Origin of the sequence: Sanguibacter suaedae, from assembly GCF_016342785.1 — a bacterium.
Lineage (GTDB): Bacteria > Actinomycetota > Actinomycetes > Actinomycetales > Cellulomonadaceae > Sanguibacter > Sanguibacter suaedae.
The window spans coordinates 113,901-171,571 of the sequence record NZ_JAEINH010000007.1 but is presented as its reverse complement, the minus strand read 5'-3'; the positions used below and the strand labels follow the sequence as shown (position 1 = coordinate 171,571).

At 70.9% G+C, this 57,671-nt stretch carries 58 protein-coding genes and 1 riboswitch (2 of these 59 cut by a window edge); of the genes, 3 read left to right on the top strand and 55 right to left on the bottom strand.

Translation table 11 applies throughout. The features are described from left to right. Positions 1–521, top strand: partial view of a ParA family protein gene (locus JAV76_RS10315; RefSeq protein ID WP_198733954.1) — the 3' portion only. Its footprint begins 274 nt before the window's first position; only the last 521 of its 795 coding nucleotides appear in the window; its start codon lies off the left edge, out of view; it ends in the stop codon at positions 519–521. Here JAV76_RS10315 and JAV76_RS10310 read toward each other — a convergent pair. The 8 genes from JAV76_RS10310 to JAV76_RS10275 all read right to left on the bottom strand — a co-directional run bounded on the left by JAV76_RS10310 (position 500) and on the right by JAV76_RS10275 (position 5,896). Next, positions 500–1,081, bottom strand: coding sequence for a MerR family transcriptional regulator (locus JAV76_RS10310; RefSeq protein WP_307844153.1), 582 nt, complete (start codon positions 1,079–1,081; stop codon positions 500–502). The genes JAV76_RS10315 and JAV76_RS10310 overlap by 22 nt on opposite strands. A 233-nt stretch (positions 1,082–1,314) precedes the next feature. Further along, positions 1,315–1,809, bottom strand: a complete 495-nt coding sequence (locus tag JAV76_RS10305) for a bifunctional nuclease family protein (protein WP_230402117.1) — start codon at positions 1,807–1,809, stop codon at positions 1,315–1,317. Between the two features lie 31 nt (positions 1,810–1,840). After that, positions 1,841–2,662 (bottom strand): transcriptional regulator FtsR, encoded by an 822-nt coding sequence (ftsR, locus tag JAV76_RS10300; protein ID WP_307844152.1) that lies wholly within the window; start codon positions 2,660–2,662, stop codon positions 1,841–1,843. Continuing rightward, positions 2,659–3,165, bottom strand: a complete 507-nt coding sequence (locus tag JAV76_RS10295; protein ID WP_198733952.1) for an FHA domain-containing protein — start codon at positions 3,163–3,165, stop codon at positions 2,659–2,661. The genes ftsR and JAV76_RS10295 overlap by 4 nt, the downstream gene beginning before the upstream one ends. Positions 3,166–3,306: 141 nt before the next feature. Next, positions 3,307–4,128, bottom strand: coding sequence for a DUF881 domain-containing protein (locus tag JAV76_RS10290; RefSeq protein ID WP_198733951.1), 822 nt, complete (start codon positions 4,126–4,128; stop codon positions 3,307–3,309). After that, positions 4,125–4,457: a small basic family protein gene (locus JAV76_RS10285; protein ID WP_198733950.1), complete on the bottom strand. Its 333-nt coding sequence runs from the start codon at positions 4,455–4,457 to the stop codon at positions 4,125–4,127. The genes JAV76_RS10290 and JAV76_RS10285 overlap by 4 nt, the downstream gene beginning before the upstream one ends. A 54-nt stretch (positions 4,458–4,511) precedes the next feature. Then, the gene (locus tag JAV76_RS10280; RefSeq protein ID WP_198733949.1) at positions 4,512–5,366 is read right to left on the bottom strand and encodes a DUF881 domain-containing protein; all 855 of its coding nucleotides are present in this window, start codon (positions 5,364–5,366) and stop codon (positions 4,512–4,514) included. Beyond that, positions 5,363–5,896 (bottom strand): CDP-alcohol phosphatidyltransferase family protein, encoded by a 534-nt coding sequence (locus JAV76_RS10275; RefSeq protein WP_307844150.1) that lies wholly within the window; start codon positions 5,894–5,896, stop codon positions 5,363–5,365. Before JAV76_RS10275 ends, JAV76_RS10280 begins: the two co-directional genes overlap by 4 nt. A gap of 329 nt (positions 5,897–6,225) precedes the next feature. Between JAV76_RS10275 and JAV76_RS10270 the strand changes: the two genes are divergently transcribed. Then, positions 6,226–8,091 carry a DEAD/DEAH box helicase gene (locus JAV76_RS10270; protein ID WP_198733948.1) on the top strand — a complete coding sequence of 622 codons (1,866 nt, stop codon included), beginning with the start codon at positions 6,226–6,228 and terminating at the stop codon, positions 8,089–8,091. Between the two features lie 136 nt (positions 8,092–8,227). Here JAV76_RS10270 and JAV76_RS10265 read toward each other — a convergent pair whose 3' ends face one another. The 24 genes from JAV76_RS10265 to JAV76_RS10150 form a co-directional block, all read right to left on the bottom strand. After that, a complete protein-coding gene (locus tag JAV76_RS10265) occupies positions 8,228–8,686 on the bottom strand; it encodes a PH domain-containing protein (RefSeq protein WP_198733947.1) in 459 nt (152 codons plus the stop codon). A gap of 37 nt (positions 8,687–8,723) precedes the next feature. Then, positions 8,724–9,572 carry an ATP phosphoribosyltransferase gene (hisG, locus tag JAV76_RS10260; RefSeq protein WP_198733946.1) on the bottom strand — a complete coding sequence of 283 codons (849 nt, stop codon included), beginning with the start codon at positions 9,570–9,572 and terminating at the stop codon, positions 8,724–8,726. A gap of 42 nt (positions 9,573–9,614) precedes the next feature. After that, complete coding sequence (locus tag JAV76_RS10255; RefSeq protein WP_198733945.1) at positions 9,615–9,878, bottom strand: phosphoribosyl-ATP diphosphatase; 264 nt, start codon at positions 9,876–9,878, stop codon at positions 9,615–9,617. Between the two features lie 61 nt (positions 9,879–9,939). Next, positions 9,940–10,407, bottom strand: coding sequence for a 6,7-dimethyl-8-ribityllumazine synthase (gene ribH, locus JAV76_RS10250; RefSeq protein ID WP_198733944.1), 468 nt, complete (start codon positions 10,405–10,407; stop codon positions 9,940–9,942). Next, entirely contained in the window at positions 10,404–11,717 is a 1,314-nt protein-coding gene (gene ribB / locus JAV76_RS10245) for a 3,4-dihydroxy-2-butanone-4-phosphate synthase (protein ID WP_198733943.1), read from the bottom strand. Before ribB ends, ribH begins: the two co-directional genes overlap by 4 nt. Then, complete coding sequence (locus tag JAV76_RS10240) at positions 11,714–12,331, bottom strand: riboflavin synthase (protein WP_198733942.1); 618 nt, start codon at positions 12,329–12,331, stop codon at positions 11,714–11,716. The genes ribB and JAV76_RS10240 overlap by 4 nt, the downstream gene beginning before the upstream one ends. An 8-nt stretch (positions 12,332–12,339) precedes the next feature. Next, entirely contained in the window at positions 12,340–13,449 is a 1,110-nt protein-coding gene (gene ribD / locus JAV76_RS10235) for a bifunctional diaminohydroxyphosphoribosylaminopyrimidine deaminase/5-amino-6-(5-phosphoribosylamino)uracil reductase RibD (RefSeq protein ID WP_230402115.1), read from the bottom strand. Between the two features lie 94 nt (positions 13,450–13,543). Continuing rightward, a riboswitch (FMN riboswitch) is annotated at positions 13,544–13,667 on the bottom strand. A 67-nt stretch (positions 13,668–13,734) separates the two neighbouring features. Further along, the gene (rpe, locus tag JAV76_RS10230; protein ID WP_198733941.1) at positions 13,735–14,394 is read right to left on the bottom strand and encodes a ribulose-phosphate 3-epimerase; all 660 of its coding nucleotides are present in this window, start codon (positions 14,392–14,394) and stop codon (positions 13,735–13,737) included. A 9-nt stretch (positions 14,395–14,403) separates the two neighbouring features. Beyond that, complete coding sequence (locus tag JAV76_RS10225) at positions 14,404–15,897, bottom strand: RsmB/NOP family class I SAM-dependent RNA methyltransferase (protein WP_198733940.1); 1,494 nt, start codon at positions 15,895–15,897, stop codon at positions 14,404–14,406. After that, positions 15,894–16,847: a methionyl-tRNA formyltransferase gene (fmt, locus tag JAV76_RS10220; protein ID WP_198733939.1), complete on the bottom strand. Its 954-nt coding sequence runs from the start codon at positions 16,845–16,847 to the stop codon at positions 15,894–15,896. Before fmt ends, JAV76_RS10225 begins: the two co-directional genes overlap by 4 nt. 25 nt (positions 16,848–16,872) lie before the next feature. Further along, entirely contained in the window at positions 16,873–19,068 is a 2,196-nt protein-coding gene (locus tag JAV76_RS10215) for a primosomal protein N' (RefSeq protein ID WP_198733938.1), read from the bottom strand. 40 nt (positions 19,069–19,108) lie between these two features. Continuing rightward, positions 19,109–20,302, bottom strand: coding sequence for a methionine adenosyltransferase (metK, locus tag JAV76_RS10210; RefSeq protein ID WP_198733937.1), 1,194 nt, complete (start codon positions 20,300–20,302; stop codon positions 19,109–19,111). Positions 20,303–20,402: 100 nt separating this feature from the next. Further along, entirely contained in the window at positions 20,403–21,602 is a 1,200-nt protein-coding gene (gene coaBC / locus JAV76_RS10205; RefSeq protein WP_198733936.1) for a bifunctional phosphopantothenoylcysteine decarboxylase/phosphopantothenate--cysteine ligase CoaBC, read from the bottom strand. 25 nt (positions 21,603–21,627) lie between these two features. Continuing rightward, positions 21,628–21,915, bottom strand: coding sequence for a DNA-directed RNA polymerase subunit omega (rpoZ, locus tag JAV76_RS10200; protein ID WP_198733935.1), 288 nt, complete (start codon positions 21,913–21,915; stop codon positions 21,628–21,630). A gap of 68 nt (positions 21,916–21,983) precedes the next feature. Then, a complete protein-coding gene (gene gmk, locus JAV76_RS10195) occupies positions 21,984–22,583 on the bottom strand; it encodes a guanylate kinase (protein ID WP_198733975.1) in 600 nt (199 codons plus the stop codon). A 3-nt stretch (positions 22,584–22,586) separates the two neighbouring features. Further along, a complete protein-coding gene (gene mihF, locus JAV76_RS10190; protein WP_198733934.1) occupies positions 22,587–22,898 on the bottom strand; it encodes an integration host factor, actinobacterial type in 312 nt (103 codons plus the stop codon). A gap of 139 nt (positions 22,899–23,037) precedes the next feature. Next, the gene (gene pyrF / locus JAV76_RS10185) at positions 23,038–23,904 is read right to left on the bottom strand and encodes an orotidine-5'-phosphate decarboxylase (RefSeq protein WP_198733933.1); all 867 of its coding nucleotides are present in this window, start codon (positions 23,902–23,904) and stop codon (positions 23,038–23,040) included. Continuing rightward, positions 23,901–27,224 (bottom strand): carbamoyl-phosphate synthase large subunit, encoded by a 3,324-nt coding sequence (carB, locus tag JAV76_RS10180; RefSeq protein ID WP_198733932.1) that lies wholly within the window; start codon positions 27,222–27,224, stop codon positions 23,901–23,903. The genes pyrF and carB overlap by 4 nt, the downstream gene beginning before the upstream one ends. Before the next feature lie 3 nt (positions 27,225–27,227). Further along, positions 27,228–28,514: a glutamine-hydrolyzing carbamoyl-phosphate synthase small subunit gene (gene carA / locus JAV76_RS10175; protein WP_198733931.1), complete on the bottom strand. Its 1,287-nt coding sequence runs from the start codon at positions 28,512–28,514 to the stop codon at positions 27,228–27,230. Continuing rightward, entirely contained in the window at positions 28,511–29,071 is a 561-nt protein-coding gene (locus JAV76_RS10170; RefSeq protein WP_307844147.1) for a PH-like domain-containing protein, read from the bottom strand. Before JAV76_RS10170 ends, carA begins: the two co-directional genes overlap by 4 nt. Beyond that, a complete protein-coding gene (locus JAV76_RS10165) occupies positions 29,068–30,411 on the bottom strand; it encodes a dihydroorotase (RefSeq protein WP_307844145.1) in 1,344 nt (447 codons plus the stop codon). The genes JAV76_RS10170 and JAV76_RS10165 overlap by 4 nt, the downstream gene beginning before the upstream one ends. A gap of 14 nt (positions 30,412–30,425) precedes the next feature. After that, positions 30,426–31,415 (bottom strand): aspartate carbamoyltransferase catalytic subunit, encoded by a 990-nt coding sequence (locus tag JAV76_RS10160; RefSeq protein WP_198733929.1) that lies wholly within the window; start codon positions 31,413–31,415, stop codon positions 30,426–30,428. Continuing rightward, positions 31,412–32,053 (bottom strand): bifunctional pyr operon transcriptional regulator/uracil phosphoribosyltransferase PyrR, encoded by a 642-nt coding sequence (pyrR, locus tag JAV76_RS10155; protein ID WP_198733928.1) that lies wholly within the window; start codon positions 32,051–32,053, stop codon positions 31,412–31,414. Before pyrR ends, JAV76_RS10160 begins: the two co-directional genes overlap by 4 nt. Positions 32,054–32,180: 127 nt before the next feature. Continuing rightward, positions 32,181–33,905, bottom strand: coding sequence for an AMP-binding protein (locus tag JAV76_RS10150; RefSeq protein ID WP_372403451.1), 1,725 nt, complete (start codon positions 33,903–33,905; stop codon positions 32,181–32,183). 98 nt (positions 33,906–34,003) lie between these two features. Here JAV76_RS10150 and JAV76_RS10145 point away from each other — a divergent pair, with 98 nt between their 5' ends. After that, complete coding sequence (locus JAV76_RS10145) at positions 34,004–36,190, top strand: putative bifunctional diguanylate cyclase/phosphodiesterase (protein ID WP_198733927.1); 2,187 nt, start codon at positions 34,004–34,006, stop codon at positions 36,188–36,190. A 42-nt stretch (positions 36,191–36,232) separates the two neighbouring features. Here the strand turns inward: JAV76_RS10145 and nusB are convergent, their stop codons facing one another. The 23 genes from nusB to ruvX form a co-directional block, all read right to left on the bottom strand. Continuing rightward, entirely contained in the window at positions 36,233–36,649 is a 417-nt protein-coding gene (gene nusB, locus JAV76_RS10140; RefSeq protein WP_198733926.1) for a transcription antitermination factor NusB, read from the bottom strand. Position 36,650: 1 nt separating this feature from the next. Next, a complete protein-coding gene (efp, locus tag JAV76_RS10135; RefSeq protein ID WP_198733925.1) occupies positions 36,651–37,214 on the bottom strand; it encodes an elongation factor P in 564 nt (187 codons plus the stop codon). Between the two features lie 119 nt (positions 37,215–37,333). After that, complete coding sequence (locus JAV76_RS10130; protein ID WP_307844143.1) at positions 37,334–37,747, bottom strand: hypothetical protein; 414 nt, start codon at positions 37,745–37,747, stop codon at positions 37,334–37,336. Then, the gene (locus JAV76_RS10125) at positions 37,744–38,364 is read right to left on the bottom strand and encodes a sigma factor-like helix-turn-helix DNA-binding protein (RefSeq protein WP_198733924.1); all 621 of its coding nucleotides are present in this window, start codon (positions 38,362–38,364) and stop codon (positions 37,744–37,746) included. Before JAV76_RS10125 ends, JAV76_RS10130 begins: the two co-directional genes overlap by 4 nt. Before the next feature lie 235 nt (positions 38,365–38,599). After that, entirely contained in the window at positions 38,600–39,031 is a 432-nt protein-coding gene (locus tag JAV76_RS10120) for a type II 3-dehydroquinate dehydratase (protein WP_198733923.1), read from the bottom strand. A gap of 34 nt (positions 39,032–39,065) precedes the next feature. Continuing rightward, complete coding sequence (gene aroB / locus JAV76_RS10115) at positions 39,066–40,199, bottom strand: 3-dehydroquinate synthase (RefSeq protein ID WP_198733922.1); 1,134 nt, start codon at positions 40,197–40,199, stop codon at positions 39,066–39,068. Beyond that, positions 40,196–40,762: a shikimate kinase gene (locus JAV76_RS10110; RefSeq protein WP_198733921.1), complete on the bottom strand. Its 567-nt coding sequence runs from the start codon at positions 40,760–40,762 to the stop codon at positions 40,196–40,198. Before JAV76_RS10110 ends, aroB begins: the two co-directional genes overlap by 4 nt. 7 nt (positions 40,763–40,769) lie before the next feature. Next, positions 40,770–41,957: a chorismate synthase gene (gene aroC / locus JAV76_RS10105; RefSeq protein WP_198733920.1), complete on the bottom strand. Its 1,188-nt coding sequence runs from the start codon at positions 41,955–41,957 to the stop codon at positions 40,770–40,772. A gap of 84 nt (positions 41,958–42,041) precedes the next feature. Further along, positions 42,042–42,731 (bottom strand): hypothetical protein, encoded by a 690-nt coding sequence (locus tag JAV76_RS10100; RefSeq protein ID WP_198733919.1) that lies wholly within the window; start codon positions 42,729–42,731, stop codon positions 42,042–42,044. Next, entirely contained in the window at positions 42,728–43,456 is a 729-nt protein-coding gene (locus tag JAV76_RS10095; protein WP_198733918.1) for a PilN domain-containing protein, read from the bottom strand. Before JAV76_RS10095 ends, JAV76_RS10100 begins: the two co-directional genes overlap by 4 nt. After that, entirely contained in the window at positions 43,453–44,520 is a 1,068-nt protein-coding gene (gene pilM / locus JAV76_RS10090) for a type IV pilus assembly protein PilM (protein ID WP_198733917.1), read from the bottom strand. Before pilM ends, JAV76_RS10095 begins: the two co-directional genes overlap by 4 nt. A gap of 108 nt (positions 44,521–44,628) precedes the next feature. Further along, the gene (locus tag JAV76_RS10085; protein WP_307844142.1) at positions 44,629–45,411 is read right to left on the bottom strand and encodes a prepilin peptidase; all 783 of its coding nucleotides are present in this window, start codon (positions 45,409–45,411) and stop codon (positions 44,629–44,631) included. Then, positions 45,408–47,291 (bottom strand): pilus assembly PilX family protein, encoded by a 1,884-nt coding sequence (locus JAV76_RS10080; RefSeq protein ID WP_198733916.1) that lies wholly within the window; start codon positions 47,289–47,291, stop codon positions 45,408–45,410. The genes JAV76_RS10085 and JAV76_RS10080 overlap by 4 nt, the downstream gene beginning before the upstream one ends. Further along, positions 47,291–48,019: a PulJ/GspJ family protein gene (locus JAV76_RS10075; RefSeq protein WP_198733915.1), complete on the bottom strand. Its 729-nt coding sequence runs from the start codon at positions 48,017–48,019 to the stop codon at positions 47,291–47,293. Before JAV76_RS10075 ends, JAV76_RS10080 begins: the two co-directional genes overlap by 1 nt. Continuing rightward, on the bottom strand, positions 48,016–49,572 hold the full coding sequence (locus tag JAV76_RS10070) for a prepilin-type N-terminal cleavage/methylation domain-containing protein (protein WP_198733914.1): 1,557 nt from the start codon (positions 49,570–49,572) through the stop codon (positions 48,016–48,018). The genes JAV76_RS10075 and JAV76_RS10070 overlap by 4 nt, the downstream gene beginning before the upstream one ends. Before the next feature lie 138 nt (positions 49,573–49,710). Next, positions 49,711–50,139 (bottom strand): prepilin-type N-terminal cleavage/methylation domain-containing protein, encoded by a 429-nt coding sequence (locus JAV76_RS15260; RefSeq protein ID WP_198733913.1) that lies wholly within the window; start codon positions 50,137–50,139, stop codon positions 49,711–49,713. Between the two features lie 129 nt (positions 50,140–50,268). After that, positions 50,269–50,694 (bottom strand): prepilin-type N-terminal cleavage/methylation domain-containing protein, encoded by a 426-nt coding sequence (locus JAV76_RS10060; RefSeq protein ID WP_198733912.1) that lies wholly within the window; start codon positions 50,692–50,694, stop codon positions 50,269–50,271. Position 50,695: 1 nt separating this feature from the next. Then, positions 50,696–51,922 (bottom strand): type II secretion system F family protein, encoded by a 1,227-nt coding sequence (locus JAV76_RS10055; protein ID WP_198733911.1) that lies wholly within the window; start codon positions 51,920–51,922, stop codon positions 50,696–50,698. 1 nt (position 51,923) lies between these two features. After that, on the bottom strand, positions 51,924–53,519 hold the full coding sequence (locus tag JAV76_RS10050) for a type IV pilus twitching motility protein PilT (RefSeq protein ID WP_307844141.1): 1,596 nt from the start codon (positions 53,517–53,519) through the stop codon (positions 51,924–51,926). 70 nt (positions 53,520–53,589) lie between these two features. Continuing rightward, on the bottom strand, positions 53,590–55,266 hold the full coding sequence (locus tag JAV76_RS10045) for a GspE/PulE family protein (protein WP_198733910.1): 1,677 nt from the start codon (positions 55,264–55,266) through the stop codon (positions 53,590–53,592). A gap of 143 nt (positions 55,267–55,409) precedes the next feature. Next, positions 55,410–56,354 carry a shikimate dehydrogenase gene (locus tag JAV76_RS10040; protein ID WP_198733909.1) on the bottom strand — a complete coding sequence of 315 codons (945 nt, stop codon included), beginning with the start codon at positions 56,352–56,354 and terminating at the stop codon, positions 55,410–55,412. Next, on the bottom strand, positions 56,351–57,520 hold the full coding sequence (gene mltG, locus JAV76_RS10035) for an endolytic transglycosylase MltG (protein ID WP_198733908.1): 1,170 nt from the start codon (positions 57,518–57,520) through the stop codon (positions 56,351–56,353). Before mltG ends, JAV76_RS10040 begins: the two co-directional genes overlap by 4 nt. Before the next feature lie 94 nt (positions 57,521–57,614). Next, a protein-coding gene (gene ruvX / locus JAV76_RS10030) for a Holliday junction resolvase RuvX (RefSeq protein WP_198733907.1) crosses the window boundary here: on the bottom strand, positions 57,615–57,671 show its end. 450 nt of this gene lie beyond the right edge of the window; only the last 57 of its 507 coding nucleotides appear in the window; its start codon lies off the right edge, out of view — the gene reads right to left on this strand; the stop codon is at positions 57,615–57,617.

The window sequence follows — 57,671 nt, the reverse complement described above, 5'->3', positions numbered from 1 at the left end:
AGTCGGCCCGTCACGACGGCCCCACCCTCCCCCACCGGCTCGGCCGCCTCGGGACAGCCCTCGCCGAGGTGCAGGACGACTACGACCTCGTCCTCGTCGACTGCCCGCCCTCCCTCGGGGGTCTCACCCGCCACGGCCTCGCGTCGTGCCGGCGGGCGCTCGTCGTCACCGAACCCGGCCTCTTCTCCGTGACCGCGGCGTCACGGGCGTTGCGGGCCATCGACGACGTACGGCGTGCCGTCGCCCCTGAGCTGCAGCCCCTCGGCGTCGTGGTCAACAGGGTGCGCGCACGGTCCAGCGAGCAGGCATACCGCCTCGAGGAGCTGTCCGGGCTCTTCGGCCCTCTCGTCCTGTCCCCCATGGTCCCCGAGCGTGCCGCGCTCCAGCAGGCCCAAGGGGCCGGTCGCGCGATCCACGAGTGGCCCGGAGCGGGTGCCGCGGAGCTCGCGGAGGTCTTCGACGCGCTGCTGGACCGGGCCCTGCGGTCGTCGGCCGAGGATCAACCCGCGGTGCGGGCCTGACGTCGCGCGGCCAGCTCGTCGTCGGACGTCGTGCCGTCGGCCTCGACCCGCTCCGTGGGCAGGGACGCCAACGTCCCCTCGACCTCGCGCCACACCCGGCCGACGGCGATCCCGAAGACGCCCTGACCACCCTGGACCAGATCGATGACCTCGTCGGCCGACGTGCACTCGTACACCGAGGCGCCGTCGCTCATGAGCGTGATCTGCGCGAGGTCCTCCACGCCGCGCTCGCGCAGGTGCAGCACCGCGCTGCGGATCTGCTGGAGGGAGACCCCGGTGTCGAGGAGCCGCTTGACGACCTTGAGGACGAGGATGTCGCGGAAGCTGTACAGCCGGTGCGTGCCCGACCCCGACGCGGGACGGACCGTGGGCTCCACGAGACCGGTCCGCGCCCAGTAGTCGAGCTGCCGGTAGGTGATGCCTGCGGCACGGCACGCCGTGGGTCCGCGGTACCCGACCGACGCGTCCAGATCGGGGAGCTCCTCCCCGAACAGGAGACCTTGCGTCCGCCCCTGAGAGGTGGGTCCGCCCGAACTGCCCGTCTCGGTGCTCTCGCTCACAGCTGCCTCCGTTTCAGCGCATCCACCGAACGTGTCGCGCTCGGCACGCCGTCGGACCATGGTGTCACGAAGTGACGTCCGGTGACCGGCGGGCGGGGCCGTCGGGGGCTGCCTGGCTGCTACCGGCGCCCAGGACGCGCCCGGATGACACTGGTCACGCTAGGACCCGCACGGTGCCGGGTCAACGACCACGCGTCCTCGCGGTTCGGCGTGTCGCGGGCACCACGGTCCGCTCAGACCTGCGGGTTGGTGAAGTCCTCCGGCGACACGGTGCGCAGGAAGTCCCGGAAACGGTCGATGTCCTCCAGCTGGCTGGGCGAGACGACCTCCACCCCCGCGAGTGCCACCACCTCCGCCGAGCAGAGCACCACCGCGTCCCTGCGCACCGCCAGGGCGATGGCGTCGGACGCCCTCGCGTCCAGCCTCGCCCCGGTGTCGAGGACCAGCTCCGCGTGGAACACCCCGTCCCGCAGGGCGACGATCTCCACGCTGTGGAGATCGCACCCGAGCGCATCGAGGATCGAGGACATCACGTCGTGCGCGAGCGGCCTCGGCGCAGGGATGCCCGACTGACCCATGGCGATCGCCCCGGCCTCACGAGGCCCCACGACGATCGGGACGACGAGCTCCGCGTCCGGGTCGAGGAGCAGCACCACGATCTCCTCGTTGACCGCGCGGCGGCGCACACCGAGGACATCGACCGGAACCATCGGGACGTCGTCGGGCATGCCTCCACCGTACGACCATCCGCAGCGGCCGTCAGGTCGCGAGATCCGCGATCCCCTGCCGCAACCAGGCAGTATGCAGCTGCGCGCACATTTCACCCAGCTCGGAAGCGGTCGTCGCGGCGCGCGCACGCGCCGAAGGGGCCTGCTGAGCACGGACTGGCGCGATCACCTGGTCCACGAGAGCGACCTGACGGTCCGCCGCCGCGCGCAGACCGCGCAGGTGCCGTGGCCCGATACCGTGCTCACCCAGCCCGGCAGCGAGAACCACGACGTCGCGGGCCACCGGATCGAACCGCCCGCGCGGGCCCGGACGCAGGACGCCGGCGGTGACGAGCTCCTCGACGAAGGAGAGCTCGACCCCTGCCTCCACAGCCAGGACCTCCAGGGTCAGCGCCCCCTCGGGTCCCGCGGCGCTCTCCCCGTCCTTCGTGGCCAGGCGCGGGATGAGCGGCTGGTCGCTGCTCGCCGCCCCCCGGTCGAGCGCGGCGAGCTTGTCCTTGATGACCTTGAGCGGGAGGTACCGGTCGCGCTGCTCCACGAGGACGAAGCGCAGGCGCTCGACGTCCGCGGGCGAGTACTGGCGGTACCCCGCAGGTGTCCGCACAGGGTGAACCAGCCCCTGCTCCTCGAGGAACCGGAGCTTCGAGTGGCTCACGGCCGGGAACTCGGCACGCAGGCTCCTGAGGACGTCCGAGATCCGCATGGTCGCGTCGTGCGAGATGCCCTGGGGCCAGGTCTCGCCCTCTGCAGGCGTGCTGTCGGCGGCCGGCGCCGAGGCCTCGTCCTCCGCCCCAGCCGGCCGGGCGACGGCCGAGAGGAGCTCGTCGTACCGCGCGGAGCGTGCAGCGCTCACTCGGCACCCTGGGCGGGCTGCGCGCCGGCCTTGAGGAGGGGGCTGGGGTAGAAGAGCATCCTGTACTTGCCGATCTGCACCTCGTCGCCGGCGCGCAGCAGAGCCGACTCGATGCGCGTGCGGTTGACGTACGTCCCGTTGAGGGAACCGATGTCACGCACGAGGAAGTCGTCGAGCTCACGGACGAACTCCGCGTGCTTCCTCGAGACCGTCACGTCGTCGAGGAAGATGTCGGCGTGCTCGCTGCGGCCTGCGACGGTCCGCTCCGCGTCGAGCAGGAACCGTGACCCGGCGCTCTGGCCGCGCTGCATGATGAGCAGCGCCGAGCTGCGCGGGAGCGCCGCGACAGCAGCGTGCTGCTCGGCCGTCAGGCCCGACGCGCCCGGGGAGTCGTCGCTCTGGACGGGAGAACCGAAGCTGATGGTCGTGTCGCTCGACCCGTGCGACGTCGCAGGACCGGCCGCCGCCGAGTGCTCATCGGGGAAACCCGTGCTGTTCCTCATGTCGCCTCCTGAAGAGCTGGTCGTGGTCGTGCGCCCGTGCTCGACCGTTATCGGCAGTCGATCCCCTCAACCTTAGATCGTCGGCCGCACGGATCTGAATCCCGGTGTGCGGGCGACGTTACACGTCCGCGACGTCGCACATCACTCATCCACCGGCACCGGCGTGGCGTACGTCGGGTCCTCCGGCTCATGGACCGCGGAGATCACCAGATCGTCCCTCGGGACGATCGTCGCCTGCGCGTCCTTGCTGCGGATCGTCTGCATCGCGCCGCCCGGGATGTCGAGCGCAGGCTCGAGGGTCTTGGGGTCCCCGATCGCCAGCCACGTGAAGGGCGACTCCACGAGCCTGCCGTCCACGACGACACCCGACCCGTCGGCCGCGTCCGTGAAGTCGCTGCTCGTGACCATGCGGATCCCGTTGACCTCCACCGCCTCGGCACCCGCGTTGCGCAGCTCCTGGAGCAGGTTGAACAGCCGCGCCGCCCGGACCGGCTCCGCGCCCTCGACCACGTGGATCTCGATCCCGGGGCCCTGGGCGGGGAGCCGGCCCGAGAGGATGCCCAGCGTCGCGACGTTCTGCTCCGCGAGATCGATCGCCGCCTGCTCCGACGACGCGCTCGACCGCAGCTCGAACTCGGTCTGCCGCAGGGCGGACGCCTCTCGCTCGAGGTCCTCCGAGCGGCGGGTGACGTCGTCGAGGATCCGGACGAGGTCCGCCTGGCGCAGGTTCGTGAACTCCCCCTGCTGCGTCTGGCGCAGCTGCACGACGAGCGCGAAGCCCAGCACCCCGCACAGGACCGTCGCCAAGACCTGCGCGCGCGTCATCCGCGGCCGGAACGCCGCGCCCAGGCGACGCCACGGCGTACCGGGCGCCGACCGTTCGGCGGTGCCCGACCCGTCGTCGGCCGGGCCGTCCTCCGTCCCGGTGTCCAGTCGCTCCTGGGTCGGCTCGTCGTGGCTCATGCGCGGAACAGGTGGCGACGGATCGCGGCCGCGTTGGAGAAGATCCTGATGCCCAGGACCACGACGACGCCGGTCGACAGCTGCGTCCCCACCCCGAGCTGGTCGCCGAGGAAGACGATGAGCGCGGCAACCACGACGTTCGACAGGAAGGACACGAGGAACACCTTGTCGTCGAACGTCCCGTCGAGCAGCGCCCGCAGGCCGCCGAAGAGCGCGTCGAGCGCCGCGACGACCGCTATGGGCAGGTACGGCTGGAGGGACACCGGGACGGTGGGTTCCAGCAGGAGGCCTGCGGCCGCTCCGACGAGGAGCCCGAGAACCGGAATCACGTTGCACTCTCCCAAGCTGTTGTCATGTGTCGCTCCTCCGTGGTGCGCATCCTGTCACCCGTCCTCGAGAGGCCGTGCGGAGAACAGGACGTCCGACGATCCCGCAGGAAGGGTCACGTCGTCCACCCGGGCCACGGTGGTCCGGATGCCGTACTTGTTCGCCAGGGAGGCGAGCGTCGAGGCCGCGCTCGACCGCGCGAGAGCGGTCTCCATCCCCTCGGGATCGCCCACGACCGAGACGACGTACGGTGATTGCAGGCCCACCAGGTCCACGAGGACAGCTGCCCCGGCGGAGCGGATCGCCGTGGTCGCCGTGAGGCGCTGGCCGTTGATCGAGATCCCCTCGGCACCTGCGGCCCACAAGGCGTTGACGAGCGTCTGGAGGTCCTGGTCCTGCACGTACGCCAGCGGGTCCTCCTCCGCGAGGACACCGTCCTCCACCGTGACGACCATGCCCGGGCCCCGGACGGCGACCGTGCCGTTGACCAGGTTGTCGCGTCGGACCACCTCGAGGGTCTCCGGGGACGTCGACTCGAGCGTCGCGTCGCGCAGCTCGTCGATGGAGTCCTGGAGGGACTGGTTCTCCTCCACGGCCAGGTCCACCTGGTCGCGCCGCTCGACGATCTGTTCCTCGAGCAGCTGGCGGGCCTGCAGGGCCGCCGGCTCGGGCTCGCGGAGCTTCGCGGTGGCCGTGGCGGTGACCAGCCCGAGCAGGGCGGCGAGGGCGAGGAGCCACGCCTTGGTGCTCCACCCCCGTACGGGCTGCTGGCCGTCAGCGCGTCGTGCGGCCGCCTCCGCGTACCCGGGGTCGAGCGGACGGTGCATGACCTCGTTGAGGAGGGTCATCGACTCGTCGACCGGCCTGCGTCCGGCCATCGACTCGTCCGTCGCGCGTCTCGCGGGCGTCATCGCCTCACCTCCCCGACGAGGAGCTGCCGGGTCTGGACCACATAGAGGACGCCCGAGTACCAGTACAGCCCCACGCCCCACCAGGCGAACGCCCACCCGAGCACCTGCGACACGTCCCCGAGGACCCCGGGGGCCTCCGCGATCAGCAGGAGGGGGAACGCGTAGAGGAGCGCGAAGGTCGCGGCCTTGCCCACGAAGTTCACGGGCAGCGGGCCGTAGCCGTGCCGGGTGAGGAGCGGCAGGAGCACCAGCAGCAGCACGTCCCGGGCGACGATGAGACCGAGGAGCCAGAGGGGGACCACGTCCCGCCAGGCGAGCGTCACGAGGGTGACGAGGATGAAGAGGCGATCCGCAGCGGGGTCGAGGACCTGCCCGAGCTTCGACACCTGGTCGAGCCTGCGGGCGAGCACCCCGTCGAGCCAGTCCGTCACGCCGGAGAACGCGAGGACGCCCAGCGCCCAGAGGTCGTGCCCCTGGACCACGAGGACGGCGAACACAGGGACGAGGGCCAGCCGCAGCAGGCTGATCACGTTGGGCACGGTCAGGACACGCGTGCTGACGTGCTGATCGCCGGACTCCACCGCTGCGCGTCCGCCCTTCTTCTCGATGACCTGCCACCATCCTACGGGCGCGCCCACCGAGACCAGAGCGTGTGGCCGACGTCACCGGTGGGCGACCTCGCGTGCACCACCCCCCGACCGCTAGAGTGATGACATCCCACGGAGTCTGTCGCGGGTCCCGCGTGTGCGTGTGTCAGTGGCCAAGAGGCCCAGTGTGTGTTTTCGGGATTGCGACGCCGGTTCGACTCGGACGAGTCGACTCCACCGCTCCCCCAACACCACTGAACGGTTGGTCATCCATGACGTCCCTCGACACCTCTGCGCCCGAGAGCGCCCAGAACACCCCCGAGACCGCAGCGACGACGTTCGCCGACCTCGGGCTCCCCGCCCCGCTCCTCCGCGCGGTCCTCGACCTCGGCTTCACGGTGCCGTCCTCGATCCAGGAGCGGGCCATCCCCGCCCTCCTGTCCGGCAGCGACATCACCGGCGTCGCCCAGACCGGGACGGGCAAGACCGCGGCGTTCGGCCTGCCGATGCTCGCCGCCATCGACCCGAGCGTCCGCCAGACCCAGGCGCTCGTGCTCACCCCGACCCGCGAGCTCGCCATGCAGGTCGCCGAGGCCATCGAGACCTTCGCCAAGCACATGGACGGCCTCGAGGTCGTCCCCGTGTACGGCGGTTCCCCGTACCAGCCGCAGGTGCGCTCGCTGTCGCGCGGCGCCCAGGTGGTCGTCGGGACCCCCGGCCGCGTCATCGACCACCTCGAGCGAGGCACCCTCAAGCTCGACGGCATCCGCTTCCTCGTCCTCGACGAGGCCGACGAGATGCTCCGCATGGGCTTCGCCGAGGACGTCGAGAAGGTCTTCGGCATGGCGCCGACCGAGCGCCAGGTCGCCCTGTTCTCCGCGACCATGCCGCCGCAGATCCGCCGCGTGGCCCAGCACCACCTGCGTCAGCCCGTCGAGATCTCCGTCTCGCGCCAGTCGTCCACCGTCACCGCGGTGACCCAGCAGTTCGCCGTCGTGCCCTTCCGGCACAAGATCGGCTCGCTCGTCCGGGTCCTCGCCACCTCCGACGCCGAGGCCGCCATCGTCTTCTGCCGCACCCGCGGTGCAGCGGAGGAGGTCGGCAGCGCCCTCATCGAGCGCGGGATCTCCGCGGCGACCATCTCCGGCGACGTCGCCCAGAAGGACCGCGAGAAGATCGTGGAGCGGCTGCGCGCAGGCGCCCTCGACGTCCTCGTCGCCACGGACGTCGCAGCGCGCGGCCTCGACGTCGACCGGCTGGGCCTCGTCGTGAACTTCGACATCCCCGGCGAGCCCGAGGCCTACGTACACCGCATCGGCCGCACGGGCCGTGCAGGCCGCACCGGCGTCGCGCTCTCCTTCGTCACCCCGAGCGAGCGCGGGCGTCTCAAGAGCATCGAGCGCACCATCCGCCAGCAGCTCACCGAGATCGAGATCCCCTCCCCCGCCGACGTGTCGGCGTACAAGGTCCGCCAGCTCCTGGGGAAGGTGACCGAGCGCCACGAGGCCGGCCGCCTGTCGATGTACCAGGAGCTCGTCCGCGAGCACCTCGACACCCACGGCACGGACCCGGTCGAGCTCGCGGCCGTCCTCGCCGCGCTCGCCGTGGGCGACGACGGTCCCAAGGCTCGCGAGGAGGAGGCCCTCTTCGAGGCGCAGCGTGCGGAGGCTCGTGAGACGCGTCGTCGTGACGAGCGCGCGCCGCGCCGCGAGGGCGACTCCGGTCGCCCGCAGCGCAGCGGCATCCGCCGCGACGCCGTCGGCACCCGCTACCGCCTCTCCGTCGGCCACACGCACGGTGCGCAGCCGAGCGGGATCGTCGGCGCCCTGACGAACGAGGGTGGCCTGTCCGGCAAGGACCTCGGCAAGATCGACATCTTCCCGAGCTTCTCGCTCGTCGACATCGTCAAGCCCCTCGACGAGGCGACGATCGACCGCATCTCCCGCGCCCGGGTTGCCGGGAAGGCGCTGCGCATCAAGCTCGACGACGGCCCCGCGCCGCGTGGCGCGAACGCGGGCGGGCACAGCGCTCCCGGTGGACGCCCCCGCAACAGCGCTCCGGCAGGCCGACGTGAGGCCGGCTTCGACCGTCAGGGTGCGGGCGCCGAGCGCAAGCCCAGGTTCCGTACCGGTTCCTGACACGGACGACCGCTCCGACGACGAGGACGGGCCCCGGGCTCCTCAGCCCGGGGCCCGTCCTCGTCCCGTGTCCTCCGTCGGCATGACGGGTCGTCGATCGAACGCGTCGTCCATCCGAAGTGTCTGGCGACGATGGTCAGCTGTCGTGGGGCGCCTCGCCGTGCAACGCCACGAGCGTCACCATCCGTCGCGCCTCCTGCTCGCCGCGCGCACCGTCGGACCGTTGCACGCCCATGACGGGGTGCCTGGTGCCGTCGGACAGCTCGAGCATCACCCACGGGTCACCTGGACCGAAGGCGACGGCCACGACCTGCGTCCACGCGAACGTCCGGACGTGCAGCAGGTTCCGCACCCGGATGCCCTGCGGCCCGACGTCGGCCCGGACGGTGGCGTGCCTCCACAGGAACAGGGACCCGAGGAGCACCACGACGACCAGGCCGACGACGGAGTCCGGCGAGTAGGTCCCGGACCGCGCACCTGGTGCGACGAGCAGCACCAGGGCGAGGCCCCCGACGACGAGGACGATCCCGGCGAGAGCGACCGCGCGGACGAACCTCGGCCGGAACGGTCGGTAGAGGTCGTCGTCGTCCGTCATCATGGGCTCCTGGTCGTCGTCCCCGCGTGGGGTCGTGTCAGATGCGGCAGGCGTGAATGGACGTCACGAGGATCGCTCGTGCCCCGACGTCGTAGAGGTCGTCCATGACCTTGTTGGTCTGGTCGCGCCGGACCATCGCCCGCACGGCGGCCCACTCGCGGTCGTGGAGCGGAGAGACCGTGGGCGACTCGAGGCCCGGGGTGATCGCGACGGCCGCGTCGACGAGACCGACGGGCACGTCGTAGTCCATGAGGACGTACTGGCGGGCGGTGAGCACGCCCTGCAGGCGCCGGGTGAGCGTCTCGAGGCCCGGGTGCGACTCCGTCCCCGCCCTGCGGATGAGGACCGCCTCGGAGAGGAGGATCGGGTCGCCGAAGATCTCCAGGCCCGCGGCGCGCAGCGTGGTCCCGGTCTCGACGACGTCGGCGATGACGTCGGCGACACCGAGGCGCACCGAGCTCTCGACGGCACCGTCGAGGTGGACGATCGCGTCGGCGGCGACGCCGTGCTCGGCGAGGTACGCCCCGACGAGGACGGAGTACGACGTGGCGACGCGGCGCCCGGCGATCTGCGAGAGCTCCGTGACGGTGCCCTGGGGGGCGGCGAACCGGAAGGTCGACCTCGCGAAACCAAGCGGGAGGTGCTCCTCGGCGGCGGCACCGGAGTCGAGCATGAGGTCCCGACCGGTGATCCCGGCGTCGACCGTTCCTGCGCCGACGTAGACGGCGACGTCACGGGGTCGCAGGAAGAAGAACTCGACGTCGTTGTCGGGGTCGGCGAGCACCAGCTCACGGGTGTCGCGCCGTTGGCGGTAACCCGCCTCGCGGAGCATCTCGGAGGCCGGTTCGGACAGGGATCCCTTGTTCGGGACGGCGATGCGGAGCACGTGTTCCTCGCGGTGTGTGGGGTGGTGGCCGGGGCCGTGGGCTCAGAGGTACCGGTAGACGTCCTCGAGCGTGAGGCCCTTGGCGACCATGAGGACCTGCAGGTGGTAGACGAGCTGGGAGATCTCCTCGGCCGTCTCCGCGTCGCTCTGGTACTCGGCGGCCATCCAGACCTCGGCGGCTTCCTCGACGATCTTCTTGCCGATGGCATGGACGCCGGCGTCGAGCTGGGCGACGGTGCCGGAACCGGCGGGGCGCTCCACGGACTTGGCGGTGAGCTCTGCGAACAGGTCTTCGAACGTCTTCACCGTCCAAGAATAGTCGCCGCCCGGCGCCTGCCCGAACAGGGTGGCCGGGCGGCGAGCCTACTCAGAGCCCGCGGAGGGCGTGGACCGTGGCGAGGGCGGCCTCGACGGCCTCGGCGCCCTTGTCCTCGCGGGATCCCTCGAGGCCGGCACGGTCGAGGGCCTGCTGCTCGTCGTCGACGGTAAGGAGCCCGAAGCCGACAGGGACCCCGCTCCGCGTGGCCACGTCGGTCAGGCCCATGGTCGCGGCCTGGCAGACGTAGTCGAAGTGGGGCGTTCCCCCACGCACGACGACACCGAGGGCGACGACGGCGTCGGCACCCTGGGCTGCGGCCCGGGCGGCCACGACGGGCAGCTCGAAGGACCCGGGGACGCGCACCACGGTGACGTCGGTGACACCCGCCTGCTCGAGCGCACGGCAGGCTCCGCCGAGGAGGCCGTCCATGATCGTGGTGTGCCACAGCGCGGCGACGACGGTGACGCGCAGGCCCGCCCCGTCGACGGCGATGGTGGGTGCTCCGGCTCCGCTCATCGGGCGGCCTCCTGGGTGTCGTGGACGGTCTCGGTGATGGTGGTTGCTGCTGGGACCTCGACGGACACGCTCTCGAGGAGGTGACCCATGGAGACCTTCTTCGTCACGAGGTACTGGTGGTTCTCGGGGGTGTGCCCCACCTCGATGCGGACCGTCGACGCCACGTCGATGCCGCTGGCGGTGAGCCCGGTGGACTTCGCCGGGTTGTTGGTGAGCAGGTCGAGGCGGTCGATGCCGAGGTCCGCGAGGATCGCTGCTGCCGCTCCGTACTCGCGCCGGTCGACCGGCCACCCGAGCTCGAGGTTCGCCTGGACGGTGTCGAGGCCTGCGTCCTGCAGCTCATAGGCACCGATCTTCGCGAGGAGACCGATGCCTCGTCCTTCGTGGCCCCGCAGGTACACGACGGCGCCGCCCTCGACGGCCACGGTGGCGAGGGACGCCTGGAGCTGGGGGCCGCAGTCGCACCGCAGCGACCCGAAGGCGTCGCCGGTGAGGCACTCGGAGTGGACGCGCACGACGGGGACGTCGGCGGGGGCGGTGGGTGCGGCGGGGACCAGGGCGACGTGCTCGGCGCCGGTCTTGACGTCCCGGTACCCGTGGAGGCGGAAGAGGCCGTGGGCGGTGGGCAGGTCGGCGACGGCGGTCCGCTGCACGCGGGCCGTCTCCGGGTGCGCCGCCTCGTCGGCGGTGACGGGGTCGTGCTCGCGGCGCCACGCGATGAGGTCGGAGATGGTGAGGAGCACCAGCCCCTCGCGCTCGGCGAGGGTCGACGAGTCGTCCATGCGCATCATGGTGCCGTCGTCGTTGACCAGCTCGGCGATGCCGGCGACCTCGCCGAGCCCGGCGAGGCGCACGAGGTCCACGGCCGCCTCGGTGTGCCCGGCGCGGTGCAGGACTCCCCCGGCGACGGCGCGCAGCGGCAGGACGTGCCCGGGGCGGATGAGGTCCACGGCGCCGGAGCCGGGGTCGGCGAGGACACCCAGGGTGCGTCGGCGGTCCGCGGCGGAGATGCCCGTGGTCACCCCGGTCGAGGCGTCGACGGTGACGGTGTACGCGGTGCGTCGCGGGTCCTGGCTGTGCGGGACCATGAGGGGCAGCTCGAGGGCGTCGGCGCGGTGGGCGGGCATGGGCGCGCAGAGGTATCCCGAGGAGTGCCGGATGGTCCAGGCCACCCACTCGGTCGACACCGTGGAGGCGGCGAACACCACGTCGGCCTCGTTCTCGCGGTCCGGGGAGTCGGCGACGATCACGGGGCGTCCGGCGCGGAGCGCGTCGAGGGCCTCCTCGACCGTGGCGGTGGTGGGGTTCACGAGCGGTCTCCCAGCAGTCGTTCCACGTACTTCGCGATGACGTCGACCTCGATGTTCACGGGGGCTCCGGGGGGCAGGTCGCCGAGGACGGTCTCCTCGAGCGTCGTGGGGATGAGGGACACCCCGAACCAGTCGTCACCGACGGCCGTGACCGTGAGCGACACGCCGCTGACGGTCACGGAGCCCTTCTCCGCGACGTACCGGGCGAGCCCTGCGGGGACGTCCACGACGAGGTCGTCCCACCGGGCGCCGGGGGTGCGGCTGCGCAGGGCGCCCACCCCGTCGACGTGCCCCTGGACGATGTGCCCCCCGAGGCGGGTGTCCGCCCGGACCGCACGCTCGAGGTTGACCCGCGCCCCGGGGGCGAGCCTGCTCAGCGCGGTGCGCCGGAGCGTCTCGGGCATGACGTCGGCGGTGAAGGCCCCGCGGTCCGGGTCGAGGGTGCGGACCGTCAGGCACACGCCGTCGACGGCGATGGAGTCCCCGAGGGACGCGTCGGAGGTGACGATCCGGGCGTCGACGGTGATGACGGCGTCCGCCGCATCACCGTCCGGCCCGGTGGGGAGGGTGAGGGAACGGACGGTTCCCGTCTCCTCGACGATGCCGGTGAACATGTGTCTCCTCACGCGGTGGGCGTCGTGCCGGGCCGCGCGGCCCGCCCGACGTCCTGGTGGTCGGGGCGGGCGACGACGAGCACGTCGTCACCGAGCCTCCGGGTGGACGTGGTGGTGAAGGTCAGGGCGTCGCCGAGTGTCGTGACGCCGAGGTCGAGGACGGCGCGGCGCCCTGACCCCAGGAGGACGGGCGCCACGTACGAGTGGAGCTCGTCGACGTGCCCGGCACGCAGGAACGCCGTCGTCACGACGGGCCCGCCCTCGACGAGAAGGTGACGCACCCCGCGCTCGAAGAGGGTGAGGAGCGCCTCGCGGACGTCGTGGGTGCGCAGCTCGACGAGCTCGCCTCCCGGGCCGCGCAGCCGGGCGGTGCCGGGGACCGGCCGGTACCCGAGGACGACGCGCATCGGCTGGTGGTCGGCGAGCATGCCGTCGGCGGAGCGTGCGGTGAGGCTCGGGTCGTCCGCCGCGACCGTCCCGGTCCCCACGAGGAGGGCGTCGACCGTGGTGCGTACCGAGTGGGCGTGAGCGCGTGCCGCGGCGCCGGTGATCCACCGGCTCGACCCGTCCTGTGCCGCGACGAACCCGTCGAGCGTCGTCGCGGTCTTGAGGGTCACGAACGGGGTCCCGCGCCGCACGGCCGTGAGCCAGGTGCGCAACAGCTCCTCGCCCTCGGCCGCACGGAACCCGGACCGGACCGTCACGTCCCGCTCGCGCAGGTGCTGCGCACCACCGGACGCCACGGGGTTCGGGTCCGCGACGGCGTGGACGACCTCCCTCACGCCCGCCTCGACGAGAGCGCGGGAGCACGGGCCGGTGCGACCGGTGTGGTTGCAGGGTTCGAGGGTCACGACCGCCGTCGCACCCGCGACGTCGACACCCGCCTCGCGAGCGTGACGCAGCGCGTCCGCCTCGGCGTGCGCCGTCCCCGCACCGCGGTGCCAGCCCTCCGCGAGGACGGTCCTGGGCTCGTCGTCCCTCCCGGTTCCGGGTGCGGCAGATCCAGGGGCGAGGAGGACGCAGCCCACCCGAGGGTTGGGGCCGGTCACCGGACCACGCGCAGCGAGGTCCAGAGCGCGGAGCATCGCCTGGTCGACCGTCAGAGCATCCCGCTCCATGACCCTCCTCCACGCCCGAGGCGCTCCGGGGAGGGTGGGGTCGCGCCGGGGCGCGACGTCACCATGACCCGCACGGCGCACGCCGACGGGCCACCACGAGACTCTTCCCATCCGGACTTTGACCGTCGGTCCTGGAGTTCCACCAGGTCAACCGCACCGGGGTGCGGCTCGCGGACTATGACCGCCGGCTCGGATTCTCACCGACCCCAGAGCACGTGTGTACGTCGCAATCATGCCACGCACGCACCCACCCGAGGCAACAGTGCGCCGTGACACCCGCCACCCTCAGTGGCGGTGCGCCCCGGCCATCGACCGCAGGACCTCGATCTCGGAGGCCACGTCCTGCGCGCCGTACACCGCCGAACCCGCCACGAAGACGTTCGCCCCGGCCTCCGCCGCACGCTCGATCGTCGACCGTGACACCCCACCGTCCACCTGGATCCACACGTCCAGGTCCGCGTCCGAGATCGCCTGACGCGCCCGACGGATCTTCGGCAACGTCCCCTCGATGAACGACTGCCCACCGAAGCCCGGCTCCACCGTCATCACGAGCAGCATGTCGATCTCGCCCAGGAGGTCCACGAACCCCTCCAGCGGTGTCGCGGGCCGCAACGCCATGCCCGCGCGCGCGCCGAGGCGCCGCAGCTCCCTCGCCAGCCGCACCGGTGCGCTCGCCGCCTCCGCGTGGAACGTCACCGACTGCGCACCCGCCTCCGCGAACCCCGGCGCCCACCGGTCCGGGTCCTCGATCATCAGGTGCACGTCCACCGGGACGGGCGACACCTCGACGATGCGCTCCACCACCGGCAACCCGATGGTCAGGTTCGGCACGAAGTGGTTGTCCATGACGTCCACGTGCGCGTAGTCCGCCGACGAGATCGCCTGCAGGTCCCGCTCGAGGTTCGTGAAGTCGGCGGACAGGATGCTGGGTGAGATCAGAGCCATGGCCCCAGCCTAGGGCGTCACCCTCCGCAGCAGCGTCAGGTGCATCGCGTCCGTCCCGTGCAGGTGCGGCCACAGCTGGACGTCCAGACGGTCCGCCAACGGCATGTCCGTCCCGGCGATCTGCGTCACCAGCGCCCGGGCGTCGAGGATCTCCACCGACCCCTCCGGCAGCGCTCGCAGGACGTCGGAGACGACCGTCCGTGTCTCCGCCAGGTGCGGTGAGCACGTCACGTACCCCACGACGCCGCCCGGGCGCACCGCGGCCAGGGCCGACGTGAGCAGCTCGCGCTGGAGGGCGGCCAGGACGGGAACGTCGGCCGGCACGCGGCGCCACCGGGACTCCGGCCTGCGCCGCAGCGCACCGAGGCCCGTGCACGGCGCGTCGACGAGGACCCGGTCGTAGGACCCGGGCTCCTGCGTCCCCACGTCACGACCGTCCCACACCTGCACCTGCTCCACGGAGTCCTCCGGCACCGCGGCCAGCGACCGCTCCACGAGGTCCGCGCGGTGCGGCTGGACCTCGTTCGCGACGATCCGCGCACCCCGCGTCCCCGCGATCGCGGCGAGCAGGGCGGCCTTGCCACCGGGGCCGGCGCACAGGTCGAGCCACCGTTCGTCGGGCCCTTCGACCGGTGCCTGCACGAACGCCAGGGTCACCAGCTGGCTGCCCTCGTCCTGGACGCCCGCCCGACCGTCCCGGACGTCCGCGAGGGACCCGGGGTCGGACCCTTCGAGGACGACGGCCGTCGGCGCGTAGCGTCCCGGACGTGACGCCACGCGCGCCCCCAGGTCCTCGGCCGACACCAGGCCCGGACGTGCCACCAGGGTCACCCGCGGGGACGCGTTGTCCGCCTCGAGCAACGACTCCAGCTCGTCCACAGGACGACCCGCAGCGACGAGCGCGTCGCGCAGCGCCCGGGTGATCCACTGCGGGTGGCTGTCCACGACGGACAGTCGCGCCACCTCGTCGTCCTCGCGGCCCTCGACGACCTCGAGCCACTCCTCGAGGTCGGTCCGCGTGATCTTGCGCAGCACCGCGTTGACGAACTGCGCGCTGCCCGCACCCACGCGTTGCCGGGCCAGCCCCACCGTCTCCGACACGGCGGCGTGCGCGGGGACCCGCATCCCCAGCACCTGGTGGGCCCCCAGGCGCAGGACGTCGAGCACCGGGGCGTCGATCCTGTCCAGCGGACGGTCGACGCACTCGGCGATGACCGCGTCGTACCTGCCGCGCAGTCGCAGGGTGCCGTAGGTGAGCTCGGTCGCGAACGCCGCGTCCCGCCCGCTCAGCCCACGGGACCGGAGCATCGGCGGCAGGACGAGGTTCGCGTAAGCGTCCGACTCCGCCACCTCGCGCAGGACGTCGAAGGCGACCGTCCGCGCAGGGTCCGTGCCCTTGCGCCGCTCCCCCGGGGCCAGCGCCCCACGACTGCCCTCGCCCCGCGCCCGCGCCGCGCCGCGCTCCCGCCCCTTGGCGTCGCGACGACCGTGCTCGCCGCTCACGCCGCGACCTCCGCACCGAGGCGCAGACCCTCGCCCGGGCGGGCACCACGCGCCCAGTCCGTGGCCGGCATCGCCTTGCGGCCGGCAGGCACCACGTCACCGAGCTCCACGGCCGCCGTCGCGGTCCCCACCCGAACCGCACGCTTGGTGACCTGCACCTCCCCCGGCGCCAGGCTCCCGGCCGGCACGACGTCCTCGTCGACCACCCGCACAGGACCGAGACCCAGACGCGCCCCGTCAGGCAGCGTCGTCCAAGCTCCCGGTGCAGGCGTGCAGCCGCGCACGAGACGGTCGACCGCGTGCGCGGGGTGCGTCCACGTGACCCGCGCATCGGCGACCGACAGCTTGGGAGCGACACTCACACCCTCCGAGCCCTGCGGGACCGGCGACAGCACACCGTCCTCGAGCGCGTCGAGCGTCGCCACGAGGAGCTCGGCACCCGAGACCGACAACCGGTCGAGGAGATCGCCCGCCGTGTCCGTGCGACGGATCGTCTCCGTCGTCGTCCCGAAGACCGGACCCGTGTCGAGCCCCTCCTCGATACGGAAGGTGCTCGCACCCGTGACCTCGTCCCCCGCGATCACGGCACGCTGCACCGGGGCGGCACCACGCCACGCCGGGAGGACCGAGAAGTGGAGGTTCACCCACCCGTGCACCGGCACCGCGAGGACCTCGGTGGGCAGGATCTCGCCGTACGCCACCACGGGCGCACAGTCGACCTCGAGCCCCCGGAGAAGCTCGACGAAGCCCTCGGACCTCGGACGCTCCGTCAGGACACGCACACCGGCCTCCTCCGCCCGCGCCCGCACCGGGCTGGGCACCAGACGCCGACCCCGGCCCGACCGGGCGTCCGCCCGCGTGAGCACCGCCACGACCTCGTGACGCGAGGCGAGCAGGGCCTCCAGGGCAGGAACAGCTACGGCCGGGGTACCGGCGAAGAGCAGACGCATGGGCCCCAGTGTAGGAGCCGCCCCGTCACACCATCTCCTTCGGGTCGAGCACCACCGACACCAGGCCCGTCTCCCGCTTGGCGCTCGCGACCGCCAGGACCCCGGCCATCGCCCGCGCCAGCTCGCGACCACGGCCCACCGGGACCCGGACCACCGCACGCACCGGCGCCTCGAGCGTGCCCGTGGTCCTCGCCACGCTCCGCCGCGTGCTTCCCGGCGCCCCGTCACGCGGCACCTGGTCCGGGTCCACGTCCACCGGCCCCAGCACCGAACCCCCCTCGGGCAGGTGCAGGCGCGCCAGGAATGCGTCCACCGCGTGCCGGTCGCCCGACACCGACGCGATCCGCGCCGCCGGCGGCAACGACAGCTCCACCCGCTCGTCGAGCTCCCTGCTCGCCATCCCCACCGGGTCCCACCGCACCAGGGCGTTCGTCGGGATCGGTGCCGCGTCCCCCACCAGCAGGACCCGACCACCCTCGGTCGACGGCCGCACCAACGCGGCCGCCGACAACCACCTGTGCAGCGCCTCCTGATCCGTGTACAGACCCACGTGGTTCGTCGAGACCGCAGCATCGAGGAGCACGCCCACCGAGTACCCACCCTCGACGACCGGCTCCGCCCCAGGCGTCGCCACCACCAGCGCAGGGCTCGACGGGACCGACGCCAGAACGCCCGCCGCGGACCGCGCACCCGAGGAACGCACCGGGACCCCGGGGAACGCACGCCCCAGCTCCTCCGCCGTCCGGTCGCTACCCACCCGCACCGACCGCAACCCCGTCGCCGAGCACTCGGGGCACGACCACCCGCCCGCCAGCGCACCGCACCACGCACACTGCGGCGTCGCCCGCGCACCCGTGAGCGACAACGGCCCCGTGCACACCCCGCACCGCGCAGCCTCCCGGCACCGCACGCACGCCACCACCGGCAGGTACCCCGCCCGGGGCACCTGCACGAGGACCGGACCGTCCCGCAACCCCGCGGTCATCGCCTGCCACGCAGCACCGGGCAACCGGGCCGCACCCGCAGCACCCTCCCGCGCCACCTCCACCGACGTCAACGCCTGTACCCTCGGCGTCCGGGCACGCACCGTCGCCCGGTCCGCGACCAGCTCCCGCGCCCACCCGCTCTCCACCAGCGCCTGCGCATGGATGGACCTCGACACCGAACCCACGAGGACCGCGCACCCCGTCTGCTCCGACCTCAACGCAAGAACCTCCCGCACGTGCGGGTACGGCGCCCTGCGCTCCTGGTGCATCGGGTCCACGTCGTCCCAGCACACCACCAGACCGAGGTCCGCCACCGGGGCGAACGCCGCAGCCCGCGTCCCGACCACCACCCGCGCCCCACCACGCAGAGCCGCGAGAAAGCTCCGGTACCGAGGCGTCGGACCCGCGTCGGCCGTCAGCCGCACGAACGACGCCGCCGGTCCGAGCCCGGGGGCGCTCGTGGCACCCTCACGGGACCACTCCGCCACCCCCACCGCCACCAGAGCCTCGGCGAGCAGCTCGACGTCCCGGGCGTCCGGGACGACGAGGAGCGCGCCGCGACCGCTGCGCAGCACAGCGCTCGCGGCCGCCGCGAGAGCCGCGGGCCACCCGCCGCGCTCGCGGGAGGCCGGCAGCGCGGACCAGACCGCTCGCGGCGACTCGCCCGCGGCGAGCCGACGCAGGTACGCCTCTCCCCCGCGCACGTCGGACCACGCGGCGACCAGTTCCTCGGTCACCGTGCCGGTCGCGGGGGGCGCCGGTGCCGCCACCGGTTCCTCGGTCTCGACGCGGGCTAGCCGTGGCGGGACCGCGAGGCGCAGGACGTCGGTCATGGACCCCGCGTAGTAGTCGGCCACACGTCGGGCGAGACCGGCGACCTCGGGGGTGAGCACGGGCTGGGGCGAGACGATCTTGCGCAGCGCCACGAGCCGGCCCTCGTGGTCGGTGGCGGCCACGCGCTCGATGACGTACCCGTCGACGTCCTGGGCCCCGAAGCGGACCTTGACCCGCACACCGGGAACGGCCTCGGCCGCCATCGACTGCGGGACCGTGTAGTCGAAGAGCCGGTCGAGGTGTGCGGGGGGCACGTCGACGCACACGCGGGCGATCGGCAGGTCCTCCGCGAGGGGCTGCCCGGTCTCCGAGGTCCTGGCCCGCACCCCTGCTGCGCGCGCTCTCACGGCGGGCGGGGGCAGGCCGGGCAGCGTGGGCTGCTCCGGGCCCTGGGCGGTCATGGGCGGTCCGTGGCGACGAAGGGCGTGGCGCGCTCGAGCGTCAGACGGCCGAGCGCAGGTCGTCGACGCGGTCGGTGCGCTCCCAGGTGAAGGCGGGGAGCTCCCGGCCGAAGTGCCCATAGGCTGCGGTCTGCTGGTAGATGGGCCGCAGGAGGTCGAGGTCGCGGACGATCGCTCCGGGCCGCAGGTCGAAGACCTCACGGATCGCGGCGGTGATGCGCTCGAGCGGGACGGTCTCGGTCCCGAAGGTCTCGACGTACAGACCCACGGGGTGCGACTTACCGATGGCGTAGGCGACCTGCACCTCGCAGCGCCGCGCCAGTCCGGCGGCGACGACGTTCTTGGCGACCCACCGGGTGGCGTACGCGGCGGACCGGTCCACCTTCGACGGGTCCTTGCCGGAGAACGCGCCACCACCGTGGCGGGCCATGCCGCCGTAGGTGTCGACGATGATCTTGCGACCGGTGAGCCCGGCGTCGCCCTGGGGGCCACCGACGACGAAGGTTCCGGTGGGGTTGACGATGAGCGTGTGCCCGGTGGTGTCGATGTCGAGGTCGGCGAGGACCGGTGCGACGACGAGCTCGGCGACCGCGGCGGTGAGCTCGTCCTGGCGGACGTCGGGGGCGTGCTGCGTGGACAGCACGACGGTGTCGACACGGACCGCTCGGTCTCCGTCGTACCCCACGGTGACCTGGGTCTTGCCGTCCGGGCGCAGGCCCTGGATCACGTCCTGCTTGCGGACCGCCGCGAGACGCTCGGCGAGGCGGTGCGCGACGAAGACCGGGAGGGGCATGAGGGTGGGGGTCTCGTCGGAGGCGTACCCGAACATCAGGCCCTGGTCGCCGGCGCCCTGCGCGTCGAGCGGGTCGCCGGAGGCCGTGTCGCTGCGCTGCTCGAGCGCCTTGTCCACGCCCTGGGCGATATCGGGCGACTGCTGGCCGATGGAGACGGACACGCCGCACGAGTCGCCGTCGAACCCGATGGACGAGGACGTGTACCCGATGCTGCGGACGACCTGGCGGACGATCTGCGGGATCTCGACGTACGCCTCGGTGGACACCTCGCCGGCGACGTGGACGAGCCCGGTGGTCACGAGCGTCTCGACGGCGACGCGGGACGCCGCGTCCTGCTCGAGGAGCGCGTCGAGGATGGCGTCGGAGATCTGGTCGCAGACCTTGTCCGGGTGCCCCTCGGTCACCGACTCGGACGTGAAGAGGCGCAGAGATTCGGTCATGGCGCCAAGGATACGGGGTGCCCGCCCGGGCTCGGGGACGCGTGGTCGTCTGTGAGACCGCGGACGACCGGGCGTGTCCGGTCTGTCCGGGGGCGAGCGCTCAGCGTCGCCGGAGGAGCTCGGCGACGTGGTCGAGGACGACGCCGGCGACGTGCGCCTTGGTCCCGGCGGCGGTGGTCATGACGGTCCCGTCACGGTCGAGGACGGTGATCTCGTTGTCCGGCGTCCCGAACCCGCGGCCGTCGTGCACGGGGTTCATGACGAGGAGGTCGGCGCCCTTGCGGCGGGCCTTGCGGCGGCTGTGGAAGAGGGCGTCGCCGTTCGCGTCGCCGGTCTCCGCGGCGAAGCCGACGACGACCTGCCCGGGGCGCAGGCGCTCGGCGGCCAGCTCGGCGAGGACGTCGGGGTTGGCGACGAGCTCGATGGGCGCCACGTGCCCGTCGTCGCGCTTCTTGATCTTGTGCTCGGTGGACTCGGCCGGCCGGAAGTCGGCGACCGCGGCGGCCATGACGACGACGTCGGCCGTCGCTGCGGCCTCACGGACGGCGGTCCGCAGCTGGGCGGTGGTCTCCACCGGCACGACGTCGACCCCCGGGGGTGCCGCGAGGGCGGTGTTCGCTGCGACGAGGGTGACCTGCGCGCCCCGGGCCCGTGCTGCGGCGGCGAGGGCGTAGCCCTGGCGGCCGGTGCTGCGGTTGCCGAGGAACCGCACGGGGTCGAGGGGCTCACGGGTTCCGCCGGCGGAGACGACCACGTGCCGACCTGCGAGGTCGGGGTCGTGGACGAGCGCGTAGGCGGCCTGGGCGATCTCGTGCGGCTCGGGGAGTCGGCCGGGGCCGGTGTCGGCACCGGTGAGCCTGCCCGAGGCGGGGTCCAGGACGTGGGTGCCCCGCCTGCGGAGGGTTGCGACGTTCTCGGTGGTGGCGGGGTGCTGCCACATCTCGGTGTGCATCGCGGGTGCGACGAGCACCGGGCACCGGGCCGTGAGCAGGGTCGCGGTGAGGAGGTCGTCGCTGCGACCTGCGGTCATGCGCGCCAGGAGGTCGGCGGTCGCCGGGGCGACGACGACGAGGTCCGCCTGCTGCCCGAGGGCGACGTGCGGGACGTGCGGGACGTCCGCGAACACCGTGGTGGCCACGGGTTCGCCCGAGAGCGCCTCCCACGTGGGCGCTCCGACGAACTCGAGGGCGGCCGCGGTGGGAAGCACCCGCACGGAGTGGCCGTCCTCGGTGAACGTCCGCAGGAGGTGGATCGCCTTGTAGGCGGCGATCCCACCGCTCACCCCGAGGATGATGCGCATGCTGTCCTGTCCTCGGTGCTGTGCGTCAGGTCCCGGAGGTACCGGTCGGCTTCTCGTCCGTGGCCTCCACGGTCAGGAGGCCGGCGTTGATCTCGCGCATGGCGATGGACAGCGGCTTCTCCTGGTTGCGGGTCTCGACGAGGGGCCCGACGAACTCGAGGAGCCCTTCGTGGAGCTGGGAGTAGTACGCGTTGATCTGACGGGCACGCTTGGCCGAGTACACCACGAGGGCGTACTTCGAGTCGGCGCGCTCGAGCAGGTCGTCGATGGGCGGGTCGGTGATGCCGATCGGGGAGGCGACGGTTCCAGACACAGATGAACTCCGAACGTACGAGGGTGGGGCCGGTCGACCAGTCTACTGCGTCCTGGGACGCGTAGGTCTCAGGCGTGGGTGACGTGGGGCTGCAGGCCCATGACCGTGATGAGCTCGTCGGTGGCACGTCGGACGTCGTCGTTGACGATGACGTGGTCGAACTCGGACTCGGCGGCGAGCTCCACCTTGGCGGTGGCGAGGCGGCGCTCGCGCTCCTCGGGCCCCTCGGTGCCCCGGCCGACGAGGCGGCGTTCGAGCTCTTCCCAGCTGGGCGGTGCGAGGAACACGAAACGCGCGTCGGGCATGGTGCCGCGGACCTGCCGGGCGCCCTGGAGGTCGATCTCCAGGAGCGCGGGCACACCAGCGGCGAGGCGTTCCTCGACGGGCGTGCGGGGTGTGCCGTAGCTGTTGCGACCGTGCACCACGGCCCACTCGAGGAGCTCCCCGTCCTCGACCATCTGCGCGAACCCGTCCGGTCCGACGAAGTGGTAGTGGACGCCGTCGATCTCACCGGGTCGTGGGGACCGGGTGGTCGCCGAGACCGAGAGCCACACGTCGGGGTACCGGGCGCGGATGTCGGCGGAGACGGTGCCCTTGCCGACGGCGGTGGGGCCGGCGAGGACGGTCAGTCGTGCGGCGGGGACGCTGTGGTGCGAGGAAGCAGTGATGATTCAGCCAAACCTTTCGATGAGGGCCGCCGCCTGGTGCGGTCCCAGTCCGCGCACCCTGCGGCTCTCGGCGATGCCCACCTCGGACATGATCGCCCTCGCCTTGACCTTGCCGACGCCGGGGAGGGACTCGAGGAGCGACACGACCTTGAGCTTGCCGATGACGTCGTCCTCCTGTCCCTGACGGATGACGTCGGAGAGTGCACCTGAAGAGTACTTCAGGCGGTTCTTCACCTCGGCACGGGCCCGGCGCGCTGACGCGGCCTTCTCCAACGCTGCGGAGCGCTGCTCGGGTGTGAGTTCGGGTAGTGGCACGCCGGTCACCTTCTTCGGACGATCGGGAACGTTGTTGCGAAACTAGCGACGTTCCGACACCTCGGCAACGCGGGAAACACGCCCTCGTGGCGGTATTTCGCCGTGTCAGGCTCCCTTTTTCACCCGATGGGGAGCCCGTTCAGGCCCCCAGTGCGGCGCGTGCGTCGTCCGCGGCGCGTCGTGCGGCGGCGAGGAGGGCCCTCGCGTCCGGCCCTGCGGCGAGGACTCCGCGGGACGAGGAGGCGAGGACTGCGGGACGCGCGTCGCCGAAGACGGCGGCGAGCTCCGCTCCCCCGGCGCCCTGCGCCCCGACCCCGGGGGCGAGGAGCGGTCCGTTCACCGCGGCGAGGTCGACCCCGTGCTCGGAGGCGGCGTCCCCGACGGTCGCACCGACGACGAGGCCGACGGACCCGAGGTGGCCCTCGGCACCGGCGGGCGCGTTGAGCTCGGCGGCGCGGGCGGCGATCTCGGCGGCCACGCTGCGGCCGCGGGTGTCGGTGGCGTGCTGGACGTCGGCCCCCTCGGGGTTGGACGTCAGGCACAGCACGAACAGTCCGCGACCGGTGGCGTGGGCCGCCTCGACGGCCGGGGCGAGCGACCCGAAGCCGAGGTACGGGGACACCGTCAGGGCGTCCCCGGCCAGGGGTGAGCCGTCGCGCAGGTAGGCGTCGGCGTAGCCCTGCATGGTGGAGCCGATGTCGCCACGCTTGGCATCGACGATCGTCAGTGTCCGTGCGGCGCGGGCCGCGGCGACGACGTCCTCGAGGACGGCGACGCCGCGGGACCCGTGACGCTCGAAGAGCGCCGCCTGGGGCTTGAGCGCGGCGACCTGCCCGCCGAGGGCATCGACGACGGTCAGTGCGAAGGCCCGCAGGCCGTCGGCGTCGTCGGTCAGTCCCCAGGCGGCCAGGAGCGCCGGGTGCGGGTCGATGCCCACGCACAGCGGCCCGTGCTCGGCGGTGGCCGCGCTCAGGCGTTCGCCGAAGGTGGGGCGCCCGGCGCTCATCGGGCGTCCTGCGTGCCGACGTACTCCTGGAGGGAGCGGACGTGGAAGGGTCCGGACAGGACCGCCTCGATGCCCTGCACCGCGGCGGCGAGCTGGGCGACCGTGGTGATGATGGGCTTGTCGGCGGCGGTCGTGGACGCCCGGATCTCGTACCCGTCGGCCCGTGCCCCCTGCCCGGAGGGGGTGTTGACGACCATGTCGACCGATCCGTCGGTGATGAGGTCGACGATGGTGGGCTCACCCGCGTCGCCGCGACCGGCGGAGTACTTGCGCACGACCGTGGAGCTGATGCCGTTGCGGCGCAGCACGTTCGCGGTGCCGGCGGTGGCGAGGATCTCGAAGCCCATCTCCGCGAGACGCTTGACGGGGAACACGATGGACCGCTTGTCCCGGTCGGCGACCGACACGAACACCGACCCGGAGGTGGGCAGCCCACCGAATGCCGCAGCCTGGGACTTCGCGAACGCCGTGGGGAAGTCGACGTCGAACCCCATGACCTCACCGGTGGACCGCATCTCGGGTCCGAGCACCGTGTCCACCGCGACACCGTCAGCGGTGCGGAAACGCTTGAACGGCAGGACCGCCTCCTTCACCGCGATCGGCGCATCGAGATCCATCGATCCCCCGTCGCCGTGGGCGGGCAGGACACCGCTCTCGCGCAGGTCGGCGATGGTGTGGCCGGTCATGACGAGCGCGGCGGCCTTGGCGAGGGACGTACCCGTGGCCTTGGACACGAAGGGCACCGTCCTGGAGGCACGGGGGTTGGCCTCGAGGACGTACAGGACGTCGGAGACCAGGGCGTACTGCACGTTGAGCAGACCGCGCACCCCGACACCGCGGGCGATGGCCTCCGTGGACCGGCGGATGCGCTCGATCTCGGAGTCCGACAGCGACACCGGTGGCAGGACGCACGCGGAGTCCCCGGAGTGGATGCCGGCCTCCTCGAGGTGCTCCATGACACCACCGAGGAACATCTCCTCGCCGTCGAAGAGGGCGTCGACGTCGATCTCCATGGCACCGTCGAGGAACCGGTCGATGAGGATCGGGGCGAGGTGCCCGCCACCGCGCGCCGCGTCACCGAGAGCCTTCTCGACATACCCGGTGAGCTGGTCGCGCGAGTACACGATCTCCATGCCCCGACCGCCGAGGACGTACGAGGGGCGCACGAGCACCGGGTACCCGATGGTCTCGGCGATCTCGCAGGCCTGCGCGAGGGTCGTCGCGGTGCCGAACGCCGGGGCGGGCAGCCCCGCGTCACCCAGGACGCGCCCGAACTCGGCGCGGTCCTCGGCGAGGTCGATGGCCTCGGGCGACGTGCCGAGGATCGGCAGGCCCGCGTCGGCCAGGCGCTGGGCGAGCGACAGGGGTGTCTGCCCGCCGAGCTGGACGATGATGCCCTTGACCGGGCCCACGGCGAGCTCCGCCTCGTACACCTCGAGGACGTCCTCGAACGTCAACGGCTCGAAGTACAGGCGGTCGGCGGTGTCGTAGTCCGTGGACACCGTCTCGGGGTTGCAGTTGACCATGACGGTCTCGTACTCGCCCTTGAGCGCGAGGGCGGCGTGCACGCACGAGTAGTCGAACTCGATGCCCTGCCCGATGCGGTTGGGCCCGGACCCGAGGATGAGCACGGCCTCCCGGTCTCGGGGGCGCACCTCGGTCTCCGCGTCGTACGTGGAGTAGTGGTACGGGGTCTCGGCCTTGAACTCCGCCGCGCACGTGTCGACGGTCTTGAACACGGGCCGCACACCGAGTGCGCGCCGGACCTCCCGGACGGTGGCCTCCCCCGCGCCGCGCTCGCCGCCGATGCCGCGCAGGCGGGCGATCTGGGCGTCGGACAGGCCGTGGCGCTTGGCGCGGCGCAGGACGGCGCCGGTGAGGGCGGGCGCTGCGGCGACCTCGTCGGCGATCTCGTTGACGAGCTGGATCTGGTCGAGGTACCAGGGGTCGATCTTCGTGGCGTCGAAGACCTGCTCGATGGTGGCACCGGCGCGCAGCGCCTGCTGGGTCTGGACGAGGCGCCGTTCGGTGGGGCGGGCGATCTCCACGAGGAGCGCGTCGAGGTCGGCGCCTGTGACGGGGTCGCCGTCCCAGTGGAACGTGGACCCGGCGATGTCGAGGGACCGCAGGGCCTTGCCGAGGGCCTCGGTGAAGTTGCGGCCCATGGCCATGGCCTCGCCGACGGACTTCATGGTCGTGGTGAGGGTGTCGTCGGCGGCGGGGAACTTCTCGAACGCGAACCGGGGGACCTTGACGACGACGTAGTCGAGGGTGGGTTCGAAGGACGCCGGGGTGGACCCGGTGATGTCGTTGGGGATCTCGTCGAGGGTGTACCCGACGGCGAGCTTCGCGGCGATCTTCGCGATGGGGAACCCGGTGGCCTTGGACGCCAGGGCGGAGGACCGGGACACGCGGGGGTTCATCTCGATGACGACGACGCGACCGGTCTCGGGGTGCACGGCGTACTGGATGTTGCACCCGCCGGTGTCGACGCCGACCTCGCGGATGACGGCGATGCCGATGTCCCGCAGGCGCTGGTACTCGCGGTCGGTGAGGGTCAGCGCGGGGGCGACGGTCACCGAGTCGCCGGTGTGCACACCGACGGGGTCGACGTTCTCGATGGAGCACACGACCACGACGTTGTCGGCCTTGTCGCGCATGAGCTCGAGCTCGTACTCCTTCCACCCGAGGATCGACTCCTCGAGGAGCACCTCCGTGGTGGGCGAGTAGTGCAGGCCCTGCCCGACGATGCGCCGCAGGTCCTTCTCGTCGTAGGCGATGCCGGAACCCAGGCCACCCATGGTGAACGAGGGGCGCACGACCATGGGGTACCCGAGGGACCCGGCGGCGGCGACGGCCTCCTCGACGGAGTGGATGATCTCCGAGCGGGCGGACTCCCCGCCGCACTTGGCGACGACCTCCTTGAACTGCTGGCGGTCCTCGCCCTTCTGGATGGCGGCGATGTTCGCACCGATGAGCTCGACTCCATACTCCTCGAGGACACCGGCCTCGTCGAGCGAGATGGCGGCGTTGAGGGCGGTCTGCCCACCGAGGGTCGCCAGGACCGCGTCGGGGCGCTCCTTGGCGATGATCGAGGTGAGGACCTCTGTGGTGATCGGTTCGATGTACGTGGCGTCGGCGAACTCCGGGTCGGTCATGATGGTCGCCGGGTTGGAGTTCACGAGGATGACCCGCAGGCCCTCCTCCTTCAGGACGCGGCACGCCTGGGTGCCGGAGTAGTCGAACTCGGCGGCCTGTCCGATGACGATCGGCCCGGAGCCGATGACCAGGACGCTGGTGATGTCGTGTCTGCGGGGCACTGGTCAGTTCTCCTTGGCGGACGTGGCGGAGGCGTCGGGACCGACGGGGACCGCCGGCGGGGCGGCGGACAGCCCGGCGGCGCTGGGCGCACCGGAGGTCAGCAGGTCGAGGAAACGGTCGAAGAGGTACGCGGCGTCGTGCGGGCCTGCGGCGGCCTCCGGGTGGTACTGCACGGAGAACGCGGGGATGTCGAGGCACTCCAGGCCCTCGACGACCTGGTCGTTGAGCCCCACGTGGGACACCACGACCCGCCCGTACCGGCCCCCGTCGTGCGGGGCGGTGGCCTCCTGCCCGATGGGTGCGTCGACCGCGAACCCGTGGTTCTGGCTGGTGATCTCGACCTTGCGGGTCGACATGTCCATGACGGGCTGGTTGATGCCCCGGTGCCCGTAGGCGAGCTTGTAGGTCCCGAACCCGAGGGCGCGGCCGAGGATCTGGTTGCCGAAGCAGATCCCGAAGTACGGCAGGCCCCGGTCGAGGACGGCCCGCAGGAGCTCGACCTCGTGCGTGGCCGCACCGGGGTCGCCGGGCCCGTTGGAGAAGAACACCCCGTCGGGGTCGAGGGCGAGGACGTCGTCGATGCTGGACCCCGCGGGGATCACGTGCACGCGCATGCCCCGCTCGGCCAGGCGCTGCGGCGTCATCGACTTGATGCCGAGATCGACCGCGACCACCGTCTTCACGGGGGCCTTCCCGGTGTGCTCCCCGAGGGGCTCGATCACGTACGCCTCGGCGGTGGTGACCTCACGGGCGAGGTCGGCCCCGGCCATGGACGGCGCGGACCGCACCTCGGCGACGAGGTCGTCGATGGACCGCGGGAACCCGCCGTCCACCAGCGACGCCCCGGAGAAGATCGCCCCCCGCATCACCCCGCGCTCACGCAGGTGCAGCGTCAGGGCACGCGTGTCGATGTCGGAGATGCCCACCACGCCCTGGGCGGTGAGCTCCTCGTCGAGGGTCCGCACCGACCGCCAGCTCGACGCACGGCGCGCAGGGTCACGCACCACGTACCCGCTCACCCAGATCTTCCCCGACTCGGGGTCCTCGTCGTTGACACCCGTGTTCCCCACGTGCGGGGCGGTCATCACGACGATCTGCCGGTGGTACGACGGGTCGGTGAGGGTCTCCTGGTACCCCGTCATCCCCGTGTTGAAGACGATCTCCCCGACGGTGGTCCCCGAGGCCCCGTAGGCGCGCCCGGTGAACGTGCGCCCGTCCTCGAGGACGAGCAGGGCGGCGTCCGAGACGAGCTCGTCGGGTGTCCTGGTCGCGTGCAGTGGCGTGGTCACTCGGACTCCTTGTCGTTGTGCGGCTGGTCGGCCGGTACCTGGGGCACCAGCGAGTTCATGGCGTCCACGAGGAGCGCACGGTCGGCCTTGTGCTGGGTGCGGATCCCGGTGTCGAGACGCGTGGTGGCCCCGTGGGCGCCGGCGACGTCCCACCGCAGGACCACGATGCCGTCCTTGCCGACGTACTTGCCGGCCATCCCCGGGACCCGGTCGGCGCCGCGCACGGCGCTCGCAGGCACGAACAGGTCGTGCGCCCCGGTCCGTTCGACGAGGACCCCGGTGTCGAAGACCTGGACGAGCGCCGGGGACCGGTGCCCGAGGTCGCGCACGGCGACCCGGTCGAGCCAGTCGCCGCCCGTGGTGCTCGACACGTACGTGCCGGTCACGGGCTCGGTGCGCGCAGCGCCCAGGTGCTCGCGGGCGGGGACCGCGGGCAGGTCGCCCACGACGTCCGCGGACCGGGCCTGCACCCCGCGCCACCCGCGCCACATCCCCAGCAGGAGAAGCACACCGACACCGAGCATCAGCGCTACCGCGACGGGCATGGGAAGGTTCACGACGCACCCCCGCCGTCGACCGGTGCCCCGTCGAGGACGGTGGCCCTGCCCCGCAGGAACGTCGCCACGACCCGGCCGGGGAGCTCACGCCCACCGAAGGGCGAGTTCGCGCTCGCGGTGTGCTGCTCGGTGGGGACGACGGTGCGCACGGCGGAGGGGTCGACGAGGGTGATGTTCGCGGGTTCGCCGACGTCCAGGGGGCGCCCGTGCGCGTGGGGCCCGGTGTCGATGCGGCCGATACGTGCCGGTGTGCTGGACAGGACGCGGGCGACGTCGACCCACGTCATGCGCCCGGTATCGACCATGGTGTGCTGGACGACGCTCAGGGCGGTCTCGAGGCCGGTCATGCCGAACGCGGCGGCGGCCCACTCGCAGTCCTTGTCCTCGCGAGTGTGCGGGGCGTGGTCGGTGGCGACGACGTCGATGGTGCCGTCGGCCAGGCCCTCGCGGACGGCCTCGACGTCCGCGGCGGTGCGCAGCGGGGGGTTGACCTTGTACCGGGGGTCGTACCCGCGGGCGAGGTCGTCGGTGAGGAGGAGGTGGTGGGGGGTGACCTCAGCGGTGACGTCGATGCCGCGCCCCTTGGCCCACCGCACGAGGTCCACGGACCCGGCGGTCGACAGGTGGCACACGTGCAGGCGTGACCCGACGTGCTCGGCGAGGAGCACGTCACGGGCGATGATCGCCTCCTCGGCGACCGCGGGCCACCCGGCGAGGCCGATCTCCGCGGACACGACGCCCTCGTTCATCTGGGCGCCCTCGGTGAGCCGTGGTTCCTGGGCGTGCTGGGCGACGACCCCGTCGAACGCCTTGACGTACTCCAGGGCACGGCGCATGAGGATCGGGTCGGACACGCACCGCCCGTCGTCGGAGAACACGCGGACGCGTGCTGCGGAGTGTGCCATGGACCCGAGCTCGGCGAGGTGCTCGCCGTCGAGGCCGACGGTCACCGCCCCCACGGGGCGCACGTCGACCCACCCGGCCTCGGCGCCGATGCGCCACACCTGCTCCACGACCCCGGCCGTGTCCTGCACGGGCGTGGTGTTCGCCATGGCGTGCACGGCAGTGAACCCGCCGGCCGCGGCGGCCCGCGTCCCGGACCGGATGGTCTCCGCGTCCTCCCGGCCCGGCTCGCGCAGGTGCGTGTGGAGGTCCACGAGACCCGGCAGGGCCACGAGGCCCGCACCGTCCACCACCTGTGCGTCGCCGTCGGACCACAAGGTCCCCTCCGGGGCGATGCGCTCGATCACGCCACCGGCGAGGAGCATGTCCACCCGCTCACCGCCCAGCGGTGCCACACCGCGCAGGAGGTACCTGTCCGTCGTGCCTGCCGTCGTCACTGCGCCTGCCTCCATCACTGACCTGCCTTGTCCTGCTGGGAGTCCTGCGTCACGTCTCCTGCGAGCAGGAGGTACAGCACAGCCATGCGCACCGCGACACCGTTGGCGACCTGCTCCACGATGACCGCCCGCGGGGAGTCGGCCGCCTCCGCGGAGATCTCCAGGCCGCGGTTCATCGGACCCGGGTGCATGACGATCGCCCGTTCCGAGAGCATGCCCAACCGTCGGGCGTCGAGACCGTAACCCCGCGTGTACTCCAGCGGGCTGGGGAAGAACCCGCCACCGGCGCTGCTCATCCTCTCCCGCTGCACACGCAGCATCATCACCGCGTCCGGCCGCTGGTCGACGAGGACCTCGTCGAGGTGGAACGACACCTCGCACGGCCACGCCTCCACGCCCACCGGCACCAGGGTGGGGGGCGCCACGAGCGTCACGTGCGCACCCAGGGTGTGCAGCAGCTGCACGTTGGACCGCGCCACCCTCGAGTGCAGCACGTCCCCGACGATCGCGACCCGAACGCCGGCCAGGTCCTGACCCTCACCCGTGCCACCACCGGTGAGGTGCCGGCGCATCGTGTACGCGTCGAGCAGCGCCTGCGTCGGGTGCTGGTGCATGCCGTCACCGGCGTTGACCACCGCCGAGTCCACCCACCCCGCATGGGCCAGCGTGTGCGGGGCACCCGACGCCTGGTGCCGGATCACCACCGCGTCCGCCCCCATCGCCTGCAGGGTCAGCGCCGTGTCCTTCAACGACTCGCCCTTGGAGACGCTCGACCCCTTGGCGGAGAAGTTGATGACGTCCGCCGACAACCGCTTCGCCGCCGTCTCGAAGGAGATCCTCGTGCGGGTGGAGTCCTCGAAGAACAGGTTCACGACCGTCCGACCCCGCAGGGTCGGCAGCTTCTTGATCTCCCGGGACTGCGTCGCGGCCATCTGCGCCGCCGTGTCGAGGATCCGGATCGCCTCGCCCCGCGTCAGGTCCGCCGTGCTCAGCAGGTGCCTCATCGCGCCCCACCGCCCGGCTCGCCCCGCCCCGGCCCGCCCGGACCGATGAGCACCGCGTCGCACCCGTCGATCTCCTCGACCAGCACGCTCACCCGCTCCGACAACGACGTCGGGAGGTTCTTGCCCACGAAGTCAGGGCGGATCGGCAGCTCCCGGTGCCCGCGGTCCACCAGCGCCGCGAGCTGCACCGCACGCGGGCGCCCCACGTCGCTGATCGCATCGAGCGCGGCACGGATGGTGCGACCCGAGAACAGCACGTCGTCCACGAGCACCACGACCCGGTCGTCGATACCACCCTCCGGCAGCTCCGTGCGCCCGATCGCCCGCGGCGGCTGCCGGTGCAGGTCGTCCCGGTGCATCGTCACGTCCAGGGTGCCCACCAGGGCACCCACGTCCAGGCCCGGCTCCACCGCGACCAGGCGCGACGCCAACCGGCGCGCCAAGGGCACACCACGCGTCGGCACACCGAGGAGGACGACGTCCGCACCCCCCTTGTTCCGCTCGAGGATCTCGTGCGCGATACGCGTCAACGCACGGGAGATCTCCGTCGCACCGAGAACCTCGGTGGTCCCTGCGTCCGCGCTCGCGGACGGGGTGTCGGGGGTGCTGTCTGGGGGCAGGCCAGGGCCAGAAGTCATCTGGCGACCTCCTTCTCCGCCTCACGGGACGGCTCTTAAAGGATGTCTTGCAGGACACGGCCACCATACCGGTCCGTCGGGGCGGCCGTGCCGGGCGTCCGGATCGCGGGCCGCGCCGGCCCCACGGTCACTCGGAGCCGATGACCCTGTCCCGCACCACGCGGCGCAGGACCTTGCCGATCTGCGACCGTGGCAGGTCCTTGACGATGACGAGCTGGCGGGGCAGGGCGTAGCGGGCCAGGTGCTTCTCACACCACGTGCGCACGGCCTCGAGGTCCACCGGGTGGGCGTCGGCCGCCATCACCAGGGCGGCCACGACCTTCTCACCCAGGTCGCCCCCGGGGACACCGACCACGGCGACGTCCTCGACGCCCGGCATCTTGCGCAACCAGTCCTCCACCTGCGACGGGAACACCTTGAACCCGCCCGTGATGATCATCTCCTTGATGCGGTCGACCACCACGACGAACCCGTCCTCGTCGACCACCACCACGTCGCCCGTGCGCACCCACGTGCGCCCGTCCGCCTCGACGAACGCCTCCGCCGACTCCTCCTCGCGCTCCCAGTACCCGGAGAACACCTGCGGGCCGCTCACCAGGAGCTCGCCTCGCTCCCCCGTGGCCACCTCCCTGTGCGGGTCGTCCTGGTCCACCACGCGGATCCACGTCGACGGGAACGGCAAGCCCAACGACCCCGGTCTGCGAGCCTCCGACAACGGGTTCCCCACCGACACCGGCGACGTCTCCGTCATCCCGTACCCCTCGATGGCCAACCCGCCGGTCACGTCCTCCCACGCGGCCGCCGTGCTCGCCGGCAACGGCATCGCCCCGCAGATCGCGTACCGGAACGACGACAGGTCCGCACCACGCTCCCCCGCCGCCATGGCCAACCGCTCCAGCATCGGCGGCACCGCAGGAAGGAACGTCCCCGGCACCCGCCGCTGAGCAGCCAGCACCGAGTCCACGTCGAACTTCGGGAACATCACCAACGTCGCCCCGATGCGCAACGTGTACGACAAGCACAACGTCAACCCGAACGCATGGAAGAACGGCAGCACCCCGTACACCACGTCGGGCGAACCGCCCTCCGCAGCACGCCGCTGCGCACCCGTCCACTCCGCCCCCTGCACCGCGTTCGCCACGAGGTTCCGGTGCGAGAGCATCGCCCCCTTCGGGGTGCCCGTCGTCCCGCCCGTGTACTGCAGCAGAGCCAGGTCCTCACCTACCGGCACCGGGTGCGACGCAGCGACCGGCCTCGCCGCCCTCACCAACGCGTGCCACCGCGCCACCCCGGACGGCACCTCCGCACGCATCGACTCCCGCAACGCCCGCGCCCTGCCCACCGGCAACGACAACGCCACCCGCTTCAGCAGCGGCAGGTCACGGGAGATGTCCACCGCCACCACCGTCCGCACGCTCGTACGGTCCTGGACCTCAAGCACGCTCAACGCGGTCCGCTCCCAGCAGATCGCCACCACCGCACCCGAGTCCACCAGCTGGTGCTCCAGCTCCGACGCCGTGTACGTCGGGTTGTGCTCCACCACCACCGCACCCACCCGCAGCACCGCGTAGAACGCCACCACGTGCGCCGCACAGTTCGGCAACGCGATCGCCACCCGGTCCCCCGGCCCCACACCCAGACGCACCAACGCACCCGCCGCACGCGCCACCTGCTCCGCGAGCTCCCCGTACGTCGTCCGACCACCCATGAAGTCCAGAGCAACCCGCCGCGGATGCTCCCTCGCACCCCGCACCAGAGCCGCCCCCAACCACTCCTCAGGAACCTCGACATCCGCCGACACACCAGGCGCGTACGACGACAACCACGGACGGACCACAGAAGGAGAGCTCACCCGGTCACACTAACCTACGCACCCGTAACCTACGACACCGTAGATAAACTCGGCGCACCAGCCCTCAAGTTCACCCGCACCCTGCCGATAGAGCACACATGCACGAGTCCACCACGATATGGATCATCATCACGCAGAGCGTCGCCGCAGGCGCCGCCGCAGGCCTCTGCGTCCTCCATACCGTCTGGCGGGACGACGACAACCAACGCCCCCACAACCGCTGGACCCTCCTGTGGTCCATCACCCTCGCCGTCGTCTTCCTCTTCGACGCCCTCACCGGCGCCACACCCGCAGGCCCCACCCACCACGCACTCAGCATCATCGCCGCCACCGCACTCGCCGCAGCCATCCTCCTCGCACTCCCCGTCGCCCAGACCTTCTCCGACGGCCCCCCCTACCGATGGCACCTCATCACCGCCACCACACTCTTCACCGCACACATCCTCCTCCTCGCCACCGGCACCATCACCGACCGCGGCGAGCTCCGCGACGGCACCACCCACACCCTCCTCGACATCACCACCTTCCTCGTCCCCGCCGCCATCGTCGGCACCTACCTCACCAGCACCATCCTCCGCACCCCCCGCCGCCGCACACGCACCGCACTCCTCGCCTCCGCAGCGCTCGCGGTCACCCTGCTCGTCCTCTCCTACGTCCTGCCCGGACCGGACCTCCGCGCCGCCCTCACGAGCGCCTGGCTCATCCCGCTCGTCGTCGGCCTCGAGATCCTCGCCCTGCGCCGCATCCGGCACGGCCAGCACGCCGCCGAGCTCCAGAGCTCGATGCGCGACGCACAGGCCCGCATCAGCAACCTCGCCTGGTACGTCAAGGACCCTCACGCCCTCCTGCGGCGTGCCGAGGACGAGGCACGCACCCTCCTCGACGACGCGTCCGTCAGCGGGACCATCCGCACCCTCTCCAGGGGGCGCTTCGTCACCGAGCTCGCCCCCGCGGGCCGCAACGTCGCCGACCCGACCGAGCGGAAGTTCCTCTTCGCTCTCGCGAACATCGTCTCGTCGGCCGCCGAGCGCCACGCCCTCGCCGACCGCCTGAGCCGCGCGGCGTACACCGACGCCCTCACCGGGCTGCCCAACCGCCCCTCCCTCGAGCAGCACCTCGTGAACGCGCTCGAGCGCGCCAACGTGGAACGCAGCCGGGTCGCCGTCCTCTACGCGGACCTCGACGGCTTCAAGCGGGCCAACGACCAGTACGGGCACGCGTGGGGCGACCACCTCCTCGTCCTCGCGGCGTCGCACCTGCGCAAGACCGTGGGCAGCGACGTCATGGTCGCCCGCATCGGGGGTGACGAGTTCGTCGTCGTCATCGAGCGCGCGGGGACCGACGCGGACCTCGTCGCGCTCGCCACCAAGGTCCGGCACGAGTTCCAGTCGGCGACGACCACCCGGTCCGTCCCCCGCATCAGCCTCGGCATCACCACCTGGGAGCCCGGCACGCAGATCGATCCCGACGCACTCCTGCGCTGCGCGGACACGGCCATGCTCGAGGCGAAGCGCAAGAAGGCCGGCGTGGTGCTCTTCGACCAGAACCTCGAGTCACGGGTGGCCGCCGAGGCGCGCCTGCGCCGCGAGATCGACGAGGCCGTGGACCAGGGCGACTTCTGCGTGCACTTCCAGCCCATCGTCGACACGACCACCCTCCAGGTCCTCGGCCTCGAGGCGCTCGCCCGGTGGGAGGACAACGGGACCCTGCGTGCGCCTGCGGACTGGTTGACCTATGCCGAGGACTCCGGGCTCATCGTGAGCATCGGGAACATGACGTTCCGGCAGGCGTTCGCGGCGACCGAGCGCTTCGACCTCCCCGTGGCGGTGAACATCAGCGCACGTCAGTTCGCGGAGCCGAGCTTCCTCGAGGACATCACCGACGCGTGGGGCGAGCGGGCCTGGGAGATGCTCACCATCGAGATCACGGAGAGCGCGCTGCTGCACGACTCCCTCCAGACGGCGAGCATCCTCGAACAGCTCCGCGAGAAGGGCGCGCGCATCGCGCTCGACGACTTCGGGACGGGTTACAACTCGCTGGCGCGCCTGGCGTCGTTGCCGATCGACATCCTCAAGATCGACCAGTCGTTCGTCCGGGACATCCTCACCGTCCCCGGGCACGCGGTGCTCCAGGCGGTCGTGGCTCTCGCCACGGCGCACGGCCTCGAGGTCGTGGCCGAGGGTGTCGAGCGGGTCGACGAGCTCGAGGCCCTCGTCGCCCTGGGAGTGACGAAAGCGCAGGGGAACATGCTCGGCCGTCCGGCCGCAGCAGTTCCCCTGCGCTGAGGCGCCGCCCCGGCGGGCGGCGTGATCCTCGGGTCCGACGTGTCAGGCGAGGATCGTCGGCTTGAGCTCGAGGATCCGGCCGAGGAGGCCGTTGACGAACGTCGGCGAGTCGTCCGTGGACAGGGACCGTGAGAGCTCGACGGCCTCGTCGATGGCGACGGCGTCGGGGACGTCCGCGTTGAAGAGGACCTCCCAGGACCCGATGCGCAGGAGCGCCCTGTCGACCGCGGGCATGCGGTCGAGGGTCCACCCGTGCGAGTAGGTCTCGAGGAGCTCGTCGATGCGGTCCATGTGCTCGACGATGCCCTCGACGATGTCCACCGAGTACTGCGGCAGGGACGACTCGGTCCCGGGCTCGACGAGCCTGTCGGCGAGCAGCGCCACAGGGCTCATCTGGCGCTGCTCCGCCTCGAAGAGGACGTCGAGGGCGCGCTTGCGCGCCTTGGTGCGAGCTCCCACGTCAGTCGTTCACTCGGCCCAGGTAGCTCGAGTCGCGGGTGTCGACCTTGACCTTGGTGCCCTGCTCGAGGAAGAGGGGGACCTGGATCTCGTGACCGGTCTCGAGGGTCGCCGGCTTGGTGCCACCGGTGGAACGATCACCCTGCAGGCCCGGCTCCGTGTACGTGATCTCCAGGATGACGGACGCGGGGAGCTCCACGTAGAGGACGGTGCCCTCGTTGGTGGCGACCACAGCGTTCTGGTTCTCGAGGAGGAAGTTGGCGGCGTCGCCGACGGTGACCTCGGGGATGTTGATCTGGTCGTACGTGGACGTGTCCATGAAGACGAAGTCCGTGCCGTCCTTGTACAGGTACTGCATGTCGCGCTTGTCGACGTTGGCGGTCTCGATCTTCAGACCGGCGTTGAACGTCTTGTCGACCGTCTTGCCGGAGGTCACGTTCTTCATCTTGGTGCGGACGAACGCGCCACCCTTGCCGGGCTTGACGTGCTGGAACTCGATGATGGTCCACAGCTGCCCGTCGAGCTTGAGGACGGTGCCGTTCTTGATGTCGTTGGTGGTCGCCACGATCGTCTTCCTGTCGAGTGTGCAAGGTTCGAAGCACCCGCCGACCACCTACGAGCTTGACCCCAGGAAGTTGACCGCACGAGAGCGGAGACCAGTCTAACCCGCGGGCGACCGCCGGCTCACAGGGTGAGGAGCCAGCGGCCGAGGAGACCGAGCCCGCCCGCCCACACCATGGACGCGAGCGTCCCGATGACGAAGCGCTCGGAGGCCTCGGGGTTGTCCCTGAGCTCGGGGTACCGCCCGAGCCCCTTGACCGCGACCAGCAGTGCGACGCCCGAGGGGTGGCCGACGAGCACGAGGCCGGTGATCGCGAACCGCTCGAGCAGCCCGATCCACGTCCCGCCACGGAGCGCTGCGACCGCCCGCGCGCTCGTCGGCCCCGCGGCGGAGTCCGCGGCGGGATCGCCGGACGTCCCGCCGGCGGGGCTCGTGCGTGCCGCCAGGGCGAGCACGAGTCGCGTGACGGCGTAGCCGCCGGCGACGCTGCCCGCGAGGACCGCGATCACGACGAGGATCATCAGGGCTGGGTTCACTGGTCCGCCTCTCCTAGCAACCGTGCGGCGAGCGGCCACGCGGCGAGCTCCTCCGCCCACAGCGCGTTCTGCACCCGTTGGCTGACGGCCTGCTCGCTGATGCCGAGGATACGGGCGATCTCCTTCTGCGTCCGTACCCGTCCCGCCCCGCCGGGCGTGCCGTCGGTGAGCAGGTCGACGACCTCCCACCCCTGGTCGGTGCGCCTCTCGACGACGGCACCGAGCAGGCGCAGGACCGCCTCGGCGTCAGGGACACCCGCTCCCCCCTCGACGGCGACCGGGACGCCTGTCGTCCGTGGCTTGGCGCGGTCGATCGCCGCGCGCGCCCTGACGAACGCGGGCCCCGAGGCTTCCCGGCTGTGTGCAGGGAGCGGCTCGTCGACCGGGCCGGCTCCCAGACCGATACGCCATCCCCCGATCCTGAGCACACCGAGCACCACCGCGAGAGCCGTCTCCGGCGAGGCGACCACGCCCTGCACCTCGTCGCCGACGGTCCGCTCGAACGGGAGCCGCGCTCCTCCGGCCCGCTCGGTGAGCGGCGCGAGGTGGGCCAGGAGCTCAGGGACGAGGTCTCCCCGGGTGGTGCTCTTCTGCTGGTCGATCGTCAGGACGAACATGTATCAAGGTTAAGGCCTTGATGCTGCCTAATCAAGCCCCTGGGCTTGAGCCTCGTTCGTCCTTGCTGGTTTCGTTTGCAAGAGTGCGAAACGCGCTTGGCACACTATTTATTGAGCAAGAGGACGCTTCGGAATCTCACGAGGAGTACTTCGACGAGCAGGTCCGCTCCGGGCCCGGCGCATCGGTGCACGCCGCGGGCGTGCTGGGAGCTGAGGCTCTGGCCGTGGGGCTGCCCTAGGCGAGGGCGATGAGCGCGAGGCGGTACGACTCGAAGCCGAACCCGGCGACCGTCCCGGTGGCCACTCCCCCGACGACGGAGGTGTGGCGGAACTCCTCGCGGGCGTAGGGGTTGGAGATGTGGACCTCGACGAGGCGGAGCCCGCTCTTGGTCACCTGGGCGGCTGCGTCGCGGACGGCGTAGGAGTAGTGGGTGAAGGCGGCGGGATTGAGGACGACGTCGCTGCGGGTGTCGACGGCCTCGTGGATCCAGCGGACGAGCTCGCTCTCGTCGTCGGTCTGGCGGACCTCGACGTCGAGGCCCAGCTCGCTCCCCCACCGGCGGCCTGCCTCGACGAGGTCCGTGTAGGACAGGGCGCCGTAGACGTCGGGCTCACGGACGCCGAGCCTGCCGAGGTTGGGGCCGTTGAGGACGAGGACGCGGGCCATGGTGGTGCCTCTCGAGCTGGGGTGGTGGCGGTCGTCAGAGCGCGACGGCGCGGCTGGTGGGTGCGTCGGCGCTGATCTCGGCGTAGGCGGCCGCGAGGAGCGTCGGGTCGGGTCCTTCGAGGCGGGCAGGCTTGGCGAGGTCCTCGAGGACGACGAACCGGAGGAGGTCGCCGCGGGACTTCTTGTCGCGGCGCATGACTGCGAGGAGCTGTTCCCAACGGTCCCCGCGGTACGTCACGGGCAGGCCCACGGAGGTGAGGATGGAACGGTGCCGGTCGACGACCTCGTCGTCGAGCCTGCCGGCGAGGCGTGCGAGCTCGGCGGCGAACACCATGCCGACGGCGACGGCCGCGCCGTGGCGCCAGCTGTAGCGCTCGACCTGCTCGATGGCGTGCGCGAGGGTGTGGCCGTAGTTGAGGATCTCCCGGAGGGAGGCCTCCTTGAGGTCCTCGCTGACGACGCGGGCCTTGACCGCGACGGAGCGTTCGACGAGCTCTCGGACGACGGACCACAGGTGCTCATCGGCGGCCGGCCAGGCCTGGAGGGCTGCCGCGTTGGCCTCCACGAGGTCGAGGATGGCGGGGTCGGCGATGAAGCCGGTCTTGATGATCTCGGCGAGGCCGGCGACGAAGTCCCACCGGGGCAGCGTCTCGAGAGCGGCGAGGTCGCAGAGCACGCCACCGGGGCTGTGGAAGGCGCCGACGAGGTTCTTGCCCTCGGCGGTGTTGATGCCGGTCTTGCCGCCGACGGCGGCGTCGACCATCGCGAGGAGCGTGGTGGGGATGTGGACGACGGTGATGCCGCGCAGCCACGTGGCGGCGACGAACCCGGCGACGTCAGTGGTGGCCCCTCCCCCGATGGACACGATGGCGTCGCTCCGGGTGAAGTCGGACTGGCCGAGGATCTGCCAGCAGAAGGCGACGACGTCGACGGACTTTGCGCCCTCGGCGTCGGGGATGACGGCGAGCAGCGCCTCGTACCCCTCGGCGAGGAGGTCTTCGCGGACAGCGGTGGCGGACGCCTCGAGGGCTTCGGTGTGGACGATGAGGACCTTCCGCACACCGGTGCCGAGGAGGCGTGGAAGCTCGCCGAGGAGGTGGGATCCGATGACGACGTCGTAGGTGCGCTCGGCGGTGACCTGGACGACGGACGGCTGCGGGTCGGTCACGGTGTGTCCTTCGGGGTGGGTGTGCGCGCTCGGAGCGCGGCGACGATCTCGTCGGCGACCTGCGCGGAGGTCTTGCCGTCGGTGTGGACGTGGAGCGTGGCGACGCGTTCGTAGACGGGACGGCGCTCGGTCATGAGGGCCTGCCAGCGGGCTCGGGGGTTGCCGAGGAGCAGGGGGCGGGACTGGTTGAAGCCGACGCGGGGGGCGACGTGGGCGAGGCTCACGTCGAGGAAGACGACGGTGCCACCTGCGGCCGCGTAGCCGGTGAGGAGCTCCTGGGTGGCGGGGTCGAGGACGGCTCCGCCACCGAGCGCGAGGATGCCGGGATGAGTGCGGAGCGCGGTGGCGACGGCGTCGCGCTCCAGGGCGCGGAAATGGGATTCGCCGTCGTCGACGAAGATCTCGGAGATCGACTTGCCGGCGGTGCGCTCGATGTCCGTGTCGGTGTCCCGCCAGGGTGATCCGAGGCGGGACGCGAGAGACCGTGCTGCGGTGGACTTGCCGCACCCGGGTGGGCCGACGAGCACGACTGTGTGAGCGGCGTCTGCCGTGGGGGCGTTCATGCGTTCCTCAGCGGAGGAGCTCGGGGACGGAGTCCAGGTATGCCTGGGCGTTGCGGCGCACCTCGTCGACGGAGTCGCCCCCGAACTTCTCGAGGACGACGTCGGCGAGCGTGAGGGCCACCATGGCTTCGGCGACGACGGCGGCAGGCGGGACGGCGCACACGTCGGACCGCTGGTGCTGGGCCTTGGCGACGTCACCTGTGGCGACGTCGACGGTCGCGAGCGCGCGGGGCACGGTGGAGATGGGCTTCATGGCGGCGCGGACGCGGAGGACCTCGCCGTTGCTCATGCCGCCCTCGATGCCGCCGGCGCGGTTGCTCAGGCGGCGGATGCGACCGTCGTCACCGCGCTCGATCTCGTCGTGAGCCTGGGAGCCGCGGCGGGTGGCGGTGAGGAACCCGTCGCCGACCTCGACGCCCTTGATGGCCTGGATGCCCATGAGGGCGGCGGCGAGCTTCGCGTCGAGGCGCCGGTCGCCGTGGACGTAGCTGCCGAGGCCGGAGGGGACGCCGTAGGCGAGGACCTCGACCACTCCCCCGAGCGTGTCGGCGTCCTTGTGGCACTCGTCGATCTCGGCGACCATCCGTGCCGAGGTCTTGGCGTGGAAGCAGCGCACCGGGTCGGCGTCGAGGTGGTCGACGTCGTCCGGCGTGGGCAGCGGGGCGTCCTGCGGGACGGCGACCGGACCGATGCCGGTGACGTGCGAGACGAGGCGGATGCCGAGGGTCTGCTCGAGGAACTTCGCGGCGACGGTCCCGAGCGCCACGCGCGTCGCGGTCTCGCGCGCGGAGGCCCGCTCCAGGACGGGGCGGGCGTCGTCGAACCCGTACTTGCGCATCCCCACGAGGTCCGCGTGCCCCGGGCGCGGACGGGTGAGCGGCGCGTTGCGGGCGCGGTTGAGGAGCTCGGGGTCCACGGGGTCGGACGCCATGACGTCCACCCACTTGGGCCACTCGGTGTTGCCGATCTCGATGGCGAGCGGACCACCCTGCGTCACGCCGTGCCGCAGGCCGGCGAGGATGCGCACCTCGTCCTGCTCGAACTTCATCCGCGCACCGCGCCCGTACCCGAGCCTGCGGCGTGCCAGCGCGGCCTGGACGTCCGCCGTGAGGACCTCCACACCTGCGGGGACACCCTCGACGATGCCCACCAGAGCAGGGCCGTGCGACTCACCGGACGTCAACCAACGAAGCATGCGTGCATCCTCCCACGAACCCCACGCACGGACGCCGGACGCCCGAAGAACGGACGCCCGGCGTGCGGGGTGATGGTGCGGTGCTCAGCTGGTCGTGGTCGGAGCAGCGGGTGATGCTGCCGAAGCGGCCGCGCTCGCTGCTGCAGCGGCATCGGTGTCTAGCACGAACGTGTACCCGGTGATGGTGATCTCCGCGTCGCCCTCAGCGGTGGCAGGCCTCCCTGACGACGCACCCGCCTCCTTCTGCCCGGCCAGAGCGACGTCCGAGACCAGGAAGAGTCGGGACGTCTCGGTCTGGACGGCGCTGATGTAGGCGAGCGTCTCGAGCGGATCGCCCAGGATGATGATCGTCATGGGAACCGCGTAGAGCCCCGCAGGTGCGGACGGCGCCGTGACCCCCTCGACTGCCATACCGCCGAAGAGCTCTGTCACCGGCAACGACGTCTCCGAGGTGACCTCGACGACGAACGCCCCCGTGCCCTCGGAGAGGCTGCTCAGCTCACGGTTGAAGCTCGCCTGGTCGATGCCGCCCGGCACCAGCTCCTGCAGCCCGGCGAGCTCGCTCTTGTACGAGTCGAGGTTCTCGAAGTCCTTCTTGAGCTGGGCGACCTGAACCTCGAGAAGATCGTTGCGCTCCCGGTCCAGCTCCGCCTGTTCCCGCAAGGCGGCAGCCTCGTCGAGCTGCGGGGAGATCCCGAGGAACCACCCCAACGCCAGGACGACGACAGAGAGCAGCGCCGCCCCCATGATCCACGGTGTGGCTCGCGTGCTCATTCCTTCTCCTCCGACTCGCTGAAGCGGTTGGCCAGCTTCTCAGGGCTGATCTCGAGGACCGTCGAGACCTCGTAGTAGACCTGTCCGTCCTCCTCCGCGATCGACGCGGTGGTGAACTGGGCGTCCTGGAGTCCTGGGATCTCGTTGAGGGCCTCGACCCACGCGGACGTGTCCGGGAGGGTGAGCGACCTGTGGGTGATCGTGACCGCACCGATCCCGGGCGTCGTGAGCGGGTCCGCGGGGAGCGTGGGCGCCATGAGCGGGTTCACGACCTCAGTGTCGAACGACGTCAGCGCTGACCCCTCGGGCAACGCTGACAGGACCTCGACGAGCACCGCGGCCCAGAGGACCTCCGTGCTCGTCGCGACGTCCCGTGCGCTCTCGACACCGCGGATCTGAGCGAGCACCTGCGGCACCTCGGAGTACTTCGTCTGCTCCTGCTGGAGACGGGTGGTGGTCGCCTGGACGGCGTCGACCTCCTCCTGGGCTGCACGCGCCGAGAGCATGGCTGCGACATACCCGAGGAGGACGAAGATGACCACTCCTCCGAGCCCGACCAGCAGCCAGAGCTTGGTGCGCTGGAGAGCACGCCGAGCGCGGACCGAGTTCGGGAGCAGGTTGACCTGAGGGAGCAGCGGAGCGCCGGGGATACGTCCGCCCACCACCACGCCCTTCGAGGCCTTCTTGTTGCCGATCGTGAATCGGGAAGCCGTGGCGGTGCTCATGCTGCTACTCCAAACGCGAGTCCGAGGGGCACGCCGAGGACGTGCTGGATCTCCTCGAGGTGCTGCCCCTTGGGCATCGCGCTCCCGACCTTCGTCGCTGCCAGCGGGGTCGCGAGGGAGACGCTCACCCGGGCGGCGGACGAGAGGTACTGGCCGAGGCCCGGGAGCTGCGCTCCTCGGCCCGAGAGGAGCACCATGTCGAGGACGCCGTTCGGGTTGTTCATCGAGAAGTACGAGAGGGTGCCACGCACGGCCTCGACGAGAACGTGACCCACCTGGGCGACGGCCTCGGCTGCCGGGACGTAGTCGGGCGGCACGGACATGCCGATGCCGACCTGCCGCTTCATCGCTTCGGCGTCCGCCTCGGACACACCCATCGCTGACGAGATCGCAGCAGTCATGTCGTGACCGCCGGTGGGGAGTACTCGCACGAACTGAGGAAGACCTGCGACGACGATGACCACCGTCGTGATGCGGGCCCCGAGGTCGACGAGGGCGACGGTGCGGTCGGCCCATGCACCGCGCGTCAGGCTCCGCGTGAGAGCGAGCGCGTTGAGGTCGACCATCGACACCCGCAGCCCTGCCGCCTCGACGGCCGAGATGTTCGCCTCGACGGAATCCTTGGTGGCTGCGACGAGGAGCCCCTTGACGACAGGTCCGTGCTGGCCGTCCGCCAGTGCGGTCGGCACGAAGTCGAGGAGTGCGTCCTCGACGGCGACGGGGATCTGGTCCTGGACCTGGTAGGGCAGGGATGCACGGATCTGGTCGAGCGGCATGGCGGGGAGGTCCATGTCTCGGACGAGGACCCGCTGGTTGCCGACTCCGATGACGACGTCCTTGGTGCTGAACTTCGTCTCACGCCAGAGGTGCTTGATAGCGGTGGTGACGGCTTCGGGTTCGACCACCTCGCCGTCGCGGACTGCGCCAGGGGGCAGTGGCACCTCACCGAAGCGGAGCACCTCTGGGGGGTTTGAGGCGGCGGGGCCCCTGCTACCGAACTCCACCTCTGCAGCACGGACGTTGGTGCTGCCTATATCCAGTCCGATTACGCGCGACTTCGCCACCGATCGTCTCCTTCACCGGGCCTCGAGTAGGTCCTTCGGCTATATCGGCGAGGTGGGTGCGGGTGTTGAGCGGTCGTGGTGCGCTGTTCACACTTCACCCTGGCGGCTCTAGGTGAAGAGACCGGTGTAGGCGGACCAGAGGGACGTACCGCAGAGCAGGCCCAGCAGGGCTCCAGCAATCATCCAGGGGCCGAAGGGGACGCCGCTCTTGCGGTTGGCCTTGCGTGCGAGGAGCAGTCCGACGGAATAGGCGCCGCCGAGGATGAAGGCCGCGAAGGCACCGACCGCGAACTGCCCCCATCCGGCCCAGGCGAGGTATGCCCCGATGATGCCGGCGAGCTTGACGTCGCCGAGGCCCATGCCCGCGGGGTAGGCGAGGACCATGAGGAAGTAGGCGAGGAGGAGAGCTGCTCCCCCGATGACCGCTCGGAGCATGGCAGGCCAGTCATCGGCCCCCCAGCTGGCGAGCACGAGCAGGACGAGCACGACCGGGTAGGAGGGCAGGACGATACGGTCCGGAAGTCGGTGGACGTCGATGTCGATGAGCGTGAGCGCGATGGCGATAGCCGCTCCGTACAGGTAGAGCGGCGTCGTCCAGTCCGGCCCGAGGAGGGCGATGAGCGCGAAGACGATCCCGGTCGTCAGCTCGACGAGGGGGTATCGCCAGCTGATCGGTGCCTCGCAGTCACGGCACCGACCGCGCAGGAGGAGCCAGGACATCACGGGGACGTTGTCCTTGGACCGGATGGGGTGGGAGCACCGCGGGCAAGCACTGGGCGGATGCACGACCGACTCTCCTCGTGGTACCCGCCAGATGACGACGTTGAGGAAGGAGCCGACCGCGAGTCCGAGCATCCCTGCGAGGGCAGCGGTGATCGTCGTGATGGTCACCCGGTCTTGACCTCGCTTCGTGTGGGTGTCTCTCCGCTGTAGCGCAGCGACCACTCGGAGTTGGCCCACGAGGGGAAGTAGGGCGGGGCGGAGTACGTGAGACGCCCATCGTAGGTGTAGAGCTTGCTGTAGCCCGTCGTGGAGGAGCCGGTACCAACGGCACCTCGCCAGCGTTGGGCGATGGAGCCTCTGACCAAGAGAGTCCCCTTGTTCGGGCCCACGTCGTACCGCTGGACGAAGAAGCTGTGCTGGAGGGTCTGGATGGAACCTGCGATCTGGATCCCGGTGGACGGATTGGTGGTCCTGGTGCTCGGGTCGGTGACGCGCTTGGGCCAGGTGCCCTCGCCTGCGTAGGGGTTCACACCGGCCTCGCCCTCGTTCGTGTTGAACCACCGGTACGCGCTCCAGCGGGTGCAGTTTCCTCGACGGTCGGTGGCCTGGCATTCCCGGTTGTACGTGCGTGTGGCCATACGGGGATGCATGACCTCGACGGAGTTGGTGGCGACGAGGCCGAGCATGTCACTCCCGTTCGTTCCCCCCGCGAGGACGACGTCCCCTGTGACGATGATGGACTGCGCCGCTGCGACGGTCACCCGGCCCTTGAGGGTGCCTTGCACGTAGAGGTTCCCTTCTCCGCGATACCGGGTCGTCTCGGTCATGTTGAGGTCAGCGACGTAGCTGGTCCCGGCTGAGGGGGTGAGGGCGTCGGTACTGAAGTTCCCCAGCGGCAGCTGGCTGGTGGTCGGACCGCCGATCTCGTCGCCGAACAGCTCGCGGCGCTGGACGTTGGACGGGGCTGCTGCGACGTAGATCACCATGTCGTTCGGCACGTTCACGAGCGCTCCCGAGCTCGATGCGAGCGCTGAGCCGCTCCCACAGCTCGGTACGGTGCCGTCGGGGCCGGGGACGGAGAGCACAGCACCTGTGAAGTTGGAGTCCTTGCTCCAGACGGTCATGGTGCCTGCCGCGTTGAAGACGATCCGGGTGGCGCCGTAGTAATGGCACCCGGGGTGCGTCGCGAATGCGGCGGAGTTGTCAGGGAGGTAGAGGGCGCTGGAGTGCGTGGGCTTCTTACCACCAAAGTTGGCTCCGCTGCTCCCCGAACGCAAGCACTGACTCCACGAAGAGCTCGATGCCGTTACCCTTTGGCATCCTGGATTCGCGGATTCGATGCTCTGCTGGAAAGTTGCGCCGTTGGAGAGGATGGCGTCGTTGGAGAAGACTCGTCCGTCGAGTGTGTCGCTCGAGATGAATTGAATCTCCGAGCAGTTGGTCCGCCCCTGCCAGAAGTACTTGGCGAGGCTGTTGCCGCTCCTGCCGCAGGAGTCGTTGGGGGCACCGTTGGGGTAGCTCACGGTGTTGGCGGGGTCGGCGGACTCGAAGTCGGTGTAGTAGACGTAGTCGGTGGACCCGCCCTTGCCGACAGCGACCTCGATGGTGCGGTAGACGTCCTTGGAGCGCCCGGTGGACGTGAGGAGGATCGTGCCTTCGGTATTGACGCGGGTCGAGTCGACCTCGTAGTGGAAGGAGGCCGTGGTCGTGGGGTCGGCTCCGTTCGTCACCGGCGCCCAGCCGACCTTGGTCGTCGCGTTCCACCCGCAGGAGTTGGACGCGGTCATGGGCTTGCGCATGGCGGTGTTCGAGCAGTCAAGGGCGGCGTGGTAGGTGTCGCTGCGGTTCAGTCTGCTGATGTAGTCGTCCACACCCGCCTGGGCTGCCGACATCGCGGCGGTGTAGTCCTGGTCGTACCTGGCGAACCGCTCGCTCTGCATCACGTACGCGAGTCCGCCGAGCACGAGCACCATGAGGGTCATCATGGATCCGACGACGAGAACCATGGCGATGCCGCTGTCGTCATCTCGGCGGAATGCACGGCGCATCAGCTTGCTCCTGACTTCAGCACTGCCTGGGCGTTCGGCAGCATCATTCTCTGGATGTACGTGGTGGATCGTGCGCCATCGTTGAGAGGGCTGGCGACGGTCACGACGAGCTCGACGGACCGCACCTGCGCGAGGGCCGACGGCGGAAGACCGGCCGCAGGCGTGGCCATTCTGTCGCCTGCCAGGTCGAAGAAGGTGAAGACCGGTGTACCGGTCGTGACGACGTCTCGCGCGATGACGCGGGTGGTGATGTAGGGGGCGCACGTGGCAGAGGTGGGGAGGCAATAGGCGTAACCGGTCGCTGTCGGCACGTTCGACGTGGGGCGCTGGATGGTCTCGATGAGCTCACCCCGCCGTGCGCCAGTGGTCGGGATCGTGTAACTCACCCTGCTGGGGCCGACCCGGTTGTCCGGGTTGTCGATGTTTGCGTAGAACTGAACGTCATACGAGGATCCTGCGAGGAAGGCCTCCTGCGCGCACCCCGTGCAGTCCCTGGCGACCTGGCTCGGTTTGACTGCCGACCGCAGGCTGCGGCTCATCCCCTCAACGGCGACACGGGCGCCGTCGATCTGGTCCTGACGGGCGGCGTTCTCCGCATTGGTGCGTTGTACCCCGATGACGAGCGCCGCGGTCATCGCGGCGATGAGTCCGGTGATCATCATGGTCACCATGAGCTCGACGAGGGACATGCCGTCGTCCTGGCGCCCGCGGCGCGATGCACGGATCATGGTTGCTCTCCTGATGGACCGGTCCACGCGAAGATGGTGTCTGTTCCGTACAGGACCCGGACGAGTCCCGTGCTGGCGCACGGCTGCCCCTGTGCTGGGCCGACTCCTGCTGCGGGCGTGGTGAAGACGTACCAATCACCGGCGGGAAGAGCGACGGTGCCTGTCGGGGCCTCGCCGACGAGGAACGCCTCCGTGGCAGGTTCGGGAACGGTGCACGTGCCGGCCACCCGGGCGTTCGACACCGCCCAGATGGGCCCGCCGCCCTCGGGTGCCGCGGTGATCGTGAGGGTGGAGGGCATCCAGGGCACGTCGCCGTTGTCACCGTCCGTGACCTGTACCGGTCCTGGCCCGGGCGAGCAGCCGAAGGAGTCCGACTGGGCGAAGAAGACCCAGGTGCCAGGCATGAGTGCTCCGGCGGCGGGGTCGACCGGCCGTGCCCCCGGATCCGTACAGCTCGTCGCGGTCTGCGGTGCGGCGATGACCGACGCGCCGGCGGGAACTGCAGAGAGGGTGAACGTGCCGAGCGTCACGGGGACCTCGAGGGCCGCGGTGACGCCGGGACGGATGTCGACCGTGCTGAAGGTCGAGGGAGCGGTAGTGCCGAGGAAGGCGCCGTACTCCGTGGGCCAGAGGCCGGAGATCGTGGTGGTGACACCCGAGACCGTGTGCGCGGTGATGGCGCTGCTGCCCGTGTACTCGGACTGGTAGAGGCTCACGCTCGAGCCTGCGACGTCGGCGTCGAGAACCCCGCCGCCGACGAGGGTGATCCTGAGCGACGCTGCGCGGTCGTAGCTGATGTCGACCGACGAGTTGAGCTGTCCCTGCGACACCATGCCGATGAGGCGTTCCGGAGCGCTGTTGCCGGAGATGTCAACGTACCCGGCGTCGCCGAGACGCATGCTGTAGGACGTCCCGGAGGCGTTGGGGCTCACCTGGACGACGGCGCAGCCGGACTGGTCGGTGGTGCCCATCCGGGACTCCCCGCCGGACGTACGGAAGACCGTCACGCTGCGTCCGGGGTTGGGCTGCCCATCGGCGTCGAGCACCTTGACGGCGATGTAGGACCTGTTCGTCGGCAGACCTGCACCCTTGGGCGGAGCGAGGTTCGTCGTGTTGACGACCGGTTTCGTCTGTCCCATCGACGGCCAGGTCACCTCGACGCGGACGTTGAGGGTGGGGTGCTGCACGAGGGAGCCCCCTTCGCACGCGGACGAACCGGTGCCCGTGACGTTCCAGGCGACCGAACGCTTCACCGTGTACGACTGGCCGTCGACGATGAGGGGTGTGCCGGCGGCACCGAAGCTGTGGGGGTTGACGACCGTGCCGGCGTTCGCGACCTGGAGCGGGCCGGCGTCGGTGGCCATGAACTGTTCGCGGACGTAGTCGATCTCGCGGGCGGCGAGATTCGAGGCAGCCACGCGAGACCGGTTGTTCACCGTTGTCGCCTGGGCCTGGAGGACGATCGCGAGGACCGCGGAAGTCACCACCCCGAGGAGGACCACCGCGACGATGACCTCGACGAGCCCGAGGCCCCGGTCTCGTTCGGTGCTCACGTCACGCAGCTTCGCTCTCACGGTCGGCCCTCTCGCCTGCTCGTGCTGGATGGGGGTAGTGCATGAGTGGGGCGGAGGGCGCCTGCCCCCCGCCCCACTCCGGTGATCGCACCTCAGGTGCGGTCGGCTACAGCTCGGTCAGCACTTGCCCTCTTCGAGGCCGCCCGCGGCGGAGTACTTGAAGCCCTCCTCGGACTTGTCGCCCTTGGGGTTGTTCACCGCGACACACCAGCCGTCCTTGGTGGACACATCGGTCGTCGAGTCGAGAACGACGTTCTCGCTCTGGTTCCCGACGGACTCGGAGTTGAGGAGCCACTTGCCTTCGTTGGCACCGGAGCCTGCAGCGACAGTCGGCGCATCGGTGTTGTCCACGTAGTAGGTCGCAACCTCCTTGCCGAGCGTCGAGACGTCAGCCTTGGCCGCTGCGTCCTGTGCCTTCTTCTGCTGGTTGAGGAACAGCGGGATGGCCACGGCGGAGAGGATGCCGATGATGATGATCACGACGAGGAGCTCGATGAGCGTGAAGCCCTTGTCGTTCTCCTTGGCGGCGTTGATACGAGCGAGCATGTGCTGCTCCGATTCTGTGCGTCGAGGTGAGGGGATAAGCACCGGGCGGGTGAGCGCCTCGGTGTGTACCCCTCTCATCGTCCGGCCGCACGTCGACCTTGAGGAAGACGAGGCTGTCGAGACCGCTTTTCACCCGCAGGTGCCGGCGCGCAGACCGTGGGCCGCGGAGTACTCGACGCCGGAAGCCGCAACGTCTCCCCCGTCGTGTATCACCCACACGCACCAATCGTCGTCTGTGAAGCGGCTCCCGGAGAGCCGCACGCCTTCGCTCGATGCCGAGACGCGGCGACCGCCGATCACGTACTCCCAGTCGGGCGCGCCCTGCCCGAGCGAGGGTGGCACGTCATGGTCGGCGAACCAGGCGGTCACCTCGAGCCCCAGGACCCGCGCGTCGGCCCGTGCGGCGGCGTCGTTCGCCTTGCGCTCCTGCGAGATGAGCACGGGAATTGCGATCGCACAGAGGATCCCGATCATGAGGACGACCACGAGAAGCTCCACGAGTGAGAAGCCCGCCTCGTCACGGCCCCGCCGGCGGCGGTAGGGGACTCCCGGCACGTCAGCTGACCAGGTCGAAGATCTTGAAGATCGGCATGTACAGCGCGACGATCATCGATCCGATGATCCCACCGAGGAACGCGATCATCAGCGGCTCGATGAGGCTCGTGAGCTGCTCCGTGGTGGCCTCGACCTCCTGGTCGTAGAACTCGGCGACCTTCTCGAGCATCTCGTCGAGGGCACCGGTGTCCTCCCCCACGGCCATCATCTGCGTGACCATCGCGGGGAAGACCGCATGCTTGGAGAGCGGCGCGGTGAGCGACTGCCCGCTGCGGACCGAGTGCTGCACGTCCTTGACCGCGTGCGCAACCACGACGTTGCCGCTGGTGTCCCCGACGATGTCCAGCGCCTGGAGGATCGGGACACCCGCGTGGAGCATGGTGCCGAAGTTCCGCGTGAAGCGGGCGATCGCAACCTTCTGGAAGAGCTTGCCGAAGATTGGAAGTTTGAGCTTGAGCGGGTCCACACGCTCGAGCACCGCGTCGTCGTTCTTGTGCTTGTTCCACCACGCAGAGAATCCGACCCCCACCGCGACGAGCGGGAACGCCGTCCACTTCAGGATGTCCGCGAGGACGACGAGGACCTTGGTCGGCAGCGGCAGGTCACCGCCGAGGTTCGTGAACATCGCCTCGAACACGGGAACGATGAACAGGAGCATCCCGGCGACCGCGAGGAGCGCGATGATGAGGACGACCACGGGATACGTCATGGCGGACTTGATCTTCGCGCGGAGCTTCACCTCGGCCTCGAAATTCTCGGCGACGGAGACGAGCACCTGGTCGAGGAACCCACCCACCTCACCGGCGCGGATCATGTTGAGCATGAGAGGCGGGAAGACCTCGGGGTGCCGGCCCATCGAGTCCGACAGCGACGACCCCGTCTCGATGTCGGAGCGCACCGACCCGAGGACCTTCGCGAGCGCCTTGTTCTCCGTCTGTTCGGCGAGGATCGAGAACGACCGCAAGAGGCTCAGGCCGGACGTGATCATCGTCGCGAGCTGGCGCGACATGATCGACAGGTCCTTCATCTTGATCGTCGACCCCATGCCGGGGATCGTGATCTCCCGCTGGAGCCCGGTGTTCTGGACCTCGCTGATGGACAGCGGTGCCACGCCCATGGTCTTGAGGCGGCTCGCGACGGCCGACTGGTTGGCGGCCTCGATGCGGCCCTTGACGACCTTGCCCTTGGGGTCCCGGAGCGTGTACTCGTACGTGCGTGCTGCGGCCATCTCAGAAGCCTCCGATGTTGGTGGCGGCCTGCTGCAGCGCCGCACCACCCTGGTTCATGCGGGCCTGGCGGCCGGTGAGCTTGTTGAAGTCCTCGACGTGGTGGCACTTCTCGAGACCGGTCTCGTAGGCGATCTGCCCGGTACGCACCAGGTCGGCGAGGTGCTGGTCGAGGGTGTGCATGCCCAGCTGCTGCCCGGCCTGCATGGCCGAGTAGATCTGGTGGGTCTTGCCCTCACGGACGAGGTTCCGGATGGCCGGCGTCGCGATGAGCACCTCGGTCGCCACGACGCGCCCCGGGCGGCCGGTGCGCTTGCACAGCGTCTGGCACACCACGCCCTGGAGCGCGCCGGCGAGCTGGGTGCGCACCTGCCCCTGCTGCTCGGGCGGGAACACGTCGATGATGCGGTCCACGGTCTGCGCGGCGTCCTGGGTGTGGAGGGTCGCGAAGACGAGGTGACCGGTCTCGGCGGCGGTGAGCGCCACCGAGATGGTCTCGAGGTCACGCATCTCACCGACGAGGATGATGTCGGGGTCCTGGCGCAGCACGTGCTTGAGCGCATTGGCGAAGCTGTGCGTGTCCGCACCGACCTCACGCTGGTTGATGATCGACTTCTTGTGGCGGTGGAGGAACTCGATGGGGTCCTCGACGGTCATGATGTGGTCGGAGCGCGTGCGGTTCGCGAGGTCGATGAGCGACGCGAGGGTCGTCGACTTCCCGGACCCGGTGGGGCCGGTGACCAGCACGAGGCCACGCGGCAGGCCCGCGAAGTTCGACACCACAGCCGGGACACCGAGGTCCTCGAGCGGCTTGATCTCGTAGGGGATCACACGGAACGCAGCACCGAGGGACTCGCGCTGGAAGAAGAAGTTCACACGGAACCGGGCCAGACCGCGCACGGCGTGGGAGAAGTCGAGCTCGAGGTTCGCCTCGAGCTTCTCCCGCTGCTTCTGCGTGAGGATCGAGTACAGGGTGCGCTGGAGGCTCTCCTGGAACACCGGCTCGTGGTCGAGTGCGGTGAGGGACCCGTTCTTACGGATCATGGGCGGCGACCCGACGGTGAGGTGAAGGTCGGACGCACCGGCCTCGACCATCTCCCGAAGGACCTTGTCGAGCTCGATGTCCCCATCCTCCGCACCGCGGCTCATCCCCACACGGGTCGGCGAGGCGGCGGCGGGGCGAGCGGCCTGAGCGGGCGCACGGCCCGGTTGCGCAGCCTGCTGAGGGGCGGTCTGCTTCACGAGCGGCTGCTGCTGCACGGGAGCCTGCTGGGGTGCGGGGGCTGGTGCCTGGTACCCGGCGGGCAGCGGCGCGACGCTCGTGCGCACCACGGGCGCCGGTGCCGGCTCGTTCCGCACCCCACCCCACGGGGCCTGCTGCTGCATCTGCGCCTGCGGCACCGCGGGTGCGGGCGGGGCCATCCCCGGGACAGGGCCCCCGCCGGGGAGGGGCGCACCCGTCGGCGGGGTCATCTCCGCGAGGGACCTGCGCGTCGGAGGAGCCTGACCGGCCACCGGTGCCGGCCACTGCTGGGTGGCCGCTCCGTCGGGTGCGGCCGGGCCGCGCTGGTCTCCGGCCGGGACGTGGTACTCGCTCACTGGTCAGCCTCTCGCCTCGGGTGCCGCGCACGTGCGTGACGACTTCCTATCGGCGGGAGCACCGCGTTTCTTAAGCGACCACCCGGAGGATCTCCTCGATAGACGTGTGTCCGTCGACGACCTTCATCCACCCGTCGTCGCGCAGGGTGCGCATGCCCTGCTTCACCGCGGTCTTCATGATCTCGGCCGACGACGACCCAGCGACGGCGTGGCGCTCGATCTCCTCGGTGACACGCATGACCTCGTGGAGGGCCAACCGGCCGCGGTACCCGGTGCCGGAGCACGTGGTGCATCCCCCGGGACGGTGCAGGACGGGCTTCTCCTCCCCCGGCAGCCACGGGAAGCGGGACGCCTCGAGCTCGACGTCGGACGGCTCGTACGGTTCCTTGCACTTGCCGCACAGGCGCCGCGCGAGTCGCTGGGCGACGATGCAGTCGATGGCGGACCCCACGAGGAACGGTTCGATACCCATCTCCACCAGACGCGTCACAGCGGACGGGGCGTCGTTCGTGTGGAGGGTGGAGAGCACCAGGTGACCGGTGAGGGCCGCCTCGATGGCGATCTGCGCTGTCTCGTGGTCACGGATCTCACCGAGGAGCACGACGTCCGGGTCGGACCGCAGGATGGAGCGCAGCGCCCCGGCGAACGTCAGGCCCGCCTTGGGGTTGACCTGGACCTGGTTGATCCCGGGCAGGCGGTACTCGACGGGGTCCTCGACGGTGATGACGTTGATCTCCGGCCGGGACACGGCGTTGAGGGTGGCGTACAGGGTGGTCGACTTCCCGGACCCCGTGGGGCCGGTGACGAGGATCATGCCGTAGGGCTTGTGGAACGCCTCGGAGTAGACCTCGTAGTTCTCCTCGCCGAACGACAGGTCGCGCAGGTCCAGGCTCGCGGTGGAGTTGTCGAGGATTCGCATGACGATCTTCTCTCCCCACACAGTGGGCAGGGTCGCCACACGCAGGTCGATCTTGCGCCCGTTGTGGTTGATGGACATGCGCCCGTCCTGGGGCTTGCGGCGCTCCGCGATGTCGATGTCCGAGAGGATCTTCACGCGGGAGATCACTCCCCCGGAGATGTTCTTGGGCGACCGCTGCATCTCGTGGAGCACGCCGTCGATGCGGTACCGCACGCGCAGGTCGTGCTCGGTGGGCTCGATGTGGATGTCCGACGCACGGTCGGTGATGGCCTGAGAGACGATGAGGTTCACGTACCGGACGATGGGTGCGTCGTCGTCGACGGAGTCGCCCAGGCGGGACAGGTCGATGTCGGAGAGCTTCTCCTGCTCCTCCTCGAACGCGCTCGTGAGGTCGTTCATCTCGCCGTCGGCGCGGACGTACCGGTCGATGGCACGGAGCAGGTCCTCGTGGGTCGCGACCACGGGGAGCACCTGCATGCCGGTGAGGGACCGCACGTCGTCGACGGCGAGGACGTTCCCGGGGTCGGCCATCGCGAGGAGGATGGACCCGTCCTGGAAACCGATGGGCAGGACCGTGTACCTGCGGCACACGGCGCCGCCGAGCCTGCTCACGGCCGCCCGGTCCACCGGGTAGGAGTCGAGGTCCACGAACTGCATGCCGACCTGACCGGCCAGCGCCGACACGAGCTGCCCCTCGGTGAGGGTGCCGAGCTCCACGAGCACCCGGCCCAGGCTGGTCCCCCGCACGATCTGCTCGTCGAGCGCCGCCATGAGCTGCGCCTCGGTCACCAGACCTTCCTCGAGCAGGATCTCCCCGAGCTGCTTCATGCCGACTCTCCTCACCGTCCACGACGGGCCACCGTGCCACCCACGATTTCACCGACCGTCGGTAGGTCTTATCGGCACGCAGGCGGTGGTTCGTGAGCCGTTGGGCCCGGAGAGTTGCCGGAGCGGTGTGCTGGGGAGCGCGCTCAGGCGGGCATGGCGGCGCTGAGGGCGGCGCTCATCGCGTCGACCGGGGCAGCCCGTCCGGTCATCAGACGCACCTGCTCCACCGCCTGGTGGAGCAGCATCCGTTCACCGCCCACGCTCGCTCCCCCCGCGTCGCGCCAGGCCGCGGCCAGCGCCGTACGCCGCGGCTCGTAGGCGACGTCGAGGAGGACGCCGAGACCGCTCGCGCGCGCACCGTCGGAGGGTCGTGCTGCGACGATCGACCCCACCTCGCGCGCGAGGTCGTCCGCGCCGTGCGCGGGGAGCGTGGAGACGACGAGGTCGGCCTCCACCATCGCGGCGGCCGCACCTGCGAGCGTGTGGAACCGGGGCGACACCCCCATGCGGTGCGCCGCACGCTGGAGCTCGCCCGTCCGGGCGAGGGACCGCACGAAGACGTCGACCTCCGGGTATCCGAGCTCCGCGAGCCCGGCGAGCGTCGACGCTGCCGTGGCCCCCGCACCGAGCACCACCGCGCTCCCCCGCGGCTGCTGCGTCCCTGCACCGGCGACGGCCATCGAGGCTGCCTCCGCGATGCCCTGGGCTGCGAGACCCTCACGGAGCGCGGTGACGAGACCATGGACGTCGGTGTTGGCCCCCACGAGGGACACCCCCGACCCGACGCGCTGCACGACGACCGTGTTCACGGCCCCGGTGACCTCGGCGAGCGGGTCGACGTGGTCGAGCATGGGGATGACCGTCTGCTTGAGCGGCATGGTCAGGCTCAGCCCGGCCCAGCCGTGATCCAGACCGTCGACCACCCCGCGCAGCTGGTCCTCGGTGACGTCCAGCGCGTCGTAACGCCAGTCCTCCAGGCCGAGGGCGGCGTATGCGGCGCGGTGCAGCACCGGTGACAACGAGTGGGCGACCGGGTGACCGAGGACGGCTGCCCGACGACCGTCCGCACCCGAGACACGTGCCGTCACTGGGAGCTCAACCACTCCTGGTAGAGCTTCCGGTTCTCCTGGTGCTCGGGGTACGTCTCCGCGAAGAGCGTCTCCCCGGTCGTCGGGTTCACCGTGACGAAGTAGAAGTAGTCCGTGTCCGCGTGGTTCACGACCGCCTGGATGGACTGCTCGCTCGGGGAGGCGATGGCCGTGGGCGGCAGGCCCTTGTGGACGTAGGTGTTGTAGGGATTGTCGCTCGACCGCTGCTCCGAGCTCGTCGTCGCGTCGGACGTCCCACCGAAGATGTAGTGGACCGTGGAGTCCATCTCGAGCTTCTGGTTGATCTCGAGCCGGTTCTCGATGACGCTGGCGACCAGGGGGCGCGCCTCGTCGACGGCCGACGCGCTCTCACGCTCGACGATCGACGCCTTGGTCAGCACCACCTGCCGGTTCTCCGGCGCCACGCCCAGCGTGTCGAGGGTCGCCACCGTCCGCGCCACCATCTCCGTGACCATCTCGAGCGGTGTGGTCTCCAGCCCGAACTGGTAGACCCCCGGGGAGAGCCATCCCTCGTAGTTCCCACCGGCCTCGGCGGGGAGCCCGGCCGCCGCCGTGTCGGCGATGGCCGCGTTGATCTCCTCCTCGGACAGGCCGGTGTGCTTCGCGATCCGCGCGATGGCTTGAGCCGCGGTGAACCCCGGCTGGATGTCGAAGTAGTAGTCGACGCGGTTCTCGATGTCGAGCAACGAGGTGAGGGCGTCGGAGGCCTTCATCTCCTTGAAGAGGTTGTACGTCCCTGCCTGGATGCCTGCCGCGTCGGGGTTCGCCGTGTATGCGGCGACGAACGCCTGGCGCGACGCGACGACCCCGGCCTCGACGAGCTTGTCGCCGATGACCGTCCCCACGTCACCAGGGCTGACGGTGATCTGCGTCTCCCCCGTGCCTGGGCCCGTGAAGTCCGTCGGGGCGTCGGGCTCGGAGCTGAACACGTCGACGGACCCGAAGTACTCGACGCCCCGGGTCCACACGAAGTAGCCACCGGCGCCGATGACGATCACAGCCACGAGCACGGCCACGAGTGCACGCTGACGCCGCTTCGCGGCAAGTCGGCGCTCCTCGCGCAGGGCGCGCCGCTCGGCCCGGGAGAGCGTCGACGAACCCTCTGGGTCCTCTGAGAGCGCTGGTCCCTCGAAGAGATCGTTCACCGGTTGGAGCCTCCACACTCGTCACGCGTCGTCGCTGCACCCTTGGGGACAAACCGACAACCTACTGCAGTTGTGCAACATTTGACAGACCGCACTAGCCGACGCGCTCTCCAGCCCGTATGCTCCGGTTCCGCTCGACGTCCAGCGCGGA

Coding starts and splice junctions, on each gene's coding strand:
- JAV76_RS10145 (WP_198733927.1), top strand. CDS start 34,004: ATGCACGAGTCCACCACGATATGGATCATCATCACGCAGAGCGTCGCC.
- JAV76_RS10110 (WP_198733921.1), bottom strand. CDS start 40,762: ATGAACGCCCCCACGGCAGACGCCGCTCACACAGTCGTGCTCGTCGGC.
- aroC (WP_198733920.1), bottom strand. CDS start 41,957: ATGCTTCGTTGGTTGACGTCCGGTGAGTCGCACGGCCCTGCTCTGGTG.
- JAV76_RS10045 (WP_198733910.1), bottom strand. CDS start 55,266: ATGAAGCAGCTCGGGGAGATCCTGCTCGAGGAAGGTCTGGTGACCGAG.
- JAV76_RS10280 (WP_198733949.1), bottom strand. CDS start 5,366: ATGACGCCCGCGAGACGCGCGACGGACGAGTCGATGGCCGGACGCAGG.
- JAV76_RS10055 (WP_198733911.1), bottom strand. CDS start 51,922: ATGGCCGCAGCACGCACGTACGAGTACACGCTCCGGGACCCCAAGGGC.
- fmt (WP_198733939.1), bottom strand. CDS start 16,847: ATGCGTCTGCTCTTCGCCGGTACCCCGGCCGTAGCTGTTCCTGCCCTG.
- JAV76_RS10075 (WP_198733915.1), bottom strand. CDS start 48,019: ATGATCCGTGCATCGCGCCGCGGGCGCCAGGACGACGGCATGTCCCTC.
- ribH (WP_198733944.1), bottom strand. CDS start 10,407: ATGAGCGGAGCCGGAGCACCCACCATCGCCGTCGACGGGGCGGGCCTG.
- JAV76_RS10265 (WP_198733947.1), bottom strand. CDS start 8,686: ATGACGGACGACGACGACCTCTACCGACCGTTCCGGCCGAGGTTCGTC.
- JAV76_RS10305 (WP_230402117.1), bottom strand. CDS start 1,809: ATGCCCGACGACGTCCCGATGGTTCCGGTCGATGTCCTCGGTGTGCGC.
- JAV76_RS10295 (WP_198733952.1), bottom strand. CDS start 3,165: ATGAGGAACAGCACGGGTTTCCCCGATGAGCACTCGGCGGCGGCCGGT.
- JAV76_RS10080 (WP_198733916.1), bottom strand. CDS start 47,291: ATGCGCCGTGCATTCCGCCGAGATGACGACAGCGGCATCGCCATGGTT.
- JAV76_RS10240 (WP_198733942.1), bottom strand. CDS start 12,331: ATGTTCACCGGCATCGTCGAGGAGACGGGAACCGTCCGTTCCCTCACC.
- rpe (WP_198733941.1), bottom strand. CDS start 14,394: ATGGCTCTGATCTCACCCAGCATCCTGTCCGCCGACTTCACGAACCTC.
- coaBC (WP_198733936.1), bottom strand. CDS start 21,602: ATGCGCATCATCCTCGGGGTGAGCGGTGGGATCGCCGCCTACAAGGCG.
- JAV76_RS10270 (WP_198733948.1), top strand. CDS start 6,226: ATGACGTCCCTCGACACCTCTGCGCCCGAGAGCGCCCAGAACACCCCC.
- JAV76_RS10095 (WP_198733918.1), bottom strand. CDS start 43,456: ATGAGCACCGCCACGGCTTCCCGATTCACGATCGGCAACAAGAAGGCC.
- JAV76_RS10290 (WP_198733951.1), bottom strand. CDS start 4,128: ATGAGCCACGACGAGCCGACCCAGGAGCGACTGGACACCGGGACGGAG.
- pyrF (WP_198733933.1), bottom strand. CDS start 23,904: ATGAGCGCCGGGCGCCCCACCTTCGGCGAACGCCTGAGCGCGGCCACC.
- JAV76_RS10120 (WP_198733923.1), bottom strand. CDS start 39,031: ATGGCCCGCGTCCTCGTCCTCAACGGCCCCAACCTCGGCAGGCTCGGC.
- pyrR (WP_198733928.1), bottom strand. CDS start 32,053: ATGACTTCTGGCCCTGGCCTGCCCCCAGACAGCACCCCCGACACCCCG.
- JAV76_RS10160 (WP_198733929.1), bottom strand. CDS start 31,415: ATGAGGCACCTGCTGAGCACGGCGGACCTGACGCGGGGCGAGGCGATC.
- JAV76_RS10100 (WP_198733919.1), bottom strand. CDS start 42,731: ATGAGCACGCGAGCCACACCGTGGATCATGGGGGCGGCGCTGCTCTCT.
- JAV76_RS10215 (WP_198733938.1), bottom strand. CDS start 19,068: ATGACCGCCCAGGGCCCGGAGCAGCCCACGCTGCCCGGCCTGCCCCCG.
- ribD (WP_230402115.1), bottom strand. CDS start 13,449: ATGGAGCGGGATGCTCTGACGGTCGACCAGGCGATGCTCCGCGCTCTG.
- JAV76_RS15260 (WP_198733913.1), bottom strand. CDS start 50,139: ATGCTCGCTCGTATCAACGCCGCCAAGGAGAACGACAAGGGCTTCACG.
- JAV76_RS10125 (WP_198733924.1), bottom strand. CDS start 38,364: ATGTTCGTCCTGACGATCGACCAGCAGAAGAGCACCACCCGGGGAGAC.
- metK (WP_198733937.1), bottom strand. CDS start 20,302: ATGACCGAATCTCTGCGCCTCTTCACGTCCGAGTCGGTGACCGAGGGG.